The sequence below is a fragment of the Synechococcus sp. PCC 7335 genome (assembly GCF_000155595.1).
Classification (GTDB): Bacteria; Cyanobacteriota; Cyanobacteriia; order Phormidesmidales; family Phormidesmidaceae; genus Phormidesmis.
Genome location: NZ_DS989904.1, coordinates 3,969,470 through 4,027,140, shown reverse-complemented (window position 1 = coordinate 4,027,140; position 57,671 = coordinate 3,969,470). Strand labels below are relative to the sequence as shown.

Below are 57,671 nucleotides of genomic sequence, written 5' to 3'. Positions count from 1 at the left end.
AAAAAGAACCGTCGCTAGTGATTAACGACGCAGACTTTAGCTACGATGGTCCGACTCCGCAGAGTCCCGAAACGGGAATTACGATGCTAGCTGATTCCTGTGAAGCGGCGCTGCGATCGCTAAAGCCAGAAGCGTCTATGGATGAAGCCTATACTCTAGTCAATCGAATTCTTCGAGCCCGTTGGCGCAGTCGTCAGCTCATAGACAGTGGTTTGAGCCGAGGTGATATGGATGTGATTGCGAGCGTTTTCATTCAGGTCTGGCAACAGCACAACCACAAACGAATTGAATATCCAAAGAATGCGGTGGTCTAGCCCAGCTAGCAATGCTTAGCCCGATAGTTCTGCGCAACATAGAGATGACATAAATATCGCAAAACAAAGACGCATCCTTACCTGACTAGCCTAGTTAGCTCTTGTCGCTTACCGCGCTCAACTTACCGCGCTCAGAAGCTTTCAGAGAGATTCGAAGTCTTACTCGCTAGGTCGATACATAAGAAGAGTGCAAACATACTTCGATAGAGAGAACATAATGCTTTCTCATCTACGTTACATTTTGTTACTATTGATCAGACGATAAAGCGTGCTAAAGGCTTTGTATCGTTTTTTAGCAACATAGCTGGACTACATTGCTTGTTGATGATGAGGGTTCTTGGCCGATCAAAGACCTCTAGAGCGAAGTGGTCAAGACCAGTGGTCAAACCCATAGATGTGCTCTTCTATAGCAATGACCGGATGCATACTCTGCGAGAAGGCAAAGCCTACGGTCATTGCTGACCAATTAGCTCTTTATTCATCGAGGATTTCAGCCCTGGAGAATGTGTAGAGCTAAGTGGCGAAAGCTATAGTAGGTTTCGTGTTCTAGTTCCTAGTATTGCTGCTCTATCTTACTGCCGTGCGATTTTTATAATGAAAGCTAATTCGTCTAGGGACCCCGTTCGTTCGTACCTCAAAGAAATTGGTCGTGTGCCATTGCTAACCCACGAAGAAGAAATTCTTCTTGGTAAGCAAGTCCAGAAGCTGATGTCGCTCATAGCGATTCATAGCAGCTTAGTCGACACCTTGGATCGTGAACCCACTCGCACTGAGTGGGCAGCAGCAGGAGGGATTTCTGAAGCCGAGCTAGCAGCTATTGTTACAGCAGGTGAACAGGCCAAACACAGAATGGTGGAAGCGAACCTGCGGCTGGTTGTTTCTGTTGCAAAAAAATACATCAAGCGCAACGTAGATCTACTGGATTTGATCCAAGAAGGCACAATTGGCATGCAGCGAGGCGTAGAAAAGTTTGATCCTTCAAAAGGCTACCGGTTTAGTACCTATGCCTATTGGTGGATTCGTCAGGCAATCACGCGGGCGATCGCCGAAAAAAGCCGGACTATTCGCTTACCTATTCACATTACTGAGAAGCTCAACAAAATCAAAAAGGCTCAGCGTCAATTTACTCAGCAACATGGACGCACGCCGACTGCTAGCGAAATTGCCCAGGCCACCGGTTTTACAATTAAGCAGGTGCGTGAGTACCTAGACAGATCTCGTCAGCCTCTGTCTTTAGATCTAAAAGTAGGTGACAATCAAGATACTCAGCTAGGCGATCTATTGGAAGATGACGGCCAAACGCCAGATGATTATGCTACTGCGTCCTCGCTCAAGAGCGATCTAAAGCGGATCATGGCTGATCTAACACCGCAGCAGCAACAGGTGATTGCTTTGCGTTTCGGGTTAGAAGATGGCAAAAATATGACGCTAGCTAAGATTGGTGCGATGCTAGATATCAGCCGCGAGCGGGTTCGTCAAATCGAACGAGAGGCTTTGACAAAGCTACGTAAGCGACAAAGCGATATGCGTGAATATCTAGCAGGCTGATGAACAGTAACTTGTCTGTCAGTTTGCCACAGAATCTCTTAGCAATCTTGGCTTGAGGGGTCGCTGGTATGAGCTTGCCTCAATATAGTGCTTGTCGCTATGCATGTATCGCTTTGCTAAAGTACACTGTTAGCGCTCTTGGGGGTGTGCGGCAACTAGCAAGTCGAATCACAGCGTGCGGATGCTTGACTCTAGATACAGAGGCTACGCTTTTGACGTAGTAGCGCCCCTAGGGTCATACCTACGCCGCATACTGATATCGCTGTGACTTTGTACGAATTCCTTCTGCTTCTGTTTTCGGTAATGATGGCTGCTGGTGGTCAACTACTGCTCAAGCTAGGTGCTTTGAAGATTGAGTCAGTTGTCGCGCCAACTTTGGTAGGACGTATTGTTGGGGCTATCCTGATTCCTGAGTTAATTGCGGGACTGGCTTTCTATGGGATAGGTGCGATCGCCTACATTCTTTTGCTCTCTCGGGTAAAGCTTAGCGTCGCTGCCCCAGGTTCAGCTTCTATCTACATTCTTTCTGTTTTCATAGGCATATTTGTTTTCAAAGAGCCGGTATCGTTACTCAGAATGTTCGGAATATTCTTGATTGCCTGCGGTGTCGTTCTAGTCGTCTCAAAGTGAAACAATCTGGCAGAGAGATTTTCCGCCAAAGCCGCTACTAAACTAAGTCAACTGGATTAATGTCATCTATTGCCGCCATCACGACGACGCCTTCGGGTTTGCGCTGCCTAGCCCCGCTATGTGAAGGGCCGTTACCAGAAGCAGCTAATAGGGGGGGGACGCGGCTAGCGCAGCTATGGATTTCACCTAGCCTACAGCAGGAAGCGGCCACTTTAGGCCTTAGCTATCGCGTTTATGAAACTTCTTTGTCAGCTTTTTTGCAAGCGCATTGGCAAGCGTATGACGGATTCGTTTTTTGTCTAGCTAGTGGCGCGGTCGTTCGCCTGATTGCGCCATTGCTTACCGACAAATCAATCGATCCTGCCATCGTTGTCGTCGACCAGGGCGGAAAGGTTGCCATCAGTCTTTGTGGTGGGCATCAAGGAGGCGGGGATCGCCTTACCCAGCGCATCAGTCGGCTGCTTGATGCACAACCTATACTAACGGGTGCAACCAATGATTTGGCATTGCCCGCCGTCGATACTTTAGGTGAGCCGTTTGGATGGAAAAAAGGAACAGGAGACTGGTTGGGGGTCAGTAGCGCGATCGCCCGGCAAGCACCTGTTCAAGTTATTCAAGAGGCCGGTACAGACCTTTGGCGAAAACAATTGCCTGAGCTCCATCCCTTTCAATTTGACTTTCCTGAATTTGAAGATCGAAACCGTCAGTTAGCTCCTCAAGCGCGGATCTGGATTAGTCCCACTGTGCGAACTTTCAGTGCGGACGCACTCATACCCAAAGTGCAGTGGCATCCTCGCGTTCTATGGCTTGGCATTGGCTGTGAGCGTGGCACAGATAAAGCGCTGATTGCCCATGCGATTGAGAAAGTTTGTACAGAAAATCATTATTCAGTAGATGCGATCGCAGGCGTAGCGACCCTATCTCTAAAAGCAGACGAAGTCGGCCTGCTCGAACTAACACAAGACCAAAACTGGCCGCTGAAGTGCTTCGACGCCGCTACTTTAAAGACAGTTAATGTTCCTAATCCATCTAAGGTCGTTGAACAAGTTGTTCAGACACCTAGCGTAGCCGAAGCCGCCGCGCTTACGGCTGCAGATTCTACACAACTCCAAGTTCAAAAGCAAGTCGTTAAGAAAGCGGGTCTGACCGGTGCGGTCACTATCGCGATTGCTCAAGCCCAGAGTGAATATACCGGACGCGATGGCAAACTTGAGCTTGTTGGCACAGGTCCAGGTAGCCTCAGCCAGATTTCTCCCGCGGCTAAAGCGGCAATCACCAACGCTGATGTTGTCATCGGCTACGCACTCTATATTGATCTGATTCGTCCGCTGCTGCGTCCTAACCAGATTGTCGAAAGCCTGCCTATTACTCAAGAGCGACAGCGCGCTGAAAGAGCAATCGCTCTAGCTAGATGGGGGCTCACTGTCGCTGTCATCTCCTCCGGTGACTGTGGCATTTATGGAATGGCTGGGCTTGTTCTAGAGCAGCTACAGGCTACCGGCTGGAATGGAAGCACCCCAAAAGTTCAGGTCTTCCCTGGGATCAGCGCTTTACAATCCGCCGCTGCCAAGGTAGGAGCCCCTCTTATGCATGATTTTTGTGCGATTAGCCTAAGCGACTTGCTTACCCCTTGGCCTGTGATTCAAAGAAGACTTCAGGTAGCGGCTGAAGCTGACTTCGTTGTTGCGCTCTACAACCCTAAGTCCAAAATTAGAACCCAGCAGATTGTCTTTGCTCGTGATTACTTCTTGCAGCACAGAGATCCCGAAACGCCAGTAGCCTTAGCGCGATCGCTCTACCGCCCGGACGAACATATCATCCTCACTAACCTTCAAGAAATGTTCAACCACCCAATCGATATGCTCACAACAGTAATTATCGGTAACCGCAGTAGCCAGAACTACAAAGGTTGGTTTATCACGCCTAGAGGCTATCTAGATAGCCGTCCACAAGAACGTTTGCCAGAGGTTATCTAGTAAAGTCTTCGCTCTGAAGATCCCTGTCTTTTGATTCAAACAGCGTCTGAAGATTTATCCGCCGACTCGGTGTTGAGCAGAATTTTCGCGACCGATTGAACTCAGGATCTTGCCAGTCAAAAGCGAAGTGGCTAACTGTTTTCAGCTGGGGAAGGGACCGCTGCAGCGCATCCATTTGCGCTTCTAGGGACGGTCTTTCTCGCTCGGTAATACCCCAAGCTCCTGCCAGTGCAGGCTTCACAGTCGCAGGGTTACGGCGCTCATTTAGCACTCGCCTGACCTCATCTACAATGCAACTCGTATTTCCACAAACTGCATAGGCCATCGGATGAAAGTCCAGCCACTGAGGAAAGCGATTCCAATGCTGCAAACGAGAATCATAGCCGTTGCCAATTGATCGATTACCATATGGGAAAAAAACTGCTCCGGCTGGGATACCTACTTGCCTAGCGGACGTTGCCCCTGCCTGTAGAAAATCGACTACGCCTTGAATTGCATGGGCAACACTTAGGCGCCATAGCTCAGCTTGTAGCCCAGGTCGCCTTTGAGAGGCTGGTGCTAAGTCGTCTGGAGCTACTGGGGCAGGGGTCCGACTCTGCCAAAGCGGCTCGCCCTCATCCGGGTAAAGATTATCCGTTTGGACGACATCTCGGTCCGTCAAATAGCCTTGCTGCAGAAACCGCTGAATTAGCGCTCGCCCCTTACCATTAGTGCCTCGTTGAACCAAAGCTTGGCTAGCTGCCGGGCCGTAGATCCAGAGATCTTTTACCCCACTTGCCACCGAATTGCTACCGACTAAGCGGGGATAGCGTACATAGTCATATAGCGCTCCGTCTGGCTTTCGCGCTAGTACTGCCTGCACCATCTGCTGATAGTCCTGTTGAGCAACCCGGTTGTAAGGATCGATAAACACCTCTTCAGATGTGCCACTCTTACCGTTGTTGGCATAGTCCAAAGTATCTGAGCCTCTGCCATTTTGAGCCAGTACCTGCCGTCGATCAGACCGCTGCCCGTAAGAATAGCCAAAGTTCAAAGTGAACATCCAAGCGTAGGCAGATAGACTTCGTTCACGTGCCGCGGCGATCGCTTCTGCTAATAGATCGCGATCAGCGAATTCTTCAGACTGAACGACACTTGGCCACACTGTCGGATTGTCATTCTTAGGCAGCAGTACCTGACCATTGGAAAATGCCTCGATGTAAACTTGGTTGTAGCCAAGATTCACAATCCGGTCCATGAGTGTATCTAGCCCGCCTGGGCGCAGATCACAAGGGTACAATCGTAGCCAAACAGCCTGATTCTCTGGCCACTGGGTCCGACGACAGCTATGTACTGCCGCTGCATGCTGACGCGATCGCTCCTCGTACTCTCTTTGTGAGGCTTCGTCTCCCTGCAATCCCGCTAGACGTAACGACTCCTTACTCTGCACCTCGGCATCAGTGATCTGACAGAATCGATTCATGCTAGCCGTAGCAGGCTGCGCCGTCATAGAATGCATTGACACCAGTAAGAAACAACTCAGCACAGCACTTCGCAGCCACCTATGCCTTAGCAGCCTAGGTAGCCACGTTTGGCGAAGCTCTTTAACTGTTTCTTTTTCTCTTGAGACCATAGCTGCCTACTTAATCAGTTGCTTTGTCAACAAAACTTTCATCAATACTCTGGCTATCCTACTTTTTTCTATCTATGGTGTAGCTAGCTACCTGTGACACCCGACGTGGGCGATCTACTACGAACATCAGTCGAAATCTTCCACTTTAGGTCTTCCACTTCTATGAGATTAGGATATGCAGCCACCGTCCAATCTGCTCGCCCTAGTGGCTACCCACAGAGTCCTAACTATCTAGAGCCCTAACTATTCGAGTTTCTTTGGACAGAGGATTTTACGAAGTAGAGAACTCGGTAGAGATGGATGGAAACAAAAAACATTGTTTCAAAGCGAACCGAAGACGTCTAGATCCGGAGTAGGAATCTCAAAAGGCTAGCTATTGTGATTTAGTCAAAGTGAATCTGATCAAGTATCTCTATCTTTGGCTGTTACTGTTACAAAAACGATTTTGTACTAAGAACGCTCTCAATTCATAGACAATACGTTCGTAACGATACGAATCCGCTATAACTCCATGTCATAACAATTTAGAACGCGAAGACGCTTAGAGGATTAGTGACTGATGAAGAACCTATGAATATAGAAAGAGCATTAATAAGGAAGCTATAGAGTTAGTCTCCGTACCTAGCTTGGTTCATCAGCATCTTCTTCAGCATACCCAAATGCTTGTTCCGCTTTCTCCAAGTTTTCTATTAAAGACAGCAACTGCATCCTCTGGATATAAGGCCACCCACCCGCTTGTTCAATATCTCTTAATAGCCGGTATAGCCGCTGTCGGTTGTCAGGCAATGCATCTCTAAACAAGGTGTCGCGAATATCGTTATGTAGTCGCTCTAACTGCCTTAGCAATTCCAGCAAAGCCAGACAGTTACCCTCCCTACGCTGTGCAACAGACTGCACCGCTTGGACTAACTCGTTCAGGTCATTAGAGTCTTGAGAAGACGTAGAATTGCTCACCGTTTTAAATTTTGTAACCTGTTGGTTGGGACAATATGGGCAAGGCGTTCAGTAACACTGGCGCGGTTTTCTAGCGAAGGCGAAAACCCTGTTTGCCCTATACCTTGGCGTTTCTATCGTGACTAGCTTGACTGAGCCTACGCGATCGCTAGTCGCTAGTGCAAGCACTCCGCCTCTCAAAACCAGCTCCAAAACTGGACAGAGGCGGTGTAAACTTATGTACTAAATACCCTTTAACATCTAATAATCTTGAGGTTACCCATGAGGTATCGCGCTCTGCTCGCTGCGTTTTTTGCCCTTTGCTTAGGCGTTTTGACAGCCTGTAGTGAAGCTCCTTCCGCCACCAGCGAAATTCCGCTCACCTACGACCAAATTCGCAACACTGGACTTGCCAATAGCTGCCCTCAGGTAGACGAAACTCGCCGTGGACAAATTCCCATCGAAGAAGGCACTACCTACAAGCTAGTTGATCTATGCCTGGAGCCTACGAGCTTCTTTGTTAAACAGGAATCTCCTAACAAGCGAAAAGAAGCTGAATTTGTCGCCGGAAAATCCCTCACTCGCTACACCACTTCTATTGAGCAGGTAAGCGGCGATATCAACCTTCAAGACGACGGTAGTCTGGTTTTTGACGAGAAGCTAGGGATGGATTTCCAGCCTATCACCGTACTTCTACCTGGTGGCGATCAGATTCCTTTCCTATTTACCATCAAGGGACTCGAAGCTCGCTCTCAGCCTGGTCTAAATGCAATCACTACCTCTACTGACTTTGAAGGCTCTTTCCGGGTACCTTCCTATCGCACTTCCAACTTTCTCGATCCCAAGGCAAGAGGCCTGACGACTGGCTATGATAATGCAGTAGCGCTACCTGCTCGCGCTGATTCTAACGATTTGGCTAGAGAGAATGTCAAAGCCTTCGATGTTGGCAGTGGAACTATTTCCCTACAGATTTCTAAGGTAGATAGTAATACAGGGGAAATAGGCGGTACATTCATCTCAGAACAGCCTTCTGATACTGATATGGGAACCGCCGCTGCGGACGATGTTCGCTTACAAGGTGTTTTCTATGGCCGAATTGAACCCGATTTCGATGCCTAAAGCCGTTCTATAACGTTGGTCACTCGGCTAAGCTGCAGCTTGCTAACTAAAGTGGCTTAGCCTAGAATTCGATTTGCTCTAGTTGCCTTTATCTATTACCAAACATTGATTGAAGAGGACATCCTTTGGGGTGTCCTTTTTTTGTTGTTTCAGACTCTCGATTCCGTAAAAACCCAATTGCGATAGAAGGTGGACCTAATTAGGCTGTCCTTGTTAGCGCTGTGGTCAAACTACCTCTAGGTTGTTTGACTTAGTACTCTAGTTCGAGCGCTAATAGTTCTCTTTCTTCATTAGCCTAAGGATGCTAAGTGAGAATCCGACAGGTTTTTCTTGTATGCACGCTTCACCTCACCAAGTTCTAAAAAATCAATCTTTTGAGCTCCTCAGCCTCTACCAAAAAGACCGTTCGCTTCAGCTACGTAATCGCTTAGTTCAGCTCAATATTGGATTGGTTCGTCAGGAAGCATACCGTTGGTTAGGGTATTCTGGTGAGACCTTTGACGATTTAATGCAAATCGGCAGTCTCGGCTTGATCAACGCCATCGAACGATTTGATCTAGAAAAAGGGTATGCATTTAGCTCTTTTGCGATTCCCTATATCCGTGGTGAGATTCAGCACTATCTTAGAGATAAGGGTACGGTTGTCCGAATCCCTAGAAAATGGCAAGCTCTGCAGAATCAAGCAGCGCAGGCTATCCGACATCTGCAAAATGAGCTTAATCGTAAGCCTAACGACTATGAAGTTGCAGCAAGGCTCAACGTTACTGTAGAAGAGTGGCAGCAAGTAAAACTAGCTAGCAGCAACCGTCACCTATTAAGCCTAGACGCTCCGATTAGAGAAGATAGGAATGGTGCCTCTTCTTTGGGGGAACTCTTACCAGATGCTAGGTACCGTAGCTTTCAACTCGCCCAAGAGGATAGGATTCGACTTCAACAGGCGTTGGAGCAACTAGAAAAACGGACTCGCGAAGTATTAGAGTTTGTCTTTTTACAGGATCTTACTCAAAAAGAAACCGCTAAGAAATTAGGAATTAGTTCTGTGACGGTCTCTCGCCGCGTAAGAAAAGGGCTGCAACATCTACAGGCAATTATGCGTCCCGCTAGAGAAGGGTAAAAAGTCGCGGCAGAACAGATCAAACCTATTAGTACAGACCCAACCTGTTAGTTTTACTCCTTTCTGTCTACTTTAAGAGAGCACAGGTTCGTGCAAACGTCTCAAAAACGCCCGCGATGACCCCGCTAAATCAAAACTTTCGACTGCTGTGTCCTATGCAAAATCAATCCGCGTGGCAATGGCTCCTAATCTTAGTAGCAACGGTTCCATTGACCGGCTGTCAGTATCTAAGTGCTGGAGAAGATATCGAAATTATTGATCCGATAGCGACTACTATCGAAACGCGAAAGCAAGCAGTTGAAGCGGACCAAGAGGCTGCTATTGCGCTCGATGATGAAGACGCATTTGAAGACCCTTTGCTAGACGCACTACCGACTGTAACAGCAGACTTAATTCAGTCGACTGATCCCTCAGCGAGGGCCCAGGCAGTCTCTAGATCTCGTGTTGATCCATTTGCGACTTTGCCAATTCCATTAGCCCCTGAACCTATTGAGCTACCAGACGAGATAACTGCAAGTGCGAATAACGCGAGTGAGAGCATAACAATTAACCCTTCAGACTTTTCTACACCCGCGAACCCAACTCAGCCGGCAGTGCAGGTGAAAGAAGAACCGGTAGTAGAACCTCCAGTAGTAGTAGAACCATCAGTAGTAGAAGAACCTTCTATTCCCCAGACCGTCGTTGCACAAACCGTTGCGGTTTCTGGTGTTATTCAGCTAGACGGGACCTCTTACGCGATTGTTCAAGCGGGCGACGAGCCGGAGCGGTATGTCAAGGTAGGCGATCGCATTGGCAGTGGCAGCGTTCAGGTCATACATATCGATATGCTAGCCTACGAACCAAAAGTCATTTTCGAAGAAAATGGTATCAAGGTGACGCGACCAGTCAGTAGTGGCACGGCGGAGACTGAGGCACCTACAGAAGAGACTACTGAACCCATTGCATAACCCATTGCAGCGCTACCGCTAACGGTTCTATCCTACAGCTAGCCTGGCCGTAGCTGAGTACTCAAATTGATGTGTACTCAATAGGCTAATTGAAACTCACTACGTTACAGCTCGTATATCAACTTCGTACTTTGCAAAAGTTATCGCTTTGTAGCAACAAAACTTAAAAAGTGAAGTTTAGAAGCAACAGAGTAGTAATGTTGAGAGATAGGTAGCGTCTGTTAACAACCTACTGTATGTCTAGCATTTTGTAAGAGGGTTAGTATTCATGGTTCAGCGTGGTTCTAAAGTTAGAATTCTTCGCCCAGAGTCTTACTGGTTTCGGGAAGTAGGCTCCGTTGCTTCAGTCGACCAAAGCGGTATCAAGTATCCTGTTGTGGTGCGCTTTAGCAAAGTTAACTATGCCGGTGTGAACACAAACAACTTTTCTGAAGCAGAGCTAGTAGAAGTAGAAGCACCTCCAAAGAAGGCTGCTAAAAAATAGAGAAGCGTAGTGCCTGAGCTTCCTGAGGTAGAAACCGTTCGTCGGGGTCTTAATCGAGTCTCACTTAATCAGCCAGTTCGAGGGGGAGAGGTGCGCTTAGCGCGTACAATTGCCTACCCTGAACTGGCTGATGCCTTTTTAGAGGCAATGAGTAGTGTACAGATCACGAGCTGGCACCGGCGTGGTAAATACCTATTGGCAACGCTATGCCAAAGGCGTCGACTTGAGCTAGAACCGGCAGGCTGGCTAGGGGTCCATTTACGAATGACTGGGCAATTACTGTGGGTTCCCAAAAATGAGCCCATGCAGACGCATTGCCGGGTAAGACTTTTTTTTGATGGTGACAATGAGCTGCGATACGTAGACCAGCGTACATTTGGACGACTGTGGTGGGTTCCGCCCGATAGAGCGATAGATTCGGTAATGACCGGCTTGCAAAAGCTAGGACCAGAGCCGTTTTCTGAAGAATTTTCGATAGACTATCTAGCTTCCGCCTTGAAGGGAAGGCAGCGTCCGATTAAGAATGCATTGCTAGATCAGCGCTTGGTAGCAGGTATTGGTAATATCTATGCGGACGAGGCGCTGTTCTTGAGTGGAATTCGGCCTACGGTTGTGTGCGATCGCCTGACTCGCCGAAAAATTACCAAACTGCATCAGGCAATTCGAGACGTACTCACAACTAGCATCGAATCTGGCGGTACTACCTTTAGTGACTTTAGAGACGTACACGGCACCAACGGAAACTACGGCGGAGTGGCTTGGGTCTATGATCGAGAGGGAGAACCCTGTCGGAAATGTGGTGTAGGGATTTTGCGGATAAAACTAGCTGGCCGCTCTGCCCACTATTGTCCAAAATGTCAGCGATAGTCTTGATGACGATACAATAAGCTGTAGCAGACGAGGCTGCTAGCAATAGCAGCTCACAGTGGCGGTCCTTAAGCAACTGGCTAAGAACCCATTGCTGATACCTGATTACTAATAGACTACTAATACTTGATTACGTGAGAGAGCTATGCCAGTAAAGAAAGGAGACTTCGTCCGTTTGGTCAAAGAGAAGTTTGAAAATAGCGTAGAGGCTAAAGCGAGCGATACCCGTCTTTCTAGCTATGTATTTGATACCAAGGGTGAGATTCTAGATGTTCGTGACGATTATGGCTTAGTCAAGTTTGGCCGGGTACCTACGCCTAATGTGTGGCTAAAGCTAGAGCAGTTAGAGAAATTTGAATAGAGGTAGTGCTTCTCGGATGCATACTCCGCAGAAAAGCTCTTAGAAGGAGCGTAAATCGCTTAGCCTGCTTTTGTCGCTGGACTTTTAGTTAGAAAACTGGACCCTAGCTAGCACCGTGATAAATCTGCCTAGTGACAAACCTGAAGATCTCAAGTCACCCACTAGGTAGAATCAGGCCCTGAATCGGCGAAAGCTAGCTAATATTAGCTGATACTAGCTCTGACTAAGTGCTTTTTCCATCAGGATACTATGCGTGCTAACCTCGGCTTCGCCCTTTTGAGGCTGTAGCTGCACGTAAGTGCCATCTGATTTCATTTTCCAAGCCTGGCGGTTGTCCTGCAAGCAGGTTTCTAGTATCGCTGCTAGCTCTGAACGCAGCGGTGGATCTTCAATGGGTACTAAAGCTTCTACTCGGCGATCTAGGTTCCGAGGCATCCAGTCTGCTGAGCCGATATAGAATAGCTCATCGTCATCATTATGAAAGTAAAAGATGCGAGAGTGTTCTAAAAATCGTCCAATAATGCTAACGACATTAATATTATCGCTTAGCCCCTTAATACCTGGGCGCAGGCAGCAGATGCCACGGATAATGAGTTCAATTTTGACACCTGCTTGAGAAGCTTTATAGAGTTCGGTGATGATGTCGGCATCGACTAAGGCGTTCATCTTGGCAATGATGTGGCCTCGCTTACCTTCTTTAGCATGTTTAGTTTCTTGCTGAATGAACTGGGTCATACGCGATCGCAAATCTACAGGCGCAATCAGTAGCTTTTTGTAGGACTGCTGCCGAGAATATCCTGTTAGATAGTTGAATAAATCAGTCAGATCTTTGCCTAGATCTTCCCGGCAGCTTAGTAGTCCTAAGTCGGTATAGAGTTTGGCTGTTTTGGGGTTGTAGTTGCCAGTGCCGATATGTACGTAGCGGCGAATAACATCGGTTTCTCTTCGCACGACTAAAGCTACTTTGGTGTGTGTTTTTAGGCCAATTAATCCGTAGACAACATGCACCCCAGCGCGCTCTAGTGCCCTTGCCCAGTTAATGTTGTTTTCTTCGTCAAACCTGGCTTTGAGCTCTACTAATGCTACGACTTGCTTATCGTTTTCGGCAGCTTTAATTAAAGCGTTGACAATCGGAGAATCACCCGACGTTCGATACAGTGTCATTTTAATGGCTAGAACGTCTGGATCGGTCGCAGCTTGGGTAATAAAAGTTTGTACCGTGCCTGAGAACGCTTGGTAGGGGTGATGAACGAGGCGATCGCGCCGCTTAATCAGCGAAAAGACATCTTCTCCTTCTTGCTGAGCAGCTAACTTCCAAGGAGCAGGCGTTACTGGCTTCCAGCGGACATCTTTGAGCTCACTGATAGGCAGTCCCATGAAGCTCATCAGGTCAGTCAGGCCTAAGAGTCCTTCAACATCGTAGACATCTTTCTCAGAGAGAGAAAGCTGGTCTAGCAGCGTTGCTCTCATCGTGCCTTTCATCCCTTTTTCAATTTCCATTCGGACAACTGACCCGCCTAGCCGTCGCTTACGCAGCTCCTGTTCAATAGCCAGCATCAAATCATCGGCCTCATCTTCTTCCACCGACAAGTCTGCATTGCGCGTAATTCGAAAGGTATAACAGTCCTTGACGCTCATGCCTGGGAATAGGGCCGCAATGTTATGAGAGATAATTTGCTCCATTGGTACGCCTGTCCAACGGCAAGGCTGAACACCCTCTAGCGATGTAGGCAGCTGAACAAATCTAGGTAATACCTTAGGAACTTTTACTCGGGCGAAGTGGGATTCAGCGGAGGCTTGATCCTGGATTTCGACTGCGAGATTGATACTAAGGTTTGATATGTAGGGAAAGGGATGTCCTGGATCAACCGCAAGGGGGGTCAAAACCGGAAAGATCTGATCTTTGAAGTACTGGTCTAAATAGTCGGTCTGTTCTGCGGAGAGCTCTTCGTAGTTTAGTAAGCGAATATCATTAGCGATCAGCTCACCTCTAAGCACGTTCTGAAAATAGCTGTGTACCTGATCGATCATAGGGCGCAGGCGCTGACCGATTGCCTCAAGCTGCTCAGATGGGGTACGGCCATCTGGGGTACGCTTATAAACATTGGCTTCGATTTGCTGTTTGGTTGCAGCAACTCGTACCATAAAGTACTCGTCTAGGTTAGAGCTAAAGATCGCTAGAAATTTCAGCCTTTCTAGCAGCGGCGTGCGTTTATCTACAGCTTCGTGTAGTACGCGGCGGTTAAACTCTAACCAGCTTAGTTCTCGACTGATGTACCATTGCGAATCATCCGGCTGCAATAGAACTGGAGTAGAGTCAGTCGATCGATCCTTAGTCTGATCTTTTTTTTGAACGCTGTCCTTTTTAGCCGTAGGCTTTTCCTTGGAGCGACTTGCAGATTGAGAACTAGCAGGTTTACTCATAGCGCTTTAATCTACGACTCCTTAGATAGATGGGTGATTTTTGACTTACGGTTCTTTACTGTAGAACTCTTTACTTCAAAATTCTCTACTTCAGAACGTTTAGTTAAAGACTCTCTGATAGTTAAAGACTCTCTGATAGTGATTCACCGAGCATCCTTTAAGTAGTCGCACGTTCCCTAAAGGACATCTATTGAAGTGAACTAAAAGGCTAAAGTGAACTAAAAGACATCTCTTTCTTGACCTACCCACCATTCGCCTAGCTGCATTAGCTCTTCATGCAGTCCAGCAAGCTCGCTATTGAATGCTTCTACACTCATGGTATGGCGTCGCTCTTTTAGCTTAGCAAGCCGAAGCTGAATTAATAGCCAGGGTTTACTTATGCCATCGGTAGCTTCTATGTATCTAGCGAGTGCTCCACTATCCATGCAGTCTTCTTCTGTTTTTTTCAGTTCTTTGGCTTCAGTGCTGATTATATATGAGCATCTGCGAGGGCGCTTAATCCGTTAGGTGTAGAGCAAGCAACGAAGACCGGCTTGCTGTCTGATAAAAATGAACCCGCAACCGGGAAGATTCCCTTCGGCTGCGGGTTATATCACATGGTATGGCCGCCTACGTAAGCAAACTAGCTATCCATAGGCTTAAGTACTCGACCTGCTTAACGCTTCAGCTCATTAAGCCAATCCTTGAGCTGAGCGCCAGCGACCTCGCGGCCACCTAAACCAAAGGCGATCGCGATCGCAATGGCGACTGCACCCAAGAGCAAACCAAAGGCTAGGTTGACAATATTGGGAGCGACACCCATCTGCCCTAGTGCCATCGCACCGACGAAGGCTAAAATTGCCACTCGAGCGGCCTGAGCTAGTGTATTGGAAGCAGAACCACTGCTACTTTTAATCAAGCGGAAAGCCAGGTTAGCAATGTAGATTCCAATACCAAAGATCAAGACACCGATGAGAACCTGTCCGGCAATTTCCATCACCGCTCGAACAATCAACGTCAGCTGCTCGAGCTGAAGAATTTCGGTAGCAGTGACCGCGCCAAATAGCACGACGGCAACGAGCACAATCAGTCCCACTACTTCAGAAGGCGTTTTTCCTCTTCTTGTAGAAGGTTGACCTATAGAGGGTTGGTCGGTAGATAGTGGACTTGTGGGGGTTTGAGTGGTTGTGGGGGTTTGAATGGTTGTGGGGGGTTGAATGGTGGTCATACCAGGGTCAACAACGCCAGTGGCAGGATCTGGATAAGCGCTAGGTGTTGCTGGCTCAGGAGAAGAGATATCAGGCAATCCCAGCACTTCTAGTACGTTATCGAAGCCAGCACTAGAGAGTAAGTTAGTCACTAGTTCACCAATGAAGCGACCAACAAAATAGAAGACCGTCAGGACAATGCCGGCGGCTAGTAGCAACGGGATGAAGTTTAAGATCTGCTCAAGCATGCTGATCGCAGGATCGGAGATGGCGTCAATATCTAATGCATTGAGCGCTGCGATCGCGGCTGGGATCAGAATTAAAACATAGACAATTGTGCCTGCTAGACTAGACAAAGAAACCTGATTTGCACCCGTCGTTAGCCCGACCCGGCGACCCAAGTTATCAACACCGGTAGCAGATAGTAAGTTAGTAACGATGCCGCGTACGACTTTGGCTAATACCCAGCCTGCTGCGAAGATGATAGCCGCTAAGATAATCTTAGGAATAGCCGCTAGGAACTGATCGATCAGGTTCTGTACGGGCGATAATAGACCATTTAGCTGCAGTGCATCTAGAATCGGCGGCAAGAACAGTAGAAAGATGAACCAGTAGAGCGCGTTGCCTAAGGTCTCATTGATTTTAATTGAGTTCTGACGAGGATCAACGCCTGTGTTTTCGGCTAATCTATCGTCTAGATTAAAGGCTTCTAACCCTTTAACAACTATCGTTTTGACAATCGTTGCAACCAACCAAGCAGCTGCCAACAAGACGACGGCGCTAAGAATACGAGGAATATATTCAAAGACAGTGTCTAGTAGCCTACTTAGCGGCTCCGAAACAGCCGTAAGCTCTAGCCGCTGTAGAACCGCAATCACAGTAAGGACAATCACTATCCAAAAGACGGCGCTGCCAACCCACTTGGCTACGGATAGATTTTCGGCCGATTGTCCGGTTAGGCGCGCAGCAATATTATCGTCAATGCGAGTGCTTTCGAGAATTCTCCGGACTATCCAGGCTGCTACAAAAGCAACAACTAGACCTATCAAACCAATGATGATAGCCCCAATCACACTAGGTAGGGCGCTAGTGAAGCTGTTTCCGAGATTCTGGGTAACGCCGCTGATTGATCTGCTATCGGTACTAGCTTGAGCGAGGGTGGGAGGTATGCCACCGTGCCGGACTAAGCTAATACCTGTACTGACAGGAGGTATTAGATGAATCATAATTTCTGTAACTTCTTGAAGGGTCTTAAACTTAGCTAGCATCAATTATCAACAAATCTTGTTGATAATTGAGATAAGATTACCCCTTCGTGGTTGTTTCCAGAAAGAAACTATGTAGATAGTCTTTGTTTGTTAACAAAAACTATCCGTATATCTCTACCGCAGGGCAGTTGACCTTGTATAGAAAGTAACCTGACTACCCTTTTTCAACCTATCCTCATTAGAAGACTTCCATTAGATGACTTTCACTAGAGGACTTCGCCATTAGCCTCTTCATCGGTATCGGTGCTAACTGCAATAAGAGGATCAGCAAAAGGATCTACCGCTATTGACGCATCAGTGTTGGAAGAGACAAGATCAACCACCTGATCTTCTGCCTCTAATACTGAAACCACTTGGGCTTCGGCAGTGGTTTCGGCCACTGCCGAAGCAATATCCTCAGAGGGCATCTCGTTATCCGACTCGTCTAAATGAGGCACCAGGGCAACAGCGGCGATCGCATCATCACTATCTAATCGCTGCAACTGCACGCCTGTTGCCATCCGCGACTGCACCGAAATTGCATCTACTGACTGACGCATGATAATTCCTCGCTGACTAACAATCATCAGCTCATCGTCGGGTCCTGCGATCCGTAGCGCTACTAGCTCATCACCATCCTTACGAAACTTCATAGCCACCAAGCCCATACCAGCACGATTTTGCAAACGGAAGTTTGAGACGGGCACTCGCTTACCCAATCCGCCTGAAGAAACAACCAGCACCCAAGGGCCTTGATCAGCGTTAGCCAATTCATCCGCATCTTCGTCCGAATCGTCTATAGCACCTTCGACCTCTTCCACTACTTGCGAAGGCAAAATGTCCATACTAATCAGCTGATCGCCTTCTCTTAAGGACATCGATTTGACCCCTTTTGTCGGTCGACCTAGAGGACGCAGCTGTGCGTGATCGGCTTTGAAGTGGATGGTCATTCCTCGCTGAGAGCCGATCAGGACACTATCATCAGCAGTGGCCATCCGTACCCAGCGCAGCTCATCGCCATCTTCTAAAGAGATGGCAATTAAACCATTCGTGCGAATGCGATTAAACGCAGAGAGCGCCGTTTTCTTGATAAAACCGCCTTGAGTCAGCATCACTAGATAGTCGTCTTCGCTGAACTCACTTACACCAATCACGGAGGTTACCTTTTCCTCCTTGGGAATGGGCAGCATCTGCACAAGCGGATAGCCTTTGGCAGTGCGTGAGCTTTCGGGAATCTGGTAAGCTCGCAAGGAATAGGCAACACCGCGATCGCTAAAGAACAAAACATGATCGTGGCTACAGCAAGTGATGAAATGCTCGATGCCATCATCATCTTTCATGCGAGTACCTGATTTGCCCCTAGTAGCGCGGTTTTGGGCTTCAAAAGTGTCGACTAGCATCCGCTTAATGTAGCCTTGCTCCGTGACTAGAATCGCCACTTGCTCGTTGGCAATCAGTGAAATATCTGAGAGATCATTTTCGTCGGCCTTAATTAGCGTGCGCCGCTCGTTAGCATAGGCATTACGGATCTGAATGACTTCTTCTTTGATAATGGCAAGAATGCGATCGCGATTTGCCAGAATATCTTCTAAGTCTGCAATCTTCTCGGTTAGTGCTTCATGCTCTTGCTGAATCTTCTCAGCTTCTAGCGCAGTCAATCGACGCAGCTGCATTTGCAAAATTGCATCGGCCTGAGTCGCCGAAAATCCATAGGATTCAATTAGCTCTTCTTTCGCACTCGCCGCATCCGCAGACCCTCGAATCAGTGCAATCACTGCATCTAGATTGTCTAACGCAATCAGATAGCCCTGCAAAAGGTGATCGCGCTCTTGCGCCTTTCGCAACTCGTACTGAGTGCGGCGAGTGATGGTTTCAATTCGAAAGTCTAAAAATACCTGTAGAAAGTCGAGTAGAGATAATAGCTGAGGTTCGCTATTGACCAATCCCAACATGTTGACGCCGAAATTATTTTGCAAGGGCGTTTGCTTGTAGAGATTGTTGAGCACAACTTTGGGGTAGGCGTCACGCTTCAGCTCAATGACAATCCGCATACCGTCTCTGTCACTCTCATCGCGCAGGTCAGAAATTCCTTCTAACCGATGCTCATTCACCATATCGGCGATCTTCTCAATCAGAGCGGCCTTATTTGTCTGGTATGGCAGCTCGGTGATGATGATGGTCTCTCGATCGGGGCGACCGCGAGTTTCTTGGGTTTCAATTGTTGCCACCCCTCGCATGGTCACAGAGCCTCGACCAGTCGCATAGGCCTCGCGAATGCCCCTGCTGCCAATGATCTGGGCACCTGTCGGAAAATCTGGCCCAGGGATATACTCCATGAGCTCCATACTTGTGAGCGCGGGATTATCAATCAGTGCCACCACACCATCAATCACCTCACCCAAGTTGTGAGGCGGAATATTGGTGGCCATACCCACCGCAATTCCAGATGAGCCATTGATCAATAGCTGGGGAATACGAGCAGGCAGTACGACGGGCTCTTGCTGCGAGCCGTCAAAGTTATCGGCAAAATCAACCGTTTCTGATTCGATATCCTGTAGTAGCGCCGCACCTGTAAGCGCCTGTAAGCGCGACTCTGTGTAACGCATTGCTGCTGGCGGGTCGTTATCAATCGAGCCAAAGTTCCCATGACCATTAATGAGCGGGTGCCGCATGGAAAAGTCTTGGGCCATCCGCACCAGCGCATCGTATACTGCCGTATCCCCATGGGGATGATACTTACCGAGTACTTCACCCACCACGCGAGCGCATTTCCTGAAAGGGCGATCAGCAGTTAGTCCAAGTTCGTGCATAGCATACAAAATGCGTCGATGCACTGGCTTAAGGCCGTCCCTGGCATCTGGGAGCGCTCGTCCTACGATCACGCTCATGGCGTATTCAAGGTAAGACCGAGACATCTCATTGCGCAGATCAGTTGGCACGATCCGCTCTTGGGGACTACTCATATGGATAACTCCAGGAATTCTCTATGGAAAAACTCAAAACCGAATTACAACAGAAGTGAAATTCTACTTCAAAACCTTTTGTCTTGTATTAGCTTCGTATCATTGTTCTACAGCCGATACGTCGTTTCATCGCACTTACTTTTCGACACTTACAACATTTTAAACACTTACAATTATGAACAAGCCAGAGAGAGACTCTTAAAAGGTGCTTTGGCCAGCAAATATATACCAATGAAGCTCGATAGCATAAAGCCTAAAACGCCTCAATCAGAAGAGTTTAACATCAGCAAAAATGTACGGTTAAACATATCATCTAGAACAAGTCCAGTAGCAAGAGATCGCAATAAGAACAGAATGGACTAAGAAACTAAATTAGATACTAGAAAACAAAATAATAAAAGAATACGAATAGACCTCTAGCTTTTTCTATTTGTCTTTTCTCTATCTACCTGCTCTCCACTAAATCTCCACTAAAAAAGTAGCTCCACACAAGTAAGCTTCGAAAGCTAAACAACAAAGATGAGATGAAACCTTTTGGTTTTTTTGCAGTTTTTATACAGCTAATAGGCTGAGAATGGTGCTTAGTTTAAGTAATTATTCTATCATATTTGAGCTATATTTTCGAGTCTGAAACGGTCGTCATTTGGCGGTTTCTTCTCGTCTTTCTATCCGGGCCTCTAGCTATTCTACGAATTCCTTAGGCGATATTTATGAAACAGTCGTTTCCTATCTTCTATAGCAGTCTATTTACACGTCACAATACGGGTGCTGGACATCCTGAGAACGCCGGACGCCTAAGGGCGGCGGTTGATTACCTGCGAAAATGTCAACAGCCGGCATCAAAGGACTATACCTGGGCTAAGAGAATAAAGTGGATTGAGCCATCCTCGCGGCCTGTGCTAGAGCATGTCTATCGAGTACACGATGAAAGTTACCTTCAAGCGCTGAAGAATTTTGCGGATGAGGGGGGCGGTCAGATTGATAGTGATACGGTGGTCAGTGCTCAAAGCTACGACGCTGCGATATTAGCCGTCGCTGCCTGGTTAGATGGTATTGACTGGGTATGGCAGCACCGCGCTCCGGCTTTCGCACTTGTTCGTCCGCCAGGGCACCACGCTGAAAGAGACAGAGGAATGGGGTTTTGCTTACTAAGCAATGCGGCGATCACGGCTCACTATGCAATCAACACGAATGCCGTTAGCCCGTCCGCAAAAACCACTCATTTAGCCAGTTCTAGTTCGTTGAACTCTATCAAAGACACTCATAGACCGGACAGCGACAGACCAAGCCTCAACAGAGCGCATATCGATAAAGTAGCTGTTCTAGACTGGGACGTTCATCACGGTAACGGCACCCAGCACCTGATCGAATCAAATCCACAGCTCGCCTACTGCTCTTTCCACCAATCTCCTGCCTACCCAGGAACAGGGCAAGCCAGCGAAACGGGTCAATTTGACAATGTATTGAACTTGCCAGTTCCACCTGGCGCTCAGCTTAAGGATTATCAAAAGCTTTGGCATGAGTATGCCTATCCTTTCTTGGCTAACTTTGATGCAGATCTGCTGATAGTCAGCGCAGGCTACGATGCAAATCAAGCTGATCCTTTAGCCAGCGTGTGTCTACAGCCTAGTGACTATGGCTGGTTTACTCAAGCGTGTCAGGCATTAACACCTGCTGTGCTATTTGGATTAGAAGGAGGATATGATTATGCTGCCTTATCCGAATCGATTGCGGTTACGATCTGCGCTGCTTTACAAAGCCATTCTTGACAGTGCAAAATAGCCACATTGCCGGTGCAAATAAGCTAGTGCAAATAAGCCAATACTCAAGGTAGGTAGTGCTTAGAAGAATTCAACAGAAGAGAGAAGATATTTCGCGGACATCGCTGTGACTACTCGATCCTCATTAGACTCTCAAATTGAAGATATCAAGCAAGTCGCCACCGTTCTGCAGGCGTACACGACTACCTTTGGTCAGCCAGATGATGAGCTAGAGCTACGGGCAATAGTAGGTGCGATCGCTGCTAGTGTAGCTACCGTATCGATTGAAAATAGGAAGCTAGAGCTATTTATTGACAGGGTAATCGTCGCCTACCGCACTCTGGAGCCAGATGCCTTGGTCGTTGAGACAGGGGCGCAGCTGCTAGCCGAAAAAGCATCTATATGGTTAAAAGAGCAAGAAACGGCTGTTCGTAACATCATGAATGCTTACTTGCAGCGATTTGCCCCCAAGGATATGGATTGGCAAACTAGCGACACCGTTGGACTGGCTCAAACCATCATCGCCACCCTAAACGATGGCTCGCTGAGTCGCTCTGGCAGTAAAGCGTTAGTCAGGCGGGCGATCGCTTCTTTTGATGTAGAGAAGGCGTTAAGTCATTGGGTGGCGCCAGAGTGGATAGCGCTAGCACAGCGGATTGCAAGCTACCTCGAGAGAGGAAAGCTACAGGCAGAGCTTCAATCAATTGCTTGGGCCTATGTTCAGCAGTTTCAGTCGATCTTAAGCCCGCAACTCATTGAGCAAATAATGAAGGAAGGGCCAATGAACGTCTCTGCTTCCGAATTTATGTCAGGTGATCTAAGCGATTTCTCTCAAATGCTGTACTACAAGTTTCAGCTACTAGAAGCCGATCCAATCACAACCAAAAGTCATGAACAGATAGCGGTAGGCGTACACCGGGCGGTTGAAGCCTTCAAAGCGCGCCACAAAACAGATATCGACTTGACCAAAGGGATTCTAACAGGAGACTTGCAAGTCTCCAGTCCATTCTTCAGTTAGCTGATAACTCGTCAAGCGTCAGTTCACTGCTCAAACGCGGTACCGATACAAACACAGTAAGAACTTATTAATAAAAATAGTTTGATAAGCCCTAGTCAACTCGCCTGAAGGGTGCTAGATTGCTGCGATATCTGGGCAGTTGCACTGGCCTTAATTTGTTTGTGCCCGCTCATCAGCCAAACTATAGCTTTCGCCACTTGGCTCCACACATTTTCTAGGGCTGGAAACCCTTGATGCATGAAGAGCTAAGTGGTCGGCAATGACCGTAGGCTTTGCCTGCTCGCAGAGTACGCATCTGGCCATTACTATATGTGTGGCTTACTGACTTTTCAACGATTCCTTACAGGTTGAACAATGGCCTTCTTTGAGAACTTCACCTCTGTTATTCGAGACAAATGGTTAGATTACTTTCGCGCTAACCGCACCTGGCTAGAAGTACAGATGGGCACGACTTCTGTACGCACGCCCGAAGGGGGACGCAGACCGTCTTCTTTTCTCATTTTGGGCGTTGTCAATGCTTTAGAGCCCAAACTGTCAAACTTGATGGTGCCATTTTATCAGCTGAATTCTGATGAGGATGCACTGATAGATGTCTTGGGGTTGAACTTTGATCCAGAGGCCGTACTGGACAACGGCGAAGTTGGTAAGACAATCGATGCTTCGTCAGAGGGAAATCCACCTTTACTAGAAAGCGAACCGCCAATTGATAAAGATATGGACGCCTGGCCACCTAATTAAGCAGGCGATCTATGTACTCACTAGTTGTGTACTCACTAGGTGTAAGCTAGCTGCACATTAGTCAGTCGGCTTAGGACTCCACACTGGACTGACTCCTCCTCTGCAAGCGCTAAGACAATATCTCATCGTGATACGATTGGTTTGCAATCTATATATAGGCGGATAATTCCATGGTAGATCGTCCTATCAAGAAGAGCGATCGCGAAGCAGCTCAGCAGACAAATCCTAGTGACGACCAGCCAAAGGCAGCACGAGATATCCCCAAGCCAATTAAAAAAGCCGACCGCACTGATGGGGGAACAAGCAGTAAGCGCGAGGACCGTGATGATCGCGGCCGGGGTGGTAAAGGAAAAGGAAAAGGTCGCGGCCGTGGTAAGGATAATGCACCTAGGACCCCTATGAATCCCGCCTTGATGCGCGGTCCAAAGCCTACTAAGAAAGTAGAAGAAGTAGTCGAAGCCGCCGCTGAAGAAACTATTCCTGAGGATACCGCTACTGAAGAGACTGCCGCCGAGGAGACAGCCACCGAAGAGACTGCCGCCGAAGAGACAATCGCTCAAAATACGAACGTCGATACGACTGAGCCTGAAGCCATGGCTACTAACGAAGTCTAAGCTCGTATTAGTGGGGCCAAATCTGTTCTTACAGACCACCAGGTACTAGGAAAAGGTCACTATAAGTGGCCTTTTTTCTATTGGAGTTAACTGTACTTTTGGACTACTTTCGGCAGTAGCTACAGCTTTTAAAAAGTTGCTTAGGACATTCTTGTCGGCTAAAACTGTTACAGAGCAACAGTTAACTCTTCCCGCAAAGTAAGAATGCATCCTTACTTTTCTATATGAACAAATCTTTTCAAAAAAATTCCCCAATTCTTGGGTGAAAGCTTCACAAGAGAATCAGGGAACGATTGGGTGCATCTACCAATCATCTCTTCTACGGTGAAGCTGACGGTCAGGACAAAAGTATTCAAAAGATGCAAAGAATGCGGACACTAAGGAAACGCGACTATTAGATACCAGCTAAGTCGTGTTGCCATTAACGTGTTAACTTTTATATCCAAAACCTCATTCTTCTTTCTATGACCACAGTGACTTCTACAGCTGCGTCACCCTCCGAGTCGACTTTAGGTAAACCTCGACCAACGACGCGGGTTATCTTATTCTCAGCGCTCACCGGCCTTCTGTACTATGGCTACTATAAGTGGATAATTCAAGATGAGCTAAAAGCACATAGTCAAAAGGTGTGGTCTGGTGCGTTTTGTTTAGTTCCTTTTGTATTAGGTATTGCTGTCCCTTTGCTGTTAACGGTCTTTGATCCTGATGTACCTGGTTGGTTTGCTCGATTCGCCTGCTTAGGGGTGCTGTGGATCTACATCGTGCAGTTTCGGCTGTACCGGGAAATTAATCGGCTGTATATAGCACAAGGCTGGCAACCGCCTTTGGTATCTTGGTGGATCATTGTGCCAGGTTTGAATTTAGTCGTTGGACTGCGGCAAATTCACTTTCTTAGTGAATACTGGGCGCGTCTATCAGGAACATCCGTAGCCGATCCAATCGCTGAAAAGCTATCGTTTTTATCGGCGAACGAATAGGAAAAACAAGGGGAATAGACCTGCCTTTCTATGTCCTACCAGTCCTTGCTAGGTTTGGTTTATAGCGTCTACTAACCTATATATTTGTGATGAAATTTTCAATGTCTAGCCATAGGTTGAAGAAGTTTGCGCTGAAGCTATCTATGGGACTGCTGTCAACAGGTCTAGTCGCACTATCGAGCTGCTCACGCGTGCCTACAGTCGCTGACGACTCTGAAACTCTACGTCGTGATTCGGTACTCAGGTTACTGTATAGCCGCACGCCAACAACGCTCAATCCCCACTTAGCCAGCGGTTTTCAGGATTTTGAGGCCGCACGGATCGTCTACGAACCCCTAGCAACGTACGCAGCAGACGGCAGTATGCTACCGGTATTGGCTCTTGTAATTCCAACCCCGGAGAACGGAGGAATAGCAGCGGATGGCCGCTCTATCACCTGGCGACTGAAGCCAGATGTCCGCTGGTCAGATGGTCAGCCGTTTACAGCTGATGATGTAGTCTTTACCTACAATTTTGTTAGCGATCCGCAGGTGGCGGCAGTCACCGAAAAATATTATCAGGCGATTGAGAAAGTCGAGGCAGTCGATCCGCTGACGGTCAAGGTTACGTTTAAAGAGCCAAATCCTTCTTGGGCGCTCCCTTTCACAGGACAAAACGGTATGATTCTGCCGAAGCACGTCTTTGAGAAAGTACAAGGGAGTAACGTGCGACAGGCCCCAGAAAATCTTCAACCTGTAGGTACCGGGCCGTATCGATTTATTACCGAAACCGATGGTAGCTGGACTTATGCGGCCAACGAACAATTTCGAGATGGTCTACCCGCTTTTACATTAGTAGAGCTAGAAGGCGGAGTAACCCCTTTAGTAGCGGCGCGCGAGGTACTGCGTGACGGAACAGCGGACTTTGCTCACAACCTGCAGATAGGAATAGATGATCGTTTGGCGCTGGCCGCAGATAGTGAAGGCCGAGTGATGGCAACCTTCGGTGCCTTTGTAGAACGGATCATGCTCAACCCAACTGACCCCAACAAAGCGACCTCGGATGGAGAGAAGTCGAGTGTAGAGAGCCCGCACCCCTTTTTGAGTGATGTGCGAGTGCGTCAGGCGATCGATTATGCGATTGACCAGACGGCGATCGCCGACGAGATCTACGGTAATGCAGGTCAGCGGACCAATCAGCTATTGCCGTTTCCACGCACCTACGTTAATCCCAACTTGCCCTACCGGTACGATGTCGATAGAGCCAACGTGCTACTCGATGAAGCTGGTTGGAAAGATACCAACGGCAACGGGATTCGTGACAAAGACGGTATCGAAATGCGTGTGGTTTTTCAAACGCCAATTAATCCGGTTCGTCAGCAGACTCAAAGCTTTGTTAAAGATAGTCTTGCAGTAGTTGGCATAGAGGTGGAAAACCGCCGCGTGATCGTTGATGATTTCTTTTCGGCAAATCCTGCTCAGACCCGTAGCCTCAATCACTTCTACGCAGATATGCAAGAATATAACGCCGGTAGCGACACACCTGATCCATCAATCTACATGAGCTGGTGGCTGTGTGACGAGATTGCTTCGCTAGAAAATAGATGGCAAAAGCCTAATAACGCTCGCTATTGTAATCCCGAATATGACAAAGTTTGGACTCAAGCGACCAAAGAGCTAGATCCCGAAAAGCGATCGCAGCTATTTCAGCAGATGAATACGATTTTGATTCAAGATGCCATTGTGATTCCACTGGTGCGACGAGCAGTGACCAATGGAGTTAGCGATCGCATCACCGGCGTAGATCCCACCCCATGGGATACCAGCACCTGGGATATTGGAACCTGGACGCTGACAGAACTACCCACAGAACCTGAAACTTCCCAAACGGAACAGCCATAGCCACAAAGTAGATAAACAAATCAATCAATAGCAGAATAGGTAGATAACAGAAACAGCAGACATATCACATGCCTGCTGTTTCTAGAAGTCTATAGTTCTAGAATTCTATAGGTTTCGTAGCGTTTTTAGGACATACTCATCAGCTAAAACCGTTGGCGGGAAATCGCTCTAGGCAGCTCTAGACAACTTCCGCATCTACCTCAATTGGGTCTTCAGCATCAGCCACTGTGGCATCGTCTTTGCCCTTCTTGAGATAGTCCATTGCTAGAGAGGAAAGCTCAGTCACCAGTAAAGTCGCTAAAATGCCGTCATCTAGCCAGCCGACAATAGGAATTAGATCAGGCGAAATATCGATTGGACTGATGAGATAAAAGGCGGTACCTAGAATGATAGCCCAACGCCACTTTGGATGACGTAGTGCGCCACGATACCAGTTGTAAAACGACTCGATTAGATTATTGTTTGGATTGCTCATGAGGAGTTACCGTGTAGACGAAGCGTACGCAAGCGACGTGCTCACTATGGTAGTAACTATCGCCATCTCGCATCTCTAATATGGCAAGTTTAACCACTGCGTCCCAGTGAGGATATCCCTCCATAGAATTACGTACTACAAAAACTACGAATCGCTATGTGATAGCAAAGCTATGGACAATAGCTCACTTTTTCCAGGGCCATTTAAGATGTATCTGAGTGCCCATTTCCGTCTTTGCAGAGAACACTAGATAGGAAATGAGCAACAGCACGCCCAGTATAAAGAAAACAATATCTTGATCGATCATACTAAAAGCTCTACGACTTCATTAGCAGCTAGATCGAAAGCTGCATGAACAACCTTTAGCGCTTGAATCCCTTTGTCTTGAGCGACTACACAGCTAATTTTTATCTCCGAAGTTGCAATCATTTGAATATTAATGTTGGCTGCTGAGAGTGCTTTAAACATCGCCGCTGCAATTCCTGGGCGATGAATCATGCCAATGCCGACGATACTCACTTTGGCGATCGCATGATCAACCATCACCTCTCCACAGTTCAGCTCTGCTGCCGCCGTCTGTAGGACATCTTTAGCCAAATCTGCATCCGCTTGGGCCACTGTACAGGCAATATCTCGAGTCATCTGTCCTCGACAGAGACGACTGCGCTGAGACTGAATGATCATATCTACGCTGATACCGCGATCAGCCAAAATCTGAAAGATTTTAGCGGCTAGTCCAGGCTTATCAGGTACGTAGCGGATAGCAAGCTGTGACTGTTCAAGATCTAAGGCCGCGCCTCTAACAGAACGTAAATTAGCCAAATCAACTTGATTTTGCTCAATTCGAGCGGGAGAGCTACTCACATCAAAGTGCTCGCACAAGGTGGCGATCGCTCGATCACAGTCTGACTGAGCCACCGTACAGCTTACTTTCACCTCGGAGGTCGCAATCATTTGAATGTTTACATTCGCTGCTGCTAGCGCTGAGAACATCCCGGCTGCGACGCCAGGCCGACCGATCATCCCTGCTCCAGCAATGCTGATTTTGGCAATATTACCTGACGAGCGAACTTCGGCTTCATCAGTCGCATTTGGCTGGCTGCGAAGTATGGGCGCGATGTGCTCGGCAACGCTTTCAGCTTGGTTGAGGACATGCGATCGCACTGTAAAGGCAATGTCATTAGAATTGCCCTCATGAATAGACTGAATCACCAGATCCACATTCAACGACTGGTCTGCCAGTTCGCCAAACAGCCTAGCTGCCACCCCAGGTCGATCCGGCACCCGCAGTAGCGCTACCTTCGCTTGATCCGCATCAAACTCTACCGCATCTACTGGATGAGCAATCTCTAATCCTTCTAGCGCTCTAGGCTGCGGCATTGGACCGGTCACTCTAGTTCCAGGCTGATCGGTCCAGCTAGATCTCACCACCAGCGGAATGCCATAATTGCGGGCAATTTCTACCGCCCGAGGATGCAGAACACTTGCGCCTAAGCTTGCTAGCTCAAGCATTTCATCACAAGTAATCTCATCCATTAGCTGCGCATCAGGGACAATGCGCGGGTCCGCTGTCAAAATGCCAGGGACATCGGTATAGATCTCGCAGCGTTCTGCCTGCATCGCCGCGGCTAGAGCTACCGCCGATGTATCCGAACCGCCTCGGCCAAGCGTTGTAATCTCTAGATCACCGCCGCCTAGCCGACTGCCAGTGCCGCCGCTAGTGCCCTGAAAGCCAGCGACCACTATGACTTTGCCTTCGTTTAGATGCCGCTCTAATCGCTCGGTGCGAATCTCAAGGATGCGCGCTCGCGTATGTTCTGCCTCAGTGACGATTCCTACTTGAGCGCCAGTCAAAGAGATCGCCGCCTGCCCTCGTTCATGCAGCGCCATACTTAGCAACGCGATCGTTACTTGCTCACCAGTCGAGAGCAACATATCCATTTCCCGACGACTAGGGTTGCTAGTAATTCCGTCCGCTAGCTGCACTAGTACGTCGGTGCTTTTTCCCATAGCCGACACCACAGCAATCACCGAATGTCCTGCTAACGCCGTTTCATGCACCCGCTTAGCTACCGCCTGAATGCGCTCGACATCTCCTACCGAAGTGCCGCCGTACTTTTGAACGATTAGCCCCATGATCCATTTCCTCTCCCTGCTGCTTAGCCGTTTGTCTGGACACCTACTGTTTGCTACTCAGAGTTAGGCCATCGCTGCATCCGAGACAATCCTACCGCTACATCTTGATTTAGCCCGATAGAATACATAAGATATACAGATCACACGGCCGGTAATCCAAAAATTTTTCATAAAGTCATGGAATACTACTGGCAAAAAAATGCCATCAGGGATATAAACTTTAATTAAGTTTACATAAACCAATGGCAGCTACCCATGACAGCAGTCTTGCAACGGCCCGTCTCCTCCTCAGCCGCAACTGGAAAGAAATCGCCGCATCACGTTGTTATTGTAGGTGGGGGGTTTGGTGGTCTCTATGCAGCAAAGGCACTAGGCAAAGCCAATGTGAAAGTTACCCTAATCGACAAGCGCAACTTCCACCTATTTCAGCCTCTGCTGTATCAAGTAGCCACAGGTGGCCTATCGGCTGGCGATATCTCCTCTCCTTTGCGCTCAGTCCTTAGCAAGCAGAAAAATGTTCAGGTGCTGATGGGCGAAGTCACTGGCATAGAGCCAACGACTCAGATAGTTACCCTCAAGAACGGTGAAACCGTTAGCTACGATAGCTTGATTGTAGCTACAGGCTCTAGTCACCACTATTTTGGTAAAGATGAGTGGTCTGATATTGCCCCTGGCATGAAAACGATTGAAGATGCGCTAGAAGTTCGTCGTAGGATCTTCTTGGCCTTTGAAGCAGCTGAGAAAGAGAGCGACCCGGTTCGGCGTGAGGCGCTCTTGACATTCTTTATTGTAGGCGGTGGCCCAACTGGGGTTGAGCTAGCGGGTGCCTTGGCTGAGCTGGCCTATGAGACGCTTAGAGAGGACTTTCGCAGCATTAATCCGGGTGAGACCAAGGTCGTTTTACTAGAAGGAATGGATAGAGTACTGCCACCCTATCCAGGCGATCTGTCAGCCTCAGCTAAGAATTCTCTAGAGAAACTAGGGGTAGAAGTTCGCACTAATACGCTGGTTACCAACATCGAAGGTGATATTGTTACCCTGAAAAATGGTGATTCAATCGAGAAGGTACAGGCGTTTACGGTGCTGTGGGCAGCCGGCATCAAGGCATCGCCAATGGGTAAGGCGATCGCCGATCAAACTGGCGCAGAACTTGACCGCATCGGCCGTATCATCGTAGGGCCAGATCTCAGTGTTCCAGGCTGCTCTAACATCTATATTGCAGGCGATCTAGCCCACTACGCACACAACAGCGAAAGTCCACTTCCGGGTACAGCTTCGACCGCTATGCAGCAAGGCAGCTACCTAGCAGACTCTATTCAGCGCCGCTTAGAGGGCCAGTCGGTTAGCCCTTTTGAGTACAAGAACAAAGGGAGCATGGCTGTCATCGGTCGTAACGAAGCAGTGGCCGACCTAGGGTTTGCCAAGATGTCTGGGTTTCCCGCCTGGTTCTTATGGATTTTCGTTCATATCTACTACTTAGTAGAATTTGACAATAAGCTGCTCGTTTTACTCCAGTGGGGATGGCACTATTTCACTAGTCAGCGCGGTGCAAGACTGATTACAGGTGATGATTCTATTCCTGCTCTTTCCGCACTAGTCATAGAAGAAATGACCATGGGTGAGAAAAAGAACCCATCCGAGATGGCAGAAGCATAGTAAGAATTCTATGCCTTCCCTTCACAAATTGGTCTATGCTCACAAAGCCCTCAGGTTCTATAGGGTAGAACCTGAGAAGAGTAGAACCTGAAAGCTTTGCAGTTCTATAAAGGCAGGTGTTTAAAGCAAGGCGCAGGACATTAATATCTAGCGCGTGCCCGCTTCGTGTAAGGACGACCAAGGAAAGGCTGCATTCCTGTAGCAGGATAAGCATCGTCGTGGGGACTGAAGATTCTGTAGACAGCTTCGGCTAGGAAGTTAAATGCCTCGTTGAGCGATCGGAAAATAGTCATGACCTGAATCTCCTAGAGTGTTCGAGAAAAGTCGGATACTAAAATTATCCTAGCGAGCTACCGTTGGTCGCAGTGAACCCAACTGAGAATTCTTTATGAGTCTATAGATTTTGATACATAGTTCGTATAGACTCTTGAAGAAACTTTGCTATTTGAGCTGATGCTATCAAGACTAGGTGCTATCTGCTCTTGGTTGCCTATTCCGGTTGCTCTGGTCTATGTCCCTTTAGTTAGTGAATCGGAGGCTAGCTGTATTCTGGTGACGCATGAGTCGACGCATGAGTCAACATGTATTCCTGTTTCCTCGCTGCGTGAGCCAACAGTCGCTGTTTTACAATTGACACAGTCCAGAGAAATAGCAGGATAGGATTAGGAGCAATTTGTGATACCTTAAGTCTCCTAGAGTACGCAGGACTTGCATACAAGGTTTTGTAGCTTACCTTCAAACAAAGCAAAACAAAACTGGATCATAAATTTCTAAAGAACTTGCAGTAGAAGTAGTCGCTGATGTCTTAGCTATCTAAGCTCGTATGTTTGAATCCAAAGATGGCAAAGTTTATCTACTAGGTGCGGGCCCAGGCAGTATTGACTATCTAACTTGTCGGGCAGAAGCGCTGTTATCGCGTGCGGATGCGCTAGTGTATGACGCGCTAGTGAGTAGTTCACTGCTACAAAGGCTGCCGACAGACTGTGAGCTTTGGCATGTGGGTAAACGAGGTGGGCGCCCTAGCACCTCGCAGACTCAGATCAATCAACTATTAGTGGAGTTGTGTCAACAGCAAAAACAGGTAGTGCGGCTAAAAGCAGGCGATCCGTTTGTGTTTGGGCGAGCAGCGGCGGAAATTCAGGCACTACAGGCCGCAAATTGTGAGTTTGAAGTGGTGCCAGGGCTATCTTCGGCGCTAGTGGCACCGCTACTGGCCAGTATTCCACTCACCGATCCGGTGCTAAGCCGTGGATTTGGCGTGTTTACAGCACATGATTTAGATGCGTTGAACTGGGGTGCGATCGCCCACCTCCAGACTATAGTATTTCTAATGGGGGGTCGACAGCTAAAAGCGATTTGCGATCGCCTGCTTGCGCAGCAAAAACGCCCCGAAACACCGATCGCTATCATTCGCTGGGCAGGTCAGCCGCAGCAGCAGATTTGGCAAGGCACGCTGCTAAGTATTGCCCAAATTGTCGGCCCGGCTAAACTTTCACCTTGTGTCATTGTGATTGGCGAAGTGGTAGCGCTGCGCCAGTATCTCAGTCCGCAGCTAAACCCATCGCTGGGGCAGCCCAAACCGCTATCTGGCAAGACTATTCTGGTGACTAGAGCCGCGAGTCAGGCGAGCCAGTTTAGCCAGATGCTGATGAAGAAAGGCGCGCAGGTAATTGATCTGCCTGCCCTAGAGATTCGTGAGCCAAAGAGCTGGAAGGAAATGGATTATGCAATCATGGCTTTACGCACATTTGACTGGTTGGTGCTGACTTCGCCCAATGCAGTCAACTACTTTCTAGATCGACTGCTACATCACGGCTTAGATTTGCGATCGCTAGCACATCTCAAGATTGCGGTCGTTGGCAAAAAGACCAATGGTTTTTTGAAACAGCGAGGTCTAGCTGCCGATTTTATTCCGCCAAGTTTTGTAGCAGATTCATTGGTTGAACATTTCCCTGAAGCTCCTATTGACAAAAAGCTGTTGTTTCCACGCGTGGAGAAAGGCGGCAGAGATGTATTGGTAAAGGAGATGTCGCAAAGAGGGGCCGTTGTGATCGAGGTGGCGGCGTATGAATCGGCCTGTCCTGATAGTATTCCGCCTGCTGCAAAACTAGTCTTAGAGAATGGTACAGTCGATGCGATTACATTTGCTAGTTCTAAAACAGTGCGCCACTTTACTCAGCTAATGGAAAGAACATTTGGGAATGAATGGTTAGATCGACTAAATAGGGTAGCGATCGCATCTATCGGCCCGCAAACATCTAGAGGCTGTCAGCAACTGCTAGGTAGAGTCACTTTAGAGGCCAAAGAGTATACATTGGCTGGATTAATAGCGGGCTTAGAAGGATGGGCGAAGCAACAAAAGCAATCAACAATCGAGTGAAAAGACGAATTATTGGCTTGACCGGTGGAATTGCAACTGGAAAGAGCACTGTATCTAGCTATCTATCAAGTCAGTATGGGCTGCCAGTTTTGGATGCGGACATCTATGCGCGAAAGGCAGTAGAGAAAGGCGGTAGGATTTTGGATGCGATCGCACATCGCTATGGCCAAAAGATGTTGTTACCTGATGGTTCGCTCGATCGAAAACAGCTAGGCAGCATCATCTTCCAAAACGCCGCTGAAAAACAGTGGGTAGAAGCGCAGATTCATCCTTTTGTGAGAGCACAGTTTGCAAAAGTAGCTAAAACTTACTCACCAGATCAAGTGCTGGTGTATTCTATCCCCTTGCTGTTTGAAGCTAATTTGACTCATCTTGTCACAGAAGTATGGGTCGTTTATTGTCAGCCTGCCCAGCAGAAGCAGCGGTTAACTCAGCGTAATCAGCTTTTAGAGACAGAAGCTGTCGCTAGAATAAATTCCCAAATGGATCTTAGGCAAAAGTGCGAAAGGGCGGACTATGTGCTTGATAACTCCACAACAAAAGAAAGTTTGTTTGCTCGAATAGATCGAATAATGGGTGACAATACCCATCAAAATGAAACCTATCAAAACGAAGTTTAAAGCCAGCTAGCATATCATCCCCGTTCTAGCGTTCTTCTCGATCCTTTATCCAAACGACTACCTCTCTTTCTAGCGCTTCAGCACCACACCTAAACTCTCCAAACCACTTCGATGTTTGCAGCCGACTATAAAGTAAGGCCGCTTTGGGATCTTGAAAACTGCCTATCGGTACCGTGACTATTCCTAGCCCATCAGAACTGAGCAAACGCAGACACCGCTCTACAAACAATCGCTCTCTGGTCAGCTGTGAACGCGTTTTACTTGCTGTATCCAACCTCTGATAAGCATACAGGTCACTCCGCAGAAAATAATCAGTTGCATAGGCATACTGGTCTCGGTAGCTCATCCAAGCAGCAGTCACCTCAGAATTAGCTTTTCTTAGCGCAGGTTTAGAAGTTTTAAACGTCTCTTCATTAATATTTTCTCTTTGGGTAAGTGTTGGGAACTGTTGAATAAACTCAGCAACAGTCGGACGGAAGATGCCCTCGGGCGGGCTGCAGGCAACTAGATTGAAACCGCCCCGTTTGATAATCGTATTGAAATGATAGCCAAAGTGAAAAGGTCGTAGCCTTTCAATATCCTGTTGGGTAAGTGGGCGATGCCGGGGGATATCCGTTAGCTGAGTCCCTCGGTAGTGAATGCCTAGCTGCTGGCTCATGTAGTTTAATAGCAGCCTATCTAGCTTCCCCTGCGCCTTTTGGTCTAAGGCTAGGATCTCTTCTTTTAGCAGTGATGCCCTTGCATAGCTTGGTACGTTGTGGGCACTAGCCAGCATCTTAGTGCGAGACTGGTAATGTTCTAGGGAAATGTTTTTTTCTCTTAAAATCATCTGATAGCTGTCGGCAGCCAAAGGTTGCAACAGATTGCCCTGGAAAGCTATCTCGTCGCCTGCTCGGTTAATCTGGTCAAATCGCTCCTCATCAACGGTGATAAAGCCGACTAGAGCATTACCAGAGAGTAGATTAAAATCCAAGTCGATTAAAGGCTCTATCTCCGCTGGCTCTATCGCCGTCTCAACGAGATGCATCGCCAGATATAGACGAGCGCTTTCTACAGCGTCTTCCGAAAAGTCAACACCGTAGAGCGCATTTTTAAGAATACGCTGTTGGATAGTTTGAACGAAGTTTTGGGTATGCCTTGAATCGTGAGTATCTTCTGGCATTTCTACTAAACCCGAACGCCATATCTTTAACTGCGCGTCTTGGTTTTGTTGAATATAGCCTGTCAAGATACTAAATATTTCTGTTAGCCGACGCAGAAACGCGCTGAGCAAATAACCGCAACCACAAGCTGGATCGAGCACTCGAAGTGCTGGCAAAATCTCTTGAATCAGTCGGCGGCACATGCGGGTATCCGCGTTGAATAGCTGATCGTTAAGGGTCGGGGCCTTGGGATTTTGGGTGAATAGCTCTGTGGCCTGCATCGAAGTTCTTTGAAAAGCCACCACTGGAATCTGTTCTAATCGCTGTTGAATCAGGGTATCTAGTGCGCGATCACCGAACTCCCTACCCAGGGTCGCTTTCACACCATTTTCCTCTACAGATCGTGCTAGCCAATACCCTGCGACTCCGCTCATCCAAGGGTTTAGCCCATCGGTGCTTGCTTGCTCGCTTAGCCAGCCCAAGCCCTCTTCTATCGCAGCATCCTCGATCGAGATACCAGAATACGTAGTCTCTAATCGATGAATATCAAACAATCCACCTAGGAACGGTACTTTTCCTACTTTATTTTCCAAAGCAACCGGCCGCTCAATTTCCGGCAGGGATAGACTTTGAAAGAGCGGCTGTAAATGGTTTTTAAAAAAGAATCTCTCACCGCGTTGAACAAATGCGCTAAATCGAGACTGTAAGTACCAAATATCGCCAGCTAGCCAACCCTTCTGCTGAATTTGCTGAATCAGCATTAGCCGCCTTAACGTTAGCGCCGCATACGTCTGTTTATGAGAGATATCCTCGATACCATTCACCCCCGTTTCCAGCTGTGTTAACAGGTGCTCAAAACGCTCTCCGCTTTCCCGTTTAGGATCGAAAGCTGGAAACAATTCACCGCCTATTGCTAACCGTCGAAGCCGATAGTCCCATACTGCCGTAGGCTGACTCACTACATAAAGGGCGCTTTCAAACAAAGAACACCACAGGCTACGAGTTTTCTCGGTAGCTACAATGATTAGCAAAGGTAAGTTTTTAGAAGCTGACCCCAACGATGAGTTCAGCGGGTTTTCGTGGGTGCAAATAGCCTTGTAAAGCTGAGAGCGCAACGTTGAAGTATAGCGAGTTTTCTCAGTAAGAATCACTTGCCAAACAGTCTGCGACCCCACGGGGCGATCGCGCTCAGCTATGGGCACGCAGCGCTGATTTAAAGGACTAATTGGGTCGATAAAAGTATGAGGAGCAGACCAGCCTAGAGCTTGAACGAATAGATCGCTAAGGTTATGCGATCGCAACTGCTCTCTAGCCGTCGCTAAATCTACCACAGCTAGCGTTAACCTTCTACGGAGACAGATTGACCCGTATGAGTGAGAGCATATTCTCTAAAGCGATCGAGATCAGCCTGCAGGGTCGAAGTCACCACTCGGTCTACAAAAGAGCTACTCATCATCAGCCGGGCCAGGATTGACGGCAGCGCATAGGCAATACTCATCTTTACCGTGCTTGTGCCATTCTTGTGAGCATAGAACCGAATCGCCCCTCGATTGGGCAACCCATCTACTGACTCCCACTGAATTACCTGCTCAGGGACTACCTTCACTATGCGCGATAGCCACGAAAAAGAAAGCCCAGTCGTTTCTAGCTTCCATCTTGAGAGCGCCGGATCCTCCTCTAGCACCTCTACGGAACTAATCCATTTCATCCAGTTAGGCATCTGAGCAATATCCGACCATAGCCCCCACACTGCCTCAATGGGTCGATCTACCTCTACATGTACGGTATGCTCTAGCCACTCAGCCATAGAATTTTCTGCTTGTACAAAGGTTGTTTTGAACGCTATTTCCAAACGACTCTATTCTACTGTGATAGCGAACGGAGTGAAATGGATTGCTGAGATAGCCGTGATATATGACATTTATTTGAGCTTATCCGGACAAAACAGCCAAAACTGACGAGATAATAGACATTGCTAAGGGTTCGTGGAAGATCTAGAACTGGAAAACCGTATCATCACGTATTCGAGATCACCTTTCTTCTCTACCTCTCTACGACCAAGTTAGCTCCTAGTAGCCTACTTTGCTCAACAAAACTCGACTAATGGATCAATAAAATGGGAAACTGATTTTAAGTATTCATAATCACTTTTATCATGGCTGAAATTCAATTCTCTCGCGGTGTTAAAGAAGAAGTTGTCCCTGATATTCGGCTTACCCGTGCTAAAGATCTTTCCGATGGCACCGCCACCTTTTACTTTGATAAGCCTAAGGCCCTCGTAGAAGAAGGCGGCGAAGTCACTGGTATGTACATGGTTGACGAAGAAGGTGAGCTAAGCACTCGCGATGTCAACGGTAAGTTCGTCAATGGCGAACCTTCTGGCATTGAGGCCGTTTTCGTCATGCGCGGACAAGATGAATGGGATCGCTTTATGCGCTTTATGGATCGCTACGCCGCTGATCACGGTTTAGGGTTAACTCAAAACTGAGTAGCCAAAACTTGAGCAAGATCACTGCAAGCGATGCTCGATATTGACACCTCATTTTGATGTCTCAGGCTGACTACTCATGCTAACGCCTCATGCCGATCAAACATCGCTGAGTGTTTGCTGCGCAGTGATTACCGTCAGCGATACTAGAGATGAAACTACCGATAGAAGCGGTCAGCTGATGCGATCGCAGCTCATTAACTCGGGGCACACCATCAGCTCCTATCAGATTGTCAAAGACGAGCCTAAACAAATTGCGGCGTTAGTGATCACTTTGGCGAACCGCCTCGACGTTCAGGCTATTTTGCTGAATGGGGGGACGGGCATCGCTGCTCGCGATACGACTTTTGATGCGATCACCCCTCTGCTTGACAAAGAACTTCCAGGCTTTGGCGAACTCTTTCGCCACCTCAGCTACCTAGAAATCGGGTCGCGGGCAATGGCTTCTCGGGCGATCGCCGGCACTCGCGGCCAAACTCTGATCTTTTCTCTTCCAGGGTCTACCAAGGCGGTCGGCCTCGCACTAGAAAAACTCATCCTTCCAGAACTACAGCACCTGACCAATCTCTTGAGATAGCTGCTAGCTGTGCGCAGCTCTTCCTTGAGCGATTTCTGGCAGGCTAAAAAAGCCACAGAGACTACGCTGCCATATTGTAGGGACTACACAGCCATACAGATTGACCGAACTCCTTGCATACGGAAAACCGCCCACGTTTCAACGACCGTCCGTCCGTTGTTCGGCGTATCTTCCACACCTGACACCCCTCGTTACATCTGCGAGTATAGAAGTGTTGAAAAGCCCTCGTTTAAACAACAGATGAAACAACATTTCTCTAGTGTCCTCCATAGCTGGTATCGCAAAGCTCTTAAGCACACTAAATACCGTTGGCTTGTGATCCTTGGAACCATGCTTTATCTGGTCAGTCCAATAGATATCTCGCCGGATGCATTTCCTTTGGTTGGCTGGATTGACGACGGTATTATTGTTAGTCTTTTGATTTCAGAAGTCAGTCAGCTTGTCACTGAAGCGCTAAAGAAGAAACAACTCTTCAACGACACTATCAAGACAGAGCTTGAAACCATCATCGATACTGACAACGTAAAAACTATCACAGTAGATGCTGTCACTGTCAGCTAGAAGTCAGATAAGAATTTTCTCTAATTGCCTCTTCCGCACAAGCCGGTCTTGAAGGGCAAGAGGACCGCTAGACCTCTCGTATAAACCGTCTTTCACAATATCTAGCTATTTTCGCCTAATCGTTTTTTACCCGAGGAATAAACTATGACTTACATGCCAGAAACAAATCTCTCAGATCTTTCTGACCGTTCTATTAGCTCGCAACCGACTACCGCTGAGAAACTAAAGACACTTGCTAAAGAAAGCTCTCAGCGGGCTCAGCGGATTTCTAGTATTCTCAAACAAGCTTTCTCGGAGACTCGTGAAGAGTTTCAAGCTGGACGCACTGTGATTAGCCCTATTGCAAAAGAAGTCACTGCAGAAGCTGTCTCTACCTTTAAATCAAAAAGCCAACAGGCTGCCGAAGTCGTTAACCAAGCATGGCAAGAAGAAGACAGCACTCCAGACTTTACGGAGCGCTTGATTAACGTCCTCAAATCCGTCGCCAGTACTACCAAGGCAAAACTGTTTCCCCAGATCAAAGTTCAGACTCAAAAACAGGCTAGTAGATTAGACGATTTACTAGGCGATCGCTACGGTGAGCAATACATCACTTTCAAAGATCGCTTCGGACAGGTTTACGCCTGGATTAACACCTCTAAAGTAGCTGCCAGCAGTGTTGCTACTGAAGATATCACCGATGTCCCATCGCAAACAGCGACCGTCATTGAAGTGGATAGCAAAGTCATCAACTAAGCTTTCTGATTGCTCACGCGCTATCTACTCTTGTATAGCTTTGACCCACTAGTAGAGCTTGGTTTACTCCACTAGTGGGTTTTTCTATTGCTTGCGACCAAACTGCTGCTTGGCCTCTCTATATACCGACTCGGAGATCTCAGAGATCTCTCGCTCTCTCGCAAACTTCTCAATCTTCTTGCGTGCTGCCGGTCTCACAAAGAAAGGAATTTCCTTCAATAGCGCCTCTGCTTGTGCTGTCCACTCTATTGAACTGGCCATAGAATCCAACTACTCCTGTCACTATATCGTTTGTTACTTTGTTAATCGCCTAAGTGTCCTAATGAGAGCTTATCCCAGATTAGATAAGGCAAGGGGCAGAGCGCTATTCATTAATTGCCCCCATAGCCTAACGTGACAAACATACAGATCACACGAATAAACACACGGAGCTATAGTCTGCGGATGACAAATTTTGGACATTCAGAGCGTTAAACTGATAGGAGCGCTATCAACCCATGCTTATCTAGCTAGAGCAAACTAACTATTTTCCCTGGGAAAGGCTCAACAAAGCATATCTTTAAGTTCAGAGTTATGCTCTAAAGCACGGTTGATTCCTACAACGTGTAGTTATTAGATTGCTAGCTCAAAGTGCTGTAGTGTCTAGCATCGCATTTCTATATCAAATAGCCTAAACTCATGGCAAGGCTGGATTATTAACCATTGACTGAGGACGCGATCGCTGGTGACAATAGTTGAGCAATACATCTCAAAGGACAGCCATGGCTAATCTTCAGCCGACCAAAGTGCCCAATATGAAGCGGCCAAAGAAAGGATTCAACGAATATGCAGAGCAGCTCAATGGTAGAGCGGCAATGGTTGGCTTTGTCGCACTCGTGCTAATAGAACTGATCACGGGCAAGGGGCTATTGACCTTGATTGGGCTTAAATAAGGTGCAATGGTGAAGGTAAATATAGAAAAGTAAGAATGCATTTCTACTTTTCTTGGTAAGGTTTCCTTAGCATCGTACGACGACGCGAGATCTCACCGCTGAAGATCATCGGCGTAATCTGTGAGGACACTGTGAGCCGCTTACCACAACCCCTATAGGCTACCCAGGCAGTTTGACTAATACCGAATGTGTAAACTGTATTAGCGTGACAGATTCAAGGGTAGCTATGGCTCAACTGCCAAACTTTTTGATTATCGGTGCGCCGAAGGCAGGCTCAACTAGCCTCTGGAACGAGCTGCGCCAGCACCCTGATATCTTTTTGACCAGCGTTAAAGAGCCTAACTTTTTTTGCTCAGACAGTGCCAACTATCAAGATTGGTCGTGGTACAAGTCTTTGTTCAAAGACGGAGTCGGAAAACCTGCGATTGGGGAGGCGAGTGTTGCCTATTCGCTTGTCGAACGAAATCCGACAACTCCAGCATTGATTGCTCAGCATTTACCCGATATCCGTTTGATCTATATTGTGCGGTATCCCCTACGCCGCATTGAGTCTGCTTGGCTGCATCATATCTGCAAGAGAAATCCTGTCCCGACGGATTTTAGCCAGGCAGTGCGAGAGTTCCGCCCCTTGATTGAGGGCACGCTATACAGCCGTAATCTTGAGCAATATCGACGCTACTTTCCCGATGAGCAAATTCTGGTGCTGTTTTTGGAAGATTTTCAAACAAACCCTCAAGGGATGCTAGAGAGGTGCGATCGCTTCTTAGGCGTTAATCCCAATACGCGGCCATCTCGTGTGCTTACTCCTCGAAACGTCTCTGCTCAAAAATATATCGAAAGCGAGTGGCTAGAAAGACTGCGTCGTCTACCGGGGGCAGAACTGGTCGGCAAGCTTACCCCGACTCTGCTTAAGCGCTTGCCCCAAAAGATAGGAACGCCTCTGCCGCCTCGTCCCCAGTGGGATATGAGTACGCGGCAGTGGGTACTTGAGCAGGTTGGGGCGGATGCTCAGTCTATCCTTGACTATGCTGGAAAATCATCGGACTTCTGGGATCTTGATAGATAGTGTTGAACCTTCTAAACGAACCAGACTGAAGCTGAGTGATACCAACTCAAGACTTAAGCAGCTCGCAGTCAAGGTTTAGAGACTTCAAATAGGTTCTATAGAGAACTTTTCCATTGTTAATAGAAAAGCACAGACGGAATTATCCATCTGTGCCTATTATATATTCGATTTCTAAGTCGTTGTTGCCTCCACTTCTAGTCGATAAAGAGTAGGTAATGAAGGCAACTGCAGGTCATATCAAAGGTCTCTTACTTCTCAGTTTCGGAGAACTCAGCATCAATGACATCATCTTCACCACCTGAAGATGCATCAGTATCTGTAGCATCTTCAGGAGCAGCGCCTGCATCTGCAGCATCAGCGCCCTGCTGATACAGATTGCTACTAAGGGTATAGAGCGCCTGTTGTAGAGTTTCCATGCTCGACTTAATCTTGTCGTCATCCTCGGCAGCAAGGGCTTCTTTCAGCTCTTTGATTTGAGCTTCAATCTTTTCCTTGTCTTCAGCCGGGACTTTATCTCCTAGCTCTTCAACTTGCTTTTCAGCCTGATAAGCTAGAGAGTCAGCCTGGTTCTTTCTGTCAATGCGCTCGCGCCGCTCTTTATCAGCATCCGCATTTGTCTCAGCATCTCTGACCATCTGCTCTACTTCATTCTCAGATAGCGTAGAGGCTCCAGTAATGCTAATAGACTGCTCTTTGCCTGATCCTTTGTCTTTAGCAGTTACGTTCAAGATGCCGTTAGCATCGATGTCAAAAGTAACTTCGATTTGAGGAACACCTCGCTGGGCTGGGGGAATACCGTCAAGACGGAAGGTTCCCAAGCTCTTGTTGTCGCTAGACATTTCGCGCTCACCCTGTAGAACATGAATTTCTACATTGGTTTGGCCGTCTACCGCCGTCGAAAATACCTCAGACTTCTTAGTAGGAATGGTAGTGTTTCGATTGATTAGCTTAGTCATCACGCCACCCAAGGTTTCTACACCTAGAGACAGTGGAGTCACGTCTAGTAGCAAGATATCTTTGACTTCACCAGCCAAGACACCGCCCTGAATTGCCGCACCAATAGCAACTACTTCATCAGGGTTAACGGTCTGGTTAGGAGCTTTGCCTAGAATCTTTTCGACTAGCTGTTGAACCGCAGGAATACGAGTAGAGCCACCAACTAGAACAACTTCGTCTATATCAGACTTGCTAAGCTTGGCGTCTTTTAGTGCGTTCTGCACCGGAACACCACAGCGATCAATGAGATCAGAGCATAGCTCTTCAAACTTAGCCCGGGTCAAGGTAGTCTCTAAGTGCTTCGGACCGTCTTGAGTCGCAGTGATAAACGGTAGGTTAACTTCCGCTTGGCTAACGCTAGAGAGTTCGATCTTGGCTTTTTCAGCTGCTTCAGTAAGACGCTGTAGTGCCTGCTTGTCTTTACGAAGATCAATACCTTCCTTGTTCTGGAAGTCTTGAGCGAGGTAGTCAACCAGCTTCTTGTCGAAGTCGTCTCCACCTAAGTGAGTATCACCAGAGGTTGCGAGTACTTCAAAGACGCCATCGCCAACTTCTAAAATAGAAACATCGAACGTACCACCACCTAAGTCAAATACTAGGATGGTTTCGTTGCTCTTCTTATCAAGACCGTAAGCTAGGGCCGCAGCTGTAGGCTCGTTGATGATCCGCAGAACTTCAACACCTGCGACTTTACCTGCGTCTTTAGTGGCTTGTCGCTGAGAGTCATTGAAGTAGGCAGGAACAGTAATAACGGCCTGAGTGACTTTCTCACCGAGGTACTTACTGGCGTCATCTACGAGCTTGCGTAGAACTTGGGCAGAAATTTCTTCAGGGGCATATTGCTTGCCGTCAGAGGTTTCGATCTTAACGTTGCCGCCTACTTTGGCAATTTTGTAAGGGACTTCGCTGGCTTCATTGTTGACTTCATCGTATTGACGACCAATGAAGCGCTTGACTGAATAAAGAGTATTCTCTGGGTTCATGACCGCCTGACGCTTGGCGATTTGACCCACGAGGCGATCGCCATTTTTCGCGTAGGCGACGACTGAAGGTGTAGTACGAAAACCTTCGGCGTTAGCGATTACAGTAGGCTTACCACCTTCCATAACTGCGACTACCGAGTTAGTGGTTCCAAGGTCGATTCCGACGACTTTTCCCATGTGTATGCTCCGATCTGGATAAATATATGAGGTTTGCTCAAAAGGTTATCTCTATAGTGCTTAATCAGAGGGGGTTTGCTGAAGGGGGGGTTACCGAACCGGAAGTGTCGGTGTGGCTTGGCTTCTATGTCGAGATAGGATCAGAATGACTCGAATGAAGAACTAGAGCGCAGAATAGAGATCGATATAGCAATGAATGGCGCATCGCAGCCTTCTCACCCCTTGGAAATACCCATGATCCAAACTATCAAAGCCAAAGCAACTGTCCAGCCTGGTGGCCTAATTGAGGTGCATTCAGATGAATTGCCAGAAGGCGCTACCGTGGAAGTCATCGTGCTGGTAGAAGCAGCTCCTGAAGAACCGAAAAAGCCTTTGAAAAACCTGAGCGATTTTATAGGAGCAGCCAAAGGCAGCTTTTCTAGCGTTGCCGAAATCGATGCCTACATCCGGCAAGAGCGCGATTCATGGGATTAATGGAAAGATTGAAAGGCAACCGTATCTATCTAGACGCCAACATTTGGATTTATGCTTTGGAGGATGTAGCTGAATATAGCGTTTCGCTCGCTGCTCTGTTCAAGGCTGCAGAGGAGTCTGCGTTGACCATCGTTACTAGTGAACTAACTTGCAGAAATCTTGGTCAGGTCTATCAGGGCCGGAGATATCCCAAAGCAGACAGCTTATATTGGAGCCATCACAGCTACGAATAACACGACTGCAATGCCTATTGGTCGCAGTATTCTTTTGGAAGCGGCCAGGGTCAGAGCGAGTACAAAGCTAAAACTGCCTGATGCGATTCACGCAGCGACTGCGCTTTCAACTAGCTGCACAACGTTTCTGACTAATGACAAGCAATTTAGAAGCGTTCAAGGCTTACACACATTACTTATGTCGCAAGTTCTGGTGGATGCTGATGAGGGAGCGTGAGATGACTCTCACAGGCAAAATCCCCTAACTGTGATGATTTTCAGTCAGGGGCGATGGTTGGTGTTTGGTTAGGCTGCGATCGCAGCATCCTCTTCTTCATCTGCCAAGGACTCGTCTTTGGTTGCAAAATACAGTTCTAGATTTGCTACTGCGAGCGGCGAAGCCTTGCTTAGATTCTGAGGGTTAAACGCTGTCAGAGATTCTAAGGCTGCTCTTTCGGCAATATACTCCTCGCCTTGTCGTCGCCGCTCTGTACTGAAGGAATAAACGAGGCTTTGATGCAAAGCTTTGGACACAAAATTAGACTTGGCTTCCTCATAGACTGAGTACTCGATTGGCTTGTCGTCAGAAAGATCTTCTGTAGGGATGTCGTTTTCATTTTTCTCAGCTTCATCATCGACAAGCGCGTTTAGCTGCTTCATTTCCTCGATGGAAAGCTCTTTAGACCATTCAATATGGTCATTCCAGGCGTTGATAGCTACTAGGTCATGATCGCGGATCCTAGTAAGTTCTGGAAATAGGAAGTCTAGCTCGTCGCTAGTTTTGACTTTATCTAAGGTGGCTATAGCATCTTGACGGATAGTTGCGTTTAGATTGATTAGGCGATCGCCCACCGTCTGCCATTCCCCTTGCATCTGATAGGTCATTGCGATCGCTTGCTCAATCGCCCACACACATTCACGCCGACGAATATACGCCACTGAGCCCACACCCTTCATTAGCTGGCTGTTGTCATAATCTGACAAAGCCTGAAACATCATATCTCTGGCCGATTTAATCTCATCGTTGCGTGCTCTCAAATCCTGCATGGTCACCGCAGAGCCAAGTCGATTCATAGCCTTTTCAAACAAGCCATAAGCCCTCACTAGAATCGTGCGGTGAGCCCTGAATTCTACATCTTCCGATACGTGCTGAATGTGCTCAATTATCTCCTTGCCCTGGTCTGCAAAGACTTGTTTGAGGTCAATAAAGCCCTCGCGTACCTCAACGCGCATCTGCTGTACATCTTTTCTAAGCTTAAGCGTTTGCCATAGATTTACCGCAGAGAGCGCTGCAACACCCACTACACCTACGCCAATTACAGCCGTTGTCGCCTGTAATGTCGCTACCGAAGCAGAAAGCGCCTTGATTCCTTGGAGCGCTTTATGACCCTGGTACAGTTGCCCCGCCCCCATAGCCAGCTTTCCTGCTTGCATAACCACTTGTGCTTGCGGCGTAGCTGTCAGCGGAGTTAGCCCCATACCAATAGCGTGTGCGGCGAATTGGCCCGTTGCAGCGTCTCGAACCATTCCAATTGGAACACCTGCGGCTGTCTCAACTGGAATATATTTTCCAGCAGCAATTCCAGCTTGTATTAGAGGTGAAAAATCGTACATTGGTATAATTCCTTCAATAAACTAATTTTCTAGTGCTGTTTTAGTCAGATTGTCGAGAGCTGTTTCTATCGCCTGAAGCCGAAGACTCTTCTGTTGAATAAGTGCTAAGCCTGTTTCTTTTTGTGCCAAAGTTTCTTGCAGAATGCTTTCTTGTTGCTCTATTAGATTACACAAGATAGAAATAGAAGCGCTTGCTACTTTTTGAAAATCTTGCGCCTTATGCTCGAATGTGCCTTCAACACGTTCAAAAATCTTTTCTAAGATTTCTTTAGAGTCTCCTAGAAATTTGTTGACTCCTTTGCTAATAACTTCCATTTTTAGTTCACTTTTCATGTCTTCTGTTGTGTCTCCTAGAAGACCTACTAGATCACCAACGAAGAATATAGGAATTAGTGGAACTGCGACAGCTCCACCAATAATGAATCCTACTTTTTCCCAGAAACTGTCAGGTTCTTGCTCTATATCAAGCTTGAGTTTCATTTGAAATTCGAGGCTAGATCTTATTCCTGATATCTCAAACTGCTCGTACAAAGTAGTACCAGTGTTGTCATCAATAGACTGAAGTTCTTGTTGTATGACCGCTGTCTTTCCAAAGAATTCGCTATCAAGCTTATCGAGCTTAGGCTTAAGAATAGTCTGTACAACAGATTCTTCTATCCAAATATCTAATACTTCAAAAACATCTTCCGTAAAGTTCTCCACATACGCTCTATAGATATTTTCCTCTTTTTCAAGTATCGTAATCCATTGTTTTGATCTACTGGCAAGGCATCTATCAAGACGATCTAACCATTCATCCCACGAGTCACTAACCTCTGATAATGCTTCCTCGTTCAGTGACTCTATGAGTTCCTGAATTTTGACGTGAAAACCACTTATCTTCCCTGTTTGTTCCAACATCTTTTGCTGCTCTACTTTTGAAAGACTAAGCTTGCCTTCCAAAAGATTCGTCATTTGCTCAAGACTATCCCGGGTTCCAGAGATAGCTCTTTGCATATCTACGATCCCCTTCTTGAGGATAAGTTCACCTCTTTCCTCTACTAAAAAGGTTTCGAGTGCGCTTACGAATTCTGAGAATGGCTTAGAATGCTCGTTTGGAGTCTGTGTTAGAGTTGCTTCTAACGCAGATCGAGCAGATACAAAATGAACCCGATTGTCTTCACTGACAAGAGGATCGGCTGGGTTGTGAACAACATTTTTAACTAACGTCTGAACTTGTGCTTTGTCTTCGGGCGATCGCAACAAATCCATAAAGTTGACTAGCACAAACAAGTTGCTAGCCGGAGCACCGGAATCTTCTATTTGCAAACGATGCTTTAGGCCTTTCAATAAATCTCGCTCGCCTTTGGTCATCGGGCGTTGAGCATTTGCCAAAAAGATAGCGGCGTCGGTATCTTGCAACAGTCTTTCCGTCACAGCCGTTCGATCAGGATGCTCGTTCAACCCCGGCGAGTCCACAATTTCTACCTGATGACGACACAGCTCTAGGTCTGGATGCTCTAGCACAATCTCGTCAATATTTGATTCGGCTAGCTTGAGCTCTCGATTTCCTAAAGCCGCTTCCTCTGGGATAGAGGCCTGCTGCTGATACTGATCGAATGGAATCTCAGATTGCGTTCCGTCTTTGTAATAGCAGACTACTCGCTTCACAGGACCATACTTCAGCACAGTCAGCGCCCCACTACAAGGAATCGCTCGTACTGGCTGTAGCTCCTCACCTAGCAGAGCATTTAAAAATGTCGACTTGCCCTGGCTAAATTCACCTACAACCGCTAGTCGAAACTTTTGTGATTGAACTTTTTGCGCCAGCGATCGCACTTCATCTTTCAGCACTGAAGGAAAAATATCGTAAGCCCCTTTCACCTGTAGGAGCTGAACCAAATCCGTATAGATTTGACTCAATTGCTCCTGGTAGCCCTGAAATTTTTTGAGCTTTGCATATGATGGTTTGCGACTAGCAACGCTTACCGTAGACTTTGGTTTAGTCAAAAATCTAGAGGATAGAAAGCTAGCAGCGTTCACAATTGCTGCATCAATATTCTGAAAACGCTGAGGATCTAACAGGCACCGTAGCTCCTCTACAACATCTTGGTCAACTTCAGATTGTTTACCACTTATGCAAGAAGACAGCGCCTTTAGCTGCTGTGCTGGCACGTCTATGGTACTCGCAACCGTATTAAGATACTGCCGTTCTTTCACTGCGGCGTAGCCATCTGAGATAGCCAATCTACTACCAAATCCTAAGATGATCAGTTTCTCAGAAACTGATAAGGTACTCATCAAACAACTAATCGCGTTTGGGCGAGCATAAATTTTATGCCTTTGCACGCCCTTCAGCATCTGGGAGATCATTTTTCCGATGCTACTCTTTGGTGATACGAATCGACTCAGAACTCTTTGAAGATATAGATTTTCTCGATCTGCCAACCGTCCGTCCGCGAAAGCGACACCCACGAGCACTGTCGCCATCGACGACAGAAACATAATTCGAGGAGTCAGGTGACGGTTTAGCACCTTCTTACCCATAATCTTTGTCAAAAGCGCTGCGCTGTCTAAACTTCTTGCCTCAAGCGTTGAAGACATTCTCTACCTTTTACATATGGCCAACTACTGATATGTTTCCCTATGTATTGTCTGTGGTAGATTCGCTCTAAAAAATTAGTTGACGAATCACGGCAGCGTCAGACCGCTACAACTGCTCACCCCAAATCATGGTTATGAAGCATCAAGAATTGCTGAGATGCTAACAGTTTAAAAAAAGCCATTGTCCCTTTGGCCTCAGCTATTCAGGACTGCCCTGAAGACTGCACTATCAAGCTACCTAGATGCTTCAGAATTTTTAGACTCAATGACTACAACCCATAACTGTTCAAGCAGTACTAGCCCGTTGATTCGTTCTCTCAAGACTTCGTCGTTATCTCCTGATGCTTCTATCTCAACTGGGACTTCCGCTCAAAACTTATAAGGCGTACTGTAAAAACCATCTAGTTCTAACAGAGGCGATAGAATAACTAATTTGATGGTTTCTTCTAGCAACGTACCGTCAGAAATTTGATACAGGTAGTTTTTTCGCACATCATCTAGCCTTGAACGCTCTGCCGTCGTCAAGCTAGGAAGATCTCCACTCCATTCCAAGAAGAAATCTGGCTCGTCACTCAACGACAGTCCCAGCTTCTGCTCTACCTGCCGGAAAGTAGTGATGCTTTCTGAAACAGCTAGAATCTGGGCCCATACTCTGTATATACTTCTACGCTTTTCCATTATCAGCTACATATCAGCCACACAGCAGAAAAGAGCATCATCAAACTGCTACCTAGGACAAAATTTGATCGTCTAGCGAGAAGTCAATCTCTGCCTTGTGCAGGTTATTTGCCAAATAGTCATTTTCATACGAGTCTTTAAGACCGTCGATCAAGCTGAATTGAGGCTGCCAGTCTAGCTCGGCTTTGGCTTTGCTGATGTCAGTAAAGAAGTGCTGGACGCGCATGGGGAAGGCTTTTTTCTTGCCGAAGTCAAAATCTTTAGGATTGTAGTGGACGATCTTGACGGCATCAGGATCTTTTTCCATGGCGATCGCGCAAGCACGAGCCAACCCATCAAACGTAACTGCCTTATCACCCGAAATGTTGTAGATCTCTCCAACGGCATTGTCATTACCCAGTACAGAGACCATCGCTGCTGCAAGATCCTGACAGTGCCCAAGATGAGTCAATGCCATTCCGCTGCCAGGAATGGGGATAGGCCTATCGCGCACTAGCCGATCGAAGAACCACTTTTCGAGTGGGTTGTAATTTTGCGGCCCGTATATATAGACAGGACGGATAGCCGTGAACGGAATGCCCTGCTCGCGCAGATAATCTTCTGTATGAAACTTTCCTTTGTGACGGCTGTTTGGATCAACTCGGTCACCTTCGACGTGCGGCATCTGATCGCTTTTGGCATAGACGCCTGCGGAGCTGACGTAGACAAGGTGTTTTAGCTTACCTTTGAACAGATCGGCTAGCGGTTTAGTATGGGCCAACTCTCGACCATTGTTGTCAAAAATGGCGTCGAAGCTCTGATCGGATAGGGCTTGTTTTAAGGCTTCGGGATCAGTGCGATCGCATACTATTGTCTCTACCTCGTCTACAGGTGCAGGATGATTCCCTCGATTGAGCAAAGTGACTGCATGGCCTTGCTTGACTAGCTGCCTAGTTAGATAGACTCCAATAAATCGCGTTCCACCAATCACCAACACTCGCATAGCGCTGCCTCCGTATGTAAAATCTCTTTGATTCTCAGCCTCTCAGATTCTGCACACTTTTCAACTAAATCTATGAGTTGGCTAGTCTGAACGTCCAGGCAATGCGGGTTGAGGTAATGCGTTTCACTAACACATATCGCTATAAATTGAGAGAGAAATATTGTCAACGCTATAGGTTTCTCTTATAGAAACTATAGGGAATAGTTTTCACTCTTTTGCAGCAAAATACTACGAAATGTAACAGCGGCCAGCACTGTTGAACGCTGTGTCAATTTATGTCACAACAAGCCGCCAGCCCTGACTATGTATAGCTTTCTCTGTTATTAGTTAATAGAGGTAAACCCTAGCTTTAGCTAGTTAAGAGGGTTCTCTTTACCTTAGATCGCATCATTTTGTAAACAATTCTTTCCATTAGGAAACATCCGGCTTTACAGTCCGACATCTCACCTTAGGAGTTCACGCATGTTCACCCAAGTTCGACCCACTGTTAGACACGTTGTCCCCAAGGAATTGGGCGATCGCTATCTAGTAAAAGTGGTTTATGTCGTTCTAGAGCCTCAGTATCAAAGCTCTCTTTCCGCTGCAGTGCGCTCCATCAACGAAGGAAATTCCCAGATTGCCATCGAAGTCAGCGGCTATCTGATTGAAGAACTGCGCAGTGAAGAAAACTACGAAGCCTTTAAGCAAGACGTGGCTGAAGCCAATATCTTCATCGGCTCGCTAATCTTCATCGAGGATCTTGCAGATAAAGTTGAAGCGGCTGTGAAACCTCATCGCGATCACCTAGATGCTGCAGTCGTCTTTCCGTCTATGCCACAGGTGATGCGCCTGAACAAGATGGGCAGTTTTTCGATGGCTCAACTTGGTCAATCCAAGAGCGTCATTGGCGAATTTATGAAAAAGCGCCGTAAAAAGCAGGGCAGTGGCTTTGAAGACGCCATGTTAAAGCTGCTGCGGACTTTGCCCAAGGTGCTGAAGTATCTGCCTGTCGAGAAGGCGCAAGATGCTCGCAACTTTATGCTGAGCTTTCAATACTGGCTGGGCGGTTCGGCCGAGAACCTAGAGAACTTCTTGCTGATGCTCTCTGATCGCTATGTCTTGATAGATAAAGAGATCGAAGGCGCGCCTAGCGATGACGGCCTCACTTATGAGCAACCTGTCACCTACCCAGATATGGGTATTTGGCATCCGCTTGCCCCGGAGATGTTTGAAGATATCCGCGAATATCTCAACTGGTACGACTCACGCACCGATATTCCAGAGATTCATCGCAATCCGCTTACCCCCTGTGTGGGTCTAGTGCTACAGCGCACTCACCTAGTGACTGGTGACGAAGCTCACTACGTATCTATCGTTCAAGAGCTAGAGTACAAAGGCGCAAAAGTTATTCCGGTCTTTGCAGGCGGACTAGACTTCTCTAAACCTGTTGATCTTTATTTTTACGATCCGCTCAACCCTAGTGAAGCAATTGTCGATTCTGTCGTTTCTCTAACAGGTTTCGCCTTAGTCGGCGGTCCGGCTCGCCAAGATCACCCCAAAGCGATTGAATCTTTGCAGAAGCTGAACCGTCCGTACATGGTATCTTTGCCCCTTGTCTTTCAAACCACTGAAGAATGGGAAGCGAGTGACTTGGGTCTTCATCCTGTACAGGTCGCTCTGCAAATGGCGATCCCTGAGCTAGATGGCGCGATTGAACCGATTATTATGTCTGGTCGCGATGGCATGACTGGCCGTGCGATTACTTTGCAAGACCGGGTAGAAGCTATCTCCACTCGCGCCCTGAAGTGGGCAAGGCTACGTAAGCTCCCTCGCGTAGATAAAAAGCTAGCCATCACCGTCTTCAGCTTTCCTCCCGATAAGGGTAATGTCGGCACAGCCGCTTATCTCAACGTATTTGGCTCTATCTTCCGGGTGATGGAAGAGATGAAAGCGCAGGGCTACACCATTGAAGACATGCCTGAAACCTCTGAAGAGCTGATGCAGCTAGTGATCAACGATGCGCAGGCACAGTTTAATAGTCCTAATTTAAATGTCGCTCATCGTATGTCTGTAGCTGAATACGAAGCGCTAACGCCCTATTCTGAGCGTTTAGAAGAGAACTGGGGACCACCGCCAGGACAGCTCAACACCGACGGTCAAAATCTGTTGATTTACGGCAAGGCTTTCGGCAATCTATTCATTGGCGTGCAGCCTACTTTTGGTTACGAAGGCGACCCGATGAGACTATTATTCTCTCGCTCCGCTAGTCCTCACCACGGCTTCGCCGCTTACTATACCTATCTAGAAAAGATTTGGAAAGCCGACGCGGTCTTGCACTTCGGCACGCATGGTTCTTTAGAATTTATGCCGGGTAAGCAGATGGGGATGTCTGGCAAATGCTATCCCGATAATCTGATCGGCAATACGCCAAACCTCTACTACTACGCGGCGAATAATCCTTCTGAGGCAACGATTGCCAAGCGTCGCGGCTATGCTTCGACCATCAGCTATCTGACGCCTCCTGCCGAGAATGCTGGCTTGTACAAAGGGCTTAAGGAACTAAGCGATTTGATCGGCTCTTACCAAACCTTGAAAGAGGGCGGTCGAGGATTGCCGATTGTGAACGCAATCATTGAGAAAGCGCGTCAGGTAAACCTAGATAAAGATATTGATCTGCCTGGTGAAGACGCTAGCGAGCTGAGTAAGGCAGAAAGAGACACACTAGTGGGTAAAGTCTACATCAAGCTGATGGAGATCGAGTCTCGCTTGCTGCCCTGCGGACTGCATGTAGTGGGTGAGCCACCGACGGCTGAAGAGGCGATCGCAACTCTGGTCAATATTGCCGGACTCGACCGCCCCGAAGAAGAACAAAAGAGCCTACAGCGAATCATTGCCGAGAGCATTAACCGCGACATTGACCAGATCTATCAAAACAGCGATCGCGGTAATCTAGAAGATGTTCAACTGCTGTACGACATCAACAGCGCCGTTCGCGCAGCACTCACTGCCATGGTCGAAGCGCAGCTCAACGACGACGGCCGGGTGTCGATGAAGTCAATGCTCTCCTCCTTTGGCTTTGGTGGCAGTAAAGATCCCTGGACTCAAGCCATTCATGACCTAGGCTACGAGAACGTTCAAAACGATGCCTTAAAACCTCTGTTTGAGTTCTTGCAATATTGCCTAGAGCAGGTGGTCAAAGATAATGAGCTCTCTTCGTTGCTAAGTGCGCTTGATGGTGAATATGTGCTGCCTGGTCCAGGGGGCGATCCGATCCGTAATCCAGACGTCTTGCCGACTGGTAAGAACATGCACGCGCTTGACCCGCAATCGATTCCAACATCTGCGGCGGTACAGTCTGCTAAGACTGTTGTAGATCGTTTACTTGAGCGTCAGAAGCAGGAGAACAACGGTGCGTATCCTGAAACGATCGCAACCGTGCTTTGGGGTACTGACAATATCAAAACATACGGCGAGTCTCTAGCGCAGATGATGTGGTTTGTAGGTGTAAAGCCTGTGCCAGATTCTCTTGGTCGGATGAACAAACTAGAGCTGATCTCGCTAGAAGAGTTAGGTCGTCCGCGAATTGACGTGGTGATCAACTGTTCGGGTGTGTTTCGTGACCTGTTCGTCAACCAGATGGCATTGCTCGACCGGGCAGTGAAGATGGCAGCCGAAGCTGATGAGCCCATAGAGATGAACTTTGTTAGGAAGCACGCCATGGCCCAGGCCGAAGAATTTGGCTTATCTTTGCGGAATGCGGCAACTCGGATTTTCTCCAATGCCTCTGGTTCCTACGCGGCCAATGTCAACCTAGCGGTAGAAAACAGCAGTTGGGAAGAAGAACAAGAGCTGCGTGATATGTATCTGGCGCGTAAGTCTTTTGCCTTTAACTGCGATAATCCTGGCATGATGGAACAATCTCGGGGTCTGTTGGAATCTTCTTTGAAAACTGCTGACGTAACTTTCCAAAACTTGGATTCGTCAGAAATTTCCCTCACCGACGTTTCTCACTACTTCGACTCTGATCCGACAAAGGTAGTGGCAAGCCTTAGAGATGACGGCAAGAAGCCGGCGTCTTTTGTCGCAGATACCACAACCGCGAATGCTCAGGTGCGATCACTCTCTGAAACCGTTCGCCTAGACACCCGTACGAAGCTGCTTAATCCAAAATGGTATGAAGGCATGCTAGCAAACGGCTACGAAGGCGTGCGCGAACTCTCGAACCGTCTGGTCAACACCATGGGCTGGTCAGCGACCGCCGACGCGGTAGATAACTGGGTCTACGAAGATACCAACGATACCTTTATCAACGATCCTGACATGTGCAAACGGCTGATGGACTTGAACCCCAACTCTTTCCGTCGGATGGTGACCACACTGCTAGAGGTGAATGGTCGCGGCTACTGGGAGACCAGCGATGAAAACATCGAGCGATTACAGGAACTCTACGAAGAAGTAGAGAACCGGATCGAAGGCGTTGAGTAAATCGATATTTAACCTTCGATAAACCCTTTCACGCCTTCAACCACAACCTTTGCAACAGGGTGTTGAATAGCTTGCTCTAGCGCTTCATCGCCTGCCGATTGAAGCGCTTTTACTATGCGTTGTTTCAGCGTTGGGTTTTGTTTGATCTCTGTGAGAGCGGATGCTTCAATCTTGGCTTGGCCTTTGGCGCTGTTGGAATTGTATTCTTCAGAGAGTTCGTCGAGTAGGGCTTTGATGTCGCGGGCGGCTTGAGCGAGGTCAGGATTGTTATTGATTTGGGTTTGAACCTTGTCGCGCATGACTTTGTCGCCTGCGATGTTGTCACCTTTGTCGTACTGGTTGATTTGGGTATTGATCGATGTACTCATAGCAGGTGTGGTGTAGGGCTTAAAGGGGCTGTAGTGAAGGCGAATGAGCTGTTCAGCTTTGAGTGGAAGCATGGCGTAGGTTTGGCCATTGTCGTCGCTGAATTCGACTTCGTAGACGCTGGGTGCGAGGGTTTCGACGATAGTGCCAACTTGTCCGGGTAGAAGATTGTATTTGGGTAGGGCTTCGGTAAGCGCTACAACATCTAGCAAGTGAAGCGCTGTGAGGGTAGTCGTCATTATCTAAGTCACCTCCGAATGATGTAGCAGCTGGTCAGTCGTGGAAAGTTTTCTGTGAGTCGAATAATCCAGCTACTACGAATGATAGCGGAGTTTTGAAGTCGAGTAATTGGGAAGTCGATGACGTATCTGTCTCCGTACTCACTGGGTAGTTTTAGCGTAGCGTCGTATTGCTGTGCGGCGGCTAGTAGTATGGTTTTCAGTTCTTCTGCATTGGCAGCGTTGAACCCAAGAATCGAAGAAAAAAGCCGGGCTTTGTGTTTGCCGCGAGGATGATTGGCGTTGAGGCTATAGCTTCGCAACTTGTTGATATCTACGAAGGCCGATTCCGCATTAGGTAGTTTCATGGCACTGACTTTTTGGCGGTTGTTCGGTTTTGCCGAATGATGCCTAACTAAATCTTCAACATAGTAGCTATTTAATTCTCGCTCTTCTTACTGATTATCTGTTGATTTGTGTGTCGATGCTGTCACCTTCAGCTTTGTTGCCTGCAAAATTGTCGCCGTCTGCATATTGGTTGACAGTGTTGTGGATGACTCGATTGTCGAAATAGTTGTCAGCGGCAGCAATGTCGTCGCGGACTGCCTGGTCGGTGATGTCGCTAATGAGACGGCGAACATCTACTTGCTCTATGCTGGCGCGGCATTCGATGGTGTAGCGGCGCTTGGCAATGTATCTTTGTAGCAGATCATAAGAATAGAATTCTGACTCGTTATGGCTGCTCTGGCATTCGGTGCAGTTGCAGGGAATGAGTTCTTTGTACTGCAGGCGCTCATAAGATTCATGAATTTTCCAAAGTTCATAGCGAATCTTTTCTAGTAGCGGCTTTCTGTTGCCGCCGCTAACGCGAACTTGGATCTCCTTTTGGGGATAGTTTTCTATCACCTCAGCTTTGGCCCATTTGTCAGCGAGGACAACGCCATTTTTCCAAACGTGGTTTTGATCTTCGATTAAGGGATGGGTTTCGACAATGAAGCGGGTGAGGATGCCTTTGGGCATAAAGTCGTAGCGGTAGCGAAGGATAAGGTTGTCTGTGGAATTCCAGTCGTATTGCGGTTTGCTGACGGGGAGAAGCTGAGGAGCAATGTAGTTACCTGGGCTATTCGGCAGCTCGTAAGCGAGTTTGAATCGCATCATCAGTTGGAGAAGTTCATCGCGTAGATCTGAGTATTGGCTATCAGACCAGATTTCGGCGGTATCAGCTTCGGTGAAGCGGCCTTTGTTTTTACGGACGGTGTCGCTGTCGGCAACTTTGTAGACGGCGGTAGTGGCCCATTCGGGTTTGAGGATGACGGTGCGTTTGAGGAGTTTGTCGTCTTGGAAGTGAAGGCAGACACCAAGATCGTGAAGGTAGCTGCTGAGGAACAGCATTTGGGCTTTGTCGATGAAGCCGTTTTGGCGGCAGAGGTCGCAGTATTGTTCGACTGTGATGGTGTTGCAGTTTTGGGAGTAGTTTTCTAGGGCAGCGCGGACGCGGACCCAGATTTTCGGCAGGGGATTGCCAACGTGGGGGAGAGTGCTGATATGGTAGCGGATGGCGTCTTTGATTTTATCTAGGCCGCGATTATCCTTTAGATTTGTGGAAAAGCTGTCTTTTAGATTGTTGAACTGGCTTTTGAACAATCCTTCGTCAATCTCGCACTGGCGATCTTGCTTTTCGTTTTTGATAATTAGGACGGGGCTGCTGTCGGTAAGAAGTTCGACAATTTTTAGCCAGTAGTAGAAGTCGGTGTTTTCGGCGCGGGTATCGGCGACGAGGAGATAGAGGGAGCGTTTGGTGAGGAAGAACTGGTGAGTAGCGTGGTAGATTTCTTGGCCACCGAAGTCCCAAATATTGACGCGGAAAGTGTCGCCATCGGAGAGGGAAAAGTCCCAACGAATAACGTCGATGCCTTCGGTGGATTTTTCGTCTTTTGGGAGCTCGTAGTCTGAATTGTCTACCTTTTTGGCGAGGGAGGTTTTACCTGCACCGCCTTCTCCAACAAGGATGAGTTTGGCTTCGTACAATGGAACAGAACCCTCCTCAGCCTGTAGTTGAAAATAAAAGCTGAAGATTTTGGCAATTTCACCTGGCTGTGCTCCTGCTCGGTTGCCGCCAAGAATCTCAGGCGGAATAGGCAAAGGATTTCCCCGCAGGTCAATCTGTTTAAGCTTTTCTAAACTTTGAATCTTTGAGTCTACGCGAGATAGCTGATTGAAGCTCAAATCTAGAACTTCTAAGCTAGGTAAAGAGAAGAGGCAATCAGAAATATGTGTAAGTTTGTTTCCTTGCTTCGAAGCACCGAACGCTCTGAGAACATTATGGTAATAGCTATCGAAAATAAGGCTAGCGCTGCCTAGAGATAGTTTCTCAAGATGAAGCAGTCGGCTCAGTTCTGCGGGTAACTGTTCTAGAAAGTTTCCTCCTAGAAATAGAGAGCAA

At 47.7% G+C, this 57,671-nt stretch carries 48 protein-coding genes (2 of these 48 running past the window's edge); 28 read left to right on the top strand and 20 right to left on the bottom strand.

Annotated features, from left to right (window positions below; translation table 11 throughout):
- The 4 genes from S7335_RS16935 to cobJ all read left to right on the top strand — a co-directional run.
- Positions 1-314, top strand: partial view of an HD family phosphohydrolase gene (locus S7335_RS16935; protein WP_006453643.1) — the 3' portion only. The gene continues 2,416 nt to the left of window position 1, outside the view; 314 of the gene's 2,730 nt are visible here — the last part of the coding sequence; its start codon lies off the left edge, out of view; it ends in the stop codon at positions 312-314.
- 594 nt (positions 315-908) lie between these two features.
- A complete protein-coding gene (locus S7335_RS16930; protein WP_038016451.1) occupies positions 909-1,862 on the top strand; it encodes an RNA polymerase sigma factor, RpoD/SigA family in 954 nt (317 codons plus the stop codon).
- A 264-nt stretch (positions 1,863-2,126) separates the two neighbouring features.
- Entirely contained in the window at positions 2,127-2,492 is a 366-nt protein-coding gene (locus S7335_RS16925) for a transporter (protein WP_038016449.1), read from the top strand.
- 59 nt (positions 2,493-2,551) lie between these two features.
- The gene (gene cobJ, locus S7335_RS16920) at positions 2,552-4,468 is read left to right on the top strand and encodes a precorrin-3B C(17)-methyltransferase (RefSeq protein WP_006453387.1); all 1,917 of its coding nucleotides are present in this window, start codon (positions 2,552-2,554) and stop codon (positions 4,466-4,468) included.
- Here cobJ and S7335_RS16915 read toward each other — a convergent pair.
- Together S7335_RS16915 and S7335_RS16910 are read right to left on the bottom strand one after the other, a co-directional pair.
- Positions 4,461-5,966 (bottom strand): hypothetical protein, encoded by a 1,506-nt coding sequence (locus S7335_RS16915; protein WP_198011385.1) that lies wholly within the window; start codon positions 5,964-5,966, stop codon positions 4,461-4,463. The genes cobJ and S7335_RS16915 overlap by 8 nt on opposite strands.
- 735 nt (positions 5,967-6,701) lie before the next feature.
- Positions 6,702-7,034 (bottom strand): hypothetical protein, encoded by a 333-nt coding sequence (locus tag S7335_RS16910; RefSeq protein ID WP_006457152.1) that lies wholly within the window; start codon positions 7,032-7,034, stop codon positions 6,702-6,704.
- A gap of 261 nt (positions 7,035-7,295) precedes the next feature.
- On the opposite strand from S7335_RS16910, the gene S7335_RS16905 reads away from it, so the two are divergent.
- From S7335_RS16905 to S7335_RS16880, 6 genes are all read left to right on the top strand, one after another.
- A complete protein-coding gene (locus tag S7335_RS16905) occupies positions 7,296-8,132 on the top strand; it encodes a photosystem II manganese-stabilizing polypeptide (protein WP_006456861.1) in 837 nt (278 codons plus the stop codon).
- Positions 8,133-8,466: 334 nt separating this feature from the next.
- Complete coding sequence (locus S7335_RS16900; protein WP_006454507.1) at positions 8,467-9,246, top strand: RNA polymerase sigma factor SigF; 780 nt, start codon at positions 8,467-8,469, stop codon at positions 9,244-9,246.
- Between the two features lie 116 nt (positions 9,247-9,362).
- The gene (locus tag S7335_RS16895) at positions 9,363-10,193 is read left to right on the top strand and encodes a hypothetical protein (RefSeq protein ID WP_006453711.1); all 831 of its coding nucleotides are present in this window, start codon (positions 9,363-9,365) and stop codon (positions 10,191-10,193) included.
- Between the two features lie 268 nt (positions 10,194-10,461).
- Positions 10,462-10,677, top strand: coding sequence for a photosystem I reaction center subunit IV (locus S7335_RS16890; RefSeq protein WP_006457318.1), 216 nt, complete (start codon positions 10,462-10,464; stop codon positions 10,675-10,677).
- A 9-nt stretch (positions 10,678-10,686) separates the two neighbouring features.
- Complete coding sequence (locus S7335_RS16885; RefSeq protein WP_006455209.1) at positions 10,687-11,544, top strand: DNA-formamidopyrimidine glycosylase; 858 nt, start codon at positions 10,687-10,689, stop codon at positions 11,542-11,544.
- Positions 11,545-11,689: 145 nt separating this feature from the next.
- Complete coding sequence (locus S7335_RS16880; protein WP_006456589.1) at positions 11,690-11,905, top strand: NAD(P)H-quinone oxidoreductase subunit O; 216 nt, start codon at positions 11,690-11,692, stop codon at positions 11,903-11,905.
- Between the two features lie 213 nt (positions 11,906-12,118).
- On the opposite strand, the gene ppk1 is transcribed toward S7335_RS16880, so the two are convergent.
- The 4 genes from ppk1 to gyrA all read right to left on the bottom strand — a co-directional run bounded on the left by ppk1 (position 12,119) and on the right by gyrA (position 19,726).
- Entirely contained in the window at positions 12,119-14,329 is a 2,211-nt protein-coding gene (gene ppk1, locus S7335_RS16875; RefSeq protein WP_006457012.1) for a polyphosphate kinase 1, read from the bottom strand.
- Between the two features lie 218 nt (positions 14,330-14,547).
- Complete coding sequence (locus S7335_RS16870) at positions 14,548-14,754, bottom strand: hypothetical protein (RefSeq protein ID WP_006456364.1); 207 nt, start codon at positions 14,752-14,754, stop codon at positions 14,548-14,550.
- A 230-nt stretch (positions 14,755-14,984) separates the two neighbouring features.
- Positions 14,985-16,742 (bottom strand): mechanosensitive ion channel, encoded by a 1,758-nt coding sequence (locus S7335_RS16865; RefSeq protein ID WP_157620299.1) that lies wholly within the window; start codon positions 16,740-16,742, stop codon positions 14,985-14,987.
- Between the two features lie 248 nt (positions 16,743-16,990).
- Positions 16,991-19,726: a DNA gyrase subunit A gene (gene gyrA, locus S7335_RS16860; protein ID WP_006454270.1), complete on the bottom strand. Its 2,736-nt coding sequence runs from the start codon at positions 19,724-19,726 to the stop codon at positions 16,991-16,993.
- A gap of 710 nt (positions 19,727-20,436) precedes the next feature.
- Here gyrA and S7335_RS16855 point away from each other — a divergent pair.
- From S7335_RS16855 to S7335_RS16830, 6 genes are all read left to right on the top strand, one after another.
- Positions 20,437-21,495: a histone deacetylase gene (locus S7335_RS16855; RefSeq protein ID WP_006457355.1), complete on the top strand. Its 1,059-nt coding sequence runs from the start codon at positions 20,437-20,439 to the stop codon at positions 21,493-21,495.
- A 118-nt stretch (positions 21,496-21,613) separates the two neighbouring features.
- Positions 21,614-22,504 (top strand): hypothetical protein, encoded by an 891-nt coding sequence (locus S7335_RS16850; protein WP_006453640.1) that lies wholly within the window; start codon positions 21,614-21,616, stop codon positions 22,502-22,504.
- Between the two features lie 354 nt (positions 22,505-22,858).
- A complete protein-coding gene (locus S7335_RS16845; RefSeq protein WP_006457387.1) occupies positions 22,859-23,242 on the top strand; it encodes a DUF5331 domain-containing protein in 384 nt (127 codons plus the stop codon).
- Between the two features lie 170 nt (positions 23,243-23,412).
- A complete protein-coding gene (locus S7335_RS26140) occupies positions 23,413-23,856 on the top strand; it encodes a hypothetical protein (protein ID WP_006457481.1) in 444 nt (147 codons plus the stop codon).
- Between the two features lie 464 nt (positions 23,857-24,320).
- Positions 24,321-24,833, top strand: a complete 513-nt coding sequence (locus tag S7335_RS16835; RefSeq protein WP_038016446.1) for a hypothetical protein — start codon at positions 24,321-24,323, stop codon at positions 24,831-24,833.
- A gap of 89 nt (positions 24,834-24,922) precedes the next feature.
- On the top strand, positions 24,923-26,713 hold the full coding sequence (locus S7335_RS16830; protein ID WP_198011384.1) for a peptide ABC transporter substrate-binding protein: 1,791 nt from the start codon (positions 24,923-24,925) through the stop codon (positions 26,711-26,713).
- A 178-nt stretch (positions 26,714-26,891) separates the two neighbouring features.
- Here S7335_RS16830 and S7335_RS16825 read toward each other — a convergent pair whose 3' ends face one another.
- Positions 26,892-27,188 carry a YkvA family protein gene (locus tag S7335_RS16825; RefSeq protein ID WP_006453910.1) on the bottom strand — a complete coding sequence of 99 codons (297 nt, stop codon included), beginning with the start codon at positions 27,186-27,188 and terminating at the stop codon, positions 26,892-26,894.
- A gap of 303 nt (positions 27,189-27,491) precedes the next feature.
- Positions 27,492-29,324 carry an aspartate kinase gene (locus tag S7335_RS16820; protein WP_006457652.1) on the bottom strand — a complete coding sequence of 611 codons (1,833 nt, stop codon included), beginning with the start codon at positions 29,322-29,324 and terminating at the stop codon, positions 27,492-27,494.
- A gap of 255 nt (positions 29,325-29,579) precedes the next feature.
- Between S7335_RS16820 and S7335_RS16815 the strand changes: the two genes are divergently transcribed.
- Positions 29,580-30,980, top strand: coding sequence for an NAD(P)/FAD-dependent oxidoreductase (locus tag S7335_RS16815; RefSeq protein WP_006456728.1), 1,401 nt, complete (start codon positions 29,580-29,582; stop codon positions 30,978-30,980).
- A 140-nt stretch (positions 30,981-31,120) separates the two neighbouring features.
- On the opposite strand, the gene S7335_RS26935 is transcribed toward S7335_RS16815, so the two are convergent.
- The gene (locus S7335_RS26935; protein ID WP_006454037.1) at positions 31,121-31,273 is read right to left on the bottom strand and encodes a hypothetical protein; all 153 of its coding nucleotides are present in this window, start codon (positions 31,271-31,273) and stop codon (positions 31,121-31,123) included.
- Between the two features lie 530 nt (positions 31,274-31,803).
- Between S7335_RS26935 and cobA the strand changes: the two genes are divergently transcribed.
- Together cobA and coaE are read left to right on the top strand one after the other, a co-directional pair.
- A complete protein-coding gene (cobA, locus tag S7335_RS16810) occupies positions 31,804-33,360 on the top strand; it encodes a uroporphyrinogen-III C-methyltransferase (protein ID WP_006454430.1) in 1,557 nt (518 codons plus the stop codon).
- A complete protein-coding gene (gene coaE, locus S7335_RS16805; RefSeq protein WP_157620297.1) occupies positions 33,324-33,980 on the top strand; it encodes a dephospho-CoA kinase in 657 nt (218 codons plus the stop codon). Before cobA ends, coaE begins: the two co-directional genes overlap by 37 nt.
- A 25-nt stretch (positions 33,981-34,005) precedes the next feature.
- On the opposite strand, the gene S7335_RS16800 is transcribed toward coaE, so the two are convergent.
- Together S7335_RS16800 and S7335_RS16795 are read right to left on the bottom strand one after the other, a co-directional pair.
- A complete protein-coding gene (locus tag S7335_RS16800; RefSeq protein ID WP_006457690.1) occupies positions 34,006-36,453 on the bottom strand; it encodes a hypothetical protein in 2,448 nt (815 codons plus the stop codon).
- Between the two features lie 8 nt (positions 36,454-36,461).
- Entirely contained in the window at positions 36,462-36,929 is a 468-nt protein-coding gene (locus S7335_RS16795) for an SRPBCC family protein (protein WP_006454747.1), read from the bottom strand.
- A gap of 348 nt (positions 36,930-37,277) precedes the next feature.
- Between S7335_RS16795 and psb28 the strand changes: the two genes are divergently transcribed.
- The 4 genes from psb28 (at position 37,278) to S7335_RS16775 (ending at position 39,483) form a co-directional block, all read left to right on the top strand.
- Positions 37,278-37,610 carry a photosystem II reaction center protein Psb28 gene (gene psb28, locus S7335_RS16790; RefSeq protein ID WP_006454606.1) on the top strand — a complete coding sequence of 111 codons (333 nt, stop codon included), beginning with the start codon at positions 37,278-37,280 and terminating at the stop codon, positions 37,608-37,610.
- 79 nt (positions 37,611-37,689) lie between these two features.
- Positions 37,690-38,187 (top strand): molybdenum cofactor biosynthesis protein B, encoded by a 498-nt coding sequence (locus S7335_RS16785; RefSeq protein WP_006454843.1) that lies wholly within the window; start codon positions 37,690-37,692, stop codon positions 38,185-38,187.
- A 240-nt stretch (positions 38,188-38,427) separates the two neighbouring features.
- Positions 38,428-38,748, top strand: coding sequence for a YkvA family protein (locus S7335_RS16780; RefSeq protein WP_038016445.1), 321 nt, complete (start codon positions 38,428-38,430; stop codon positions 38,746-38,748).
- A gap of 144 nt (positions 38,749-38,892) precedes the next feature.
- Complete coding sequence (locus S7335_RS16775) at positions 38,893-39,483, top strand: hypothetical protein (RefSeq protein ID WP_006453867.1); 591 nt, start codon at positions 38,893-38,895, stop codon at positions 39,481-39,483.
- 84 nt (positions 39,484-39,567) lie between these two features.
- Here S7335_RS16775 and S7335_RS16770 read toward each other — a convergent pair whose 3' ends face one another.
- On the bottom strand, positions 39,568-39,744 hold the full coding sequence (locus S7335_RS16770; RefSeq protein ID WP_006457151.1) for a protochlorophyllide reductase: 177 nt from the start codon (positions 39,742-39,744) through the stop codon (positions 39,568-39,570).
- Positions 39,745-40,244: 500 nt separating this feature from the next.
- Between S7335_RS16770 and S7335_RS28495 the strand changes: the two genes are divergently transcribed.
- Together S7335_RS28495 and S7335_RS16760 are read left to right on the top strand one after the other, a co-directional pair.
- On the top strand, positions 40,245-40,415 hold the full coding sequence (locus S7335_RS28495; RefSeq protein ID WP_006454930.1) for a hypothetical protein: 171 nt from the start codon (positions 40,245-40,247) through the stop codon (positions 40,413-40,415).
- 226 nt (positions 40,416-40,641) lie between these two features.
- Entirely contained in the window at positions 40,642-41,481 is an 840-nt protein-coding gene (locus S7335_RS16760; RefSeq protein WP_006453736.1) for a sulfotransferase domain-containing protein, read from the top strand.
- 248 nt (positions 41,482-41,729) lie between these two features.
- Here the strand turns inward: S7335_RS16760 and dnaK are convergent, their stop codons facing one another.
- Positions 41,730-43,637, bottom strand: a complete 1,908-nt coding sequence (gene dnaK / locus S7335_RS16755) for a molecular chaperone DnaK (protein ID WP_006456604.1) — start codon at positions 43,635-43,637, stop codon at positions 41,730-41,732.
- A gap of 234 nt (positions 43,638-43,871) precedes the next feature.
- On the opposite strand from dnaK, the gene S7335_RS16750 reads away from it, so the two are divergent.
- Together S7335_RS16750 and S7335_RS27365 are read left to right on the top strand one after the other, a co-directional pair.
- Positions 43,872-44,111 (top strand): hypothetical protein, encoded by a 240-nt coding sequence (locus S7335_RS16750; RefSeq protein WP_038016444.1) that lies wholly within the window; start codon positions 43,872-43,874, stop codon positions 44,109-44,111.
- A 159-nt stretch (positions 44,112-44,270) separates the two neighbouring features.
- Positions 44,271-44,561, top strand: coding sequence for a PIN domain-containing protein (locus S7335_RS27365; protein ID WP_157620295.1), 291 nt, complete (start codon positions 44,271-44,273; stop codon positions 44,559-44,561).
- 68 nt (positions 44,562-44,629) lie between these two features.
- On the opposite strand, the gene S7335_RS16740 is transcribed toward S7335_RS27365, so the two are convergent.
- The 4 genes from S7335_RS16740 to S7335_RS16725 form a co-directional block, all read right to left on the bottom strand.
- Complete coding sequence (locus S7335_RS16740) at positions 44,630-45,937, bottom strand: hypothetical protein (RefSeq protein WP_006454725.1); 1,308 nt, start codon at positions 45,935-45,937, stop codon at positions 44,630-44,632.
- 21 nt (positions 45,938-45,958) lie between these two features.
- Entirely contained in the window at positions 45,959-48,520 is a 2,562-nt protein-coding gene (locus S7335_RS16735) for a dynamin family protein (RefSeq protein WP_038016442.1), read from the bottom strand.
- Between the two features lie 369 nt (positions 48,521-48,889).
- Positions 48,890-49,198 carry a hypothetical protein gene (locus S7335_RS16730; RefSeq protein ID WP_006456177.1) on the bottom strand — a complete coding sequence of 103 codons (309 nt, stop codon included), beginning with the start codon at positions 49,196-49,198 and terminating at the stop codon, positions 48,890-48,892.
- Positions 49,199-49,250: 52 nt separating this feature from the next.
- On the bottom strand, positions 49,251-50,180 hold the full coding sequence (locus S7335_RS16725) for an NAD-dependent epimerase/dehydratase family protein (RefSeq protein WP_006454851.1): 930 nt from the start codon (positions 50,178-50,180) through the stop codon (positions 49,251-49,253).
- Positions 50,181-50,642: 462 nt separating this feature from the next.
- On the opposite strand from S7335_RS16725, the gene S7335_RS16720 reads away from it, so the two are divergent.
- On the top strand, positions 50,643-54,644 hold the full coding sequence (locus S7335_RS16720) for a magnesium chelatase subunit H (protein ID WP_006455621.1): 4,002 nt from the start codon (positions 50,643-50,645) through the stop codon (positions 54,642-54,644).
- A gap of 8 nt (positions 54,645-54,652) precedes the next feature.
- Here S7335_RS16720 and S7335_RS26925 read toward each other — a convergent pair whose 3' ends face one another.
- From S7335_RS26925 to S7335_RS26125, 3 genes are all read right to left on the bottom strand, one after another.
- Positions 54,653-55,249, bottom strand: a complete 597-nt coding sequence (locus S7335_RS26925; protein ID WP_006455765.1) for a DUF4926 domain-containing protein — start codon at positions 55,247-55,249, stop codon at positions 54,653-54,655.
- Between the two features lie 8 nt (positions 55,250-55,257).
- Positions 55,258-55,596, bottom strand: coding sequence for a DUF6883 domain-containing protein (locus S7335_RS16710; RefSeq protein ID WP_006453568.1), 339 nt, complete (start codon positions 55,594-55,596; stop codon positions 55,258-55,260).
- A gap of 94 nt (positions 55,597-55,690) precedes the next feature.
- A protein-coding gene (locus S7335_RS26125) for a leucine-rich repeat domain-containing protein (RefSeq protein WP_006456809.1) crosses the window boundary here: on the bottom strand, positions 55,691-57,671 show its 3' portion. It continues 1,802 nt past the right edge of the window; the window shows 1,981 of its 3,783 coding nt (coding positions 1,803-3,783); its start codon lies beyond the right edge, outside the window; the stop codon is at positions 55,691-55,693.

What these genes read in the sequence shown, in the direction of transcription:
- S7335_RS16930 (WP_038016451.1), top strand. Translation starts at nt 909, where the DNA reads ATGAAAGCTAATTCGTCTAGGGACCCCGTTCGTTCGTACCTCAAAGAA.
- cobJ (WP_006453387.1), top strand. Translation starts at nt 2,552, where the DNA reads ATGTCATCTATTGCCGCCATCACGACGACGCCTTCGGGTTTGCGCTGC.
- S7335_RS16915 (WP_198011385.1), bottom strand. Translation starts at nt 5,966, where the DNA reads ATGCATTCTATGACGGCGCAGCCTGCTACGGCTAGCATGAATCGATTC.
- S7335_RS16905 (WP_006456861.1), top strand. Translation starts at nt 7,296, where the DNA reads ATGAGGTATCGCGCTCTGCTCGCTGCGTTTTTTGCCCTTTGCTTAGGC.
- S7335_RS16900 (WP_006454507.1), top strand. Translation starts at nt 8,467, where the DNA reads ATGCACGCTTCACCTCACCAAGTTCTAAAAAATCAATCTTTTGAGCTC.
- S7335_RS16895 (WP_006453711.1), top strand. Translation starts at nt 9,363, where the DNA reads ATGACCCCGCTAAATCAAAACTTTCGACTGCTGTGTCCTATGCAAAAT.
- S7335_RS16890 (WP_006457318.1), top strand. Translation starts at nt 10,462, where the DNA reads ATGGTTCAGCGTGGTTCTAAAGTTAGAATTCTTCGCCCAGAGTCTTAC.
- S7335_RS16880 (WP_006456589.1), top strand. Translation starts at nt 11,690, where the DNA reads ATGCCAGTAAAGAAAGGAGACTTCGTCCGTTTGGTCAAAGAGAAGTTT.
- ppk1 (WP_006457012.1), bottom strand. Translation starts at nt 14,329, where the DNA reads ATGAGTAAACCTGCTAGTTCTCAATCTGCAAGTCGCTCCAAGGAAAAG.
- S7335_RS16870 (WP_006456364.1), bottom strand. Translation starts at nt 14,754, where the DNA reads ATGGATAGTGGAGCACTCGCTAGATACATAGAAGCTACCGATGGCATA.
- S7335_RS16865 (WP_157620299.1), bottom strand. Translation starts at nt 16,742, where the DNA reads ATGATTCATCTAATACCTCCTGTCAGTACAGGTATTAGCTTAGTCCGG.
- gyrA (WP_006454270.1), bottom strand. Translation starts at nt 19,726, where the DNA reads ATGAGTAGTCCCCAAGAGCGGATCGTGCCAACTGATCTGCGCAATGAG.
- S7335_RS16855 (WP_006457355.1), top strand. Translation starts at nt 20,437, where the DNA reads ATGAAACAGTCGTTTCCTATCTTCTATAGCAGTCTATTTACACGTCAC.
- S7335_RS16845 (WP_006457387.1), top strand. Translation starts at nt 22,859, where the DNA reads ATGGCCTTCTTTGAGAACTTCACCTCTGTTATTCGAGACAAATGGTTA.
- S7335_RS26140 (WP_006457481.1), top strand. Translation starts at nt 23,413, where the DNA reads ATGGTAGATCGTCCTATCAAGAAGAGCGATCGCGAAGCAGCTCAGCAG.
- S7335_RS16835 (WP_038016446.1), top strand. Translation starts at nt 24,321, where the DNA reads ATGACCACAGTGACTTCTACAGCTGCGTCACCCTCCGAGTCGACTTTA.
- S7335_RS16830 (WP_198011384.1), top strand. Translation starts at nt 24,923, where the DNA reads ATGAAATTTTCAATGTCTAGCCATAGGTTGAAGAAGTTTGCGCTGAAG.
- S7335_RS16825 (WP_006453910.1), bottom strand. Translation starts at nt 27,188, where the DNA reads ATGAGCAATCCAAACAATAATCTAATCGAGTCGTTTTACAACTGGTAT.
- S7335_RS16820 (WP_006457652.1), bottom strand. Translation starts at nt 29,324, where the DNA reads ATGGGGCTAATCGTTCAAAAGTACGGCGGCACTTCGGTAGGAGATGTC.
- S7335_RS16815 (WP_006456728.1), top strand. Translation starts at nt 29,580, where the DNA reads ATGACAGCAGTCTTGCAACGGCCCGTCTCCTCCTCAGCCGCAACTGGA.
- S7335_RS26935 (WP_006454037.1), bottom strand. Translation starts at nt 31,273, where the DNA reads ATGACTATTTTCCGATCGCTCAACGAGGCATTTAACTTCCTAGCCGAA.
- cobA (WP_006454430.1), top strand. Translation starts at nt 31,804, where the DNA reads ATGTTTGAATCCAAAGATGGCAAAGTTTATCTACTAGGTGCGGGCCCA.
- coaE (WP_157620297.1), top strand. Translation starts at nt 33,324, where the DNA reads ATGGGCGAAGCAACAAAAGCAATCAACAATCGAGTGAAAAGACGAATT.
- S7335_RS16795 (WP_006454747.1), bottom strand. Translation starts at nt 36,929, where the DNA reads ATGGCTGAGTGGCTAGAGCATACCGTACATGTAGAGGTAGATCGACCC.
- psb28 (WP_006454606.1), top strand. Translation starts at nt 37,278, where the DNA reads ATGGCTGAAATTCAATTCTCTCGCGGTGTTAAAGAAGAAGTTGTCCCT.
- S7335_RS16785 (WP_006454843.1), top strand. Translation starts at nt 37,690, where the DNA reads ATGCTAACGCCTCATGCCGATCAAACATCGCTGAGTGTTTGCTGCGCA.
- S7335_RS16780 (WP_038016445.1), top strand. Translation starts at nt 38,428, where the DNA reads ATGAAACAACATTTCTCTAGTGTCCTCCATAGCTGGTATCGCAAAGCT.
- S7335_RS16775 (WP_006453867.1), top strand. Translation starts at nt 38,893, where the DNA reads ATGACTTACATGCCAGAAACAAATCTCTCAGATCTTTCTGACCGTTCT.
- S7335_RS16770 (WP_006457151.1), bottom strand. Translation starts at nt 39,744, where the DNA reads ATGGCCAGTTCAATAGAGTGGACAGCACAAGCAGAGGCGCTATTGAAG.
- S7335_RS28495 (WP_006454930.1), top strand. Translation starts at nt 40,245, where the DNA reads ATGGCTAATCTTCAGCCGACCAAAGTGCCCAATATGAAGCGGCCAAAG.
- S7335_RS16760 (WP_006453736.1), top strand. Translation starts at nt 40,642, where the DNA reads ATGGCTCAACTGCCAAACTTTTTGATTATCGGTGCGCCGAAGGCAGGC.
- dnaK (WP_006456604.1), bottom strand. Translation starts at nt 43,637, where the DNA reads ATGGGAAAAGTCGTCGGAATCGACCTTGGAACCACTAACTCGGTAGTC.
- S7335_RS16750 (WP_038016444.1), top strand. Translation starts at nt 43,872, where the DNA reads ATGATCCAAACTATCAAAGCCAAAGCAACTGTCCAGCCTGGTGGCCTA.
- S7335_RS16740 (WP_006454725.1), bottom strand. Translation starts at nt 45,937, where the DNA reads ATGTACGATTTTTCACCTCTAATACAAGCTGGAATTGCTGCTGGAAAA.
- S7335_RS16735 (WP_038016442.1), bottom strand. Translation starts at nt 48,520, where the DNA reads ATGTCTTCAACGCTTGAGGCAAGAAGTTTAGACAGCGCAGCGCTTTTG.
- S7335_RS16730 (WP_006456177.1), bottom strand. Translation starts at nt 49,198, where the DNA reads ATGGAAAAGCGTAGAAGTATATACAGAGTATGGGCCCAGATTCTAGCT.
- S7335_RS16725 (WP_006454851.1), bottom strand. Translation starts at nt 50,180, where the DNA reads ATGCGAGTGTTGGTGATTGGTGGAACGCGATTTATTGGAGTCTATCTA.
- S7335_RS16720 (WP_006455621.1), top strand. Translation starts at nt 50,643, where the DNA reads ATGTTCACCCAAGTTCGACCCACTGTTAGACACGTTGTCCCCAAGGAA.
- S7335_RS26925 (WP_006455765.1), bottom strand. Translation starts at nt 55,249, where the DNA reads ATGACGACTACCCTCACAGCGCTTCACTTGCTAGATGTTGTAGCGCTT.
- S7335_RS16710 (WP_006453568.1), bottom strand. Translation starts at nt 55,596, where the DNA reads ATGAAACTACCTAATGCGGAATCGGCCTTCGTAGATATCAACAAGTTG.